A 57,261-nucleotide genomic window follows, 5' to 3' on the forward strand; every position below is an offset into this window, starting at 1 on the left:
AGCAGCTCGGCGCAGCGCTCGAGCAGGACGGGGGTGTGGATGTCGCGGATGTCCATGATGTCGGGGGCTGATCCTTCGACCCTGATCCCCATCCGCTCGACCTGGCGCCGGGGAAGTGCGTCAGGGCGTGCGGCTGGGAATCACAGCCGGAGGGTCAGAACAGTCCCGGGATCACCTCCTGCTCCATCTCGGCGTACGTCTCTTCATTGCTCTCGGCGTAGGCGTTCCACGCCTCGGCATCCCAGATCTCTGCGTGTGCTCCGACGCCGGTGACGACGAGCTCGCGCCCGAGACCGGCGTAGGCGCGCAGCGCCGGGGGGACGGTGATGCGGTTCTGGCTGTCGGGCTTCTCGGCGCTGGCCCCCGAGAGGAACATGCGCAGGAAGTCGCGGGCTTGCTTGTTGCTGAGCGGCGCCTCGCGGATCCGCTCGTGCACGCGCTCGAACTCCTCGGTGCTGAACACGTAGAGGCAGCGGTCCTGCCCCCGGGTGATCACCACTCCGGCGCCGAGATCGTCACGGAACTTCGCCGGCAGGATGACCCGACCCTTGTCGTCGAGCTTGGGGGTATGCGTGCCGAGCAGCATTCGGGCACCCACCCCCCTTCGTCCGGCCTGCGAAGTTTCCCCCACTTTACTCCACTGTCCTCCACATAGCCATCAGAACATCGAGTCTTCCCACCAGACGGGCCGACGTGTAGCGTGTCGGGGCGCTCGAGTCACGCGCCTCGGAGCCGCGTGATTCCGCGGCGGCAACCGCTCAGAGGGCGCGTCGGATCGGCGCGGTGGAGGAAAAGGGAGCACTCACGCGCTCCCCCGTTTCTCCCCCGAGGACCCGGGTGCCACACGGATCCCGAGACCGAGCGGGCGAGGCACACCCGAGAAGGACGGGGACGCTGGATGGATGCCGCACCCCGCGCGCACAAAAAAGCACCGGCTCCGAAGAGCCGGTGCTGAAATGGTGAAGAGGGGTGTCAGTGCCCGTCGCGGCGGCGATCCCATCTGTCGTTCATGCGATCCATGAACGACGGGTGCGACGCACGCGGGGCACGGGAGCCGGCGGACGACGGCGTCGACGCAACCGCACCGCGAAGCGGCGTGACGGCGAACACGACGCCCGCCACCATGAGCAGGAATCCGACGACGCCGATGGCGATGCCGAGGAAACCGGTGTTGAAGCCGATCGAGACACCCACGACGAGGGCTCCGAGACCGGCGAGCACGAGGATCGAACCGAGGACGATGTTGCGGTAGCTCAGGGCGCGGCTGGGGGCCGTGACGACGTCGGTGTCGTTGCTCATGAGATGGCGCTCCATCTCATCCAGCAGACGCTGCTCCTGTTCGGAGAGTGGCATGCATCCCCCTCTGTTGTTCGTTGCGGACGATTCTACGCGCGGCGTGGATCACTAGGCTAGGCCCGTGCCGACCTCCCCGGAACCGATCGAAGCCGTTTCTCAGCGACTCGACAAGTTCCTCTCCGATCAGCTATCGTACGCCGTCACCCTGGGATCCGAGGCCGAGACGCTCACTCTCGCCGGCGCCGCGGCCCTGCGCGGCGGCAAACGCCTGCGGGCCCGATTCTGCCTGTCGGGCTGGCGCGCCGTCGACGCCCTGTCGCACCCCGATACGGTCGACCTCGATGAGGCCGCCCTGGCCGTGGCCACCTCGCTCGAGATCTTCCACGCGGCGGCCCTCGTGCACGACGACCTCGTCGACAACTCCGACACCCGCCGGGGTCAGCCGGCAGCCCACCGGGCCCTGCAGCGGACGCACGAAGACGCCGGGTGGGCGGGTGACTCCGACGCCTTCGGCCGGTCGGGTGCCATTCTGCTCGGCGACCTGCTCGTGGCATGGAGCGATGACCTGCTCGAGGAGGGCCTGTCGGGCGCCGACACCGCCGCGGCGACCCGCCGCGCGTACGCGCGCATGCGCCGCGACGTGACGATCGGGCAGTTCCTCGACGTGGCCGAGGAGTCCGCCTACGTCGTCCACCCCGACGACACGCACGCCGCGCGGGCGCTGCGCGTCGCCTCGTACAAGTCGGCGCGCTACAGCATCCAGCAACCGCTGCAGATCGGCGCGGCGCTGGCCGGCGCCGACGACGCACAGCTCGAGGCCCTCGGGCGATTCGGGCACGACGTCGGAATGGCCTTCCAACTGCGCGACGACGTGCTGGGCGTCTTCGGCGACACCGCCCTGACCGGCAAGCCCGTGGGCGACGACCTGCGCGAGGGCAAGCGCACCGTGCTCGTCGCGTATGCCCGCGAGGCGCTCGCCGTCGACGATCGCGACCGCTTCGACGCCGCCCTGGGCGACCCGGAGCTCGACGCCGATCGCATCGCCCAGCTGCAGCGCACGATCGTCGACACCGACGCGCTCGCGCGCACCGAGGAGCTCATCGCGGACTACGCGCGCCGCGCCGACGACGCGCTGGCGGGGGCGCGCCTGTACGAGCCCGCGCTCGACGATCTGCGCGCCCTCGCGCGCGCCGCGACCGAGCGATCGGCCTGAGGCGGAGTCAGGCCAGGCTCACCGCGACGCGGCGCACTTCGCTCTTACGACCGGCCAGCAGCGCCTCGATCGGTGCCACGCCGATGCTCTCTTCCGGGGTGAGCAGCCAGTCGATGGTCTCGTCGTCGTCGAAGCCCGCGTCGTGCAGCACGATGATCGTTCCGCGCAGCGACGGCAGTGGTCGCCCGTCGACGATGAAGACCGCGGGAACGCGCAGCGCACCCTGCCGACGCGACCCGACGAGGTAGTTCTCGTCGAGCAGGCGACGCACACGCCCGAGGGGCTCGTCGAGGAGCTCGACGAGATCGGGAAGAGTCAGCCAGGCGGTGTCGTAACGGGAGATCTCGGTCACGATGCCACTATCTCATCCTCGACCGATCACGCGATGCCGAGGCGACCCGATCTCATTCGTCACATCCGTCCCACAGAACCCACGCGTTGACATCCGTCCCAGGCCGTGCGAGCGTGGCGGGCAGTCGGAAGAACGGACATCCCCCACCATGCGACGACTCCCCTCCCTCCCCCTGCCCACCCGCGAGAGCGCTCGCAGACGCACGGCCGCGATCTGGCCCGCGGCCGTGGCCGGCACGATCGCGCTGACCCTCGCGGGCGAGAACGCCGCCCAGGCCGCGCCGCCCGCTCCCCCGCTCGCGAGCCTGCCTCCGGCACCCCGCCCCCTTCCGGCGGCGATGACCGCGAACGCGACGGCGATGACGGCGGCATCCGTCAGCTACACGGTGCAAACGGGCGACACCGTGTGGGGCATCGCCCGCGCTCATGGGCTCGACACGGCCGCCGTGCTCGCCGCCAACGGTCTCGACGGCGCCAGCATCATCCGCCCGGGGCAGGTGCTCGCCCTGGTCGCCGCGTCCGTTCCCTCGGCGCCGGATGACGCGCCGACCGCGGCCGCCGGCACGCACGAGGTGCGCCCGGGCGACACCGTCTCGGCCATCGCCGGCGCGAACGGGGTGAGCGTCGACACCGTACTCAACGCCAACGGCCTCACGCGCGACTCGATCATCTACCCGGGCGAGGTGCTGCGGATTCCCGGTGGCGACCAGTCTCCCGCGCCGGCTCCCGCGGCCCTGCCCGCGTCCACCGCGCCCGGACTCGACGCCGAGCAGTCCGACAATGCGCGGCTCATCATCCGCATCGGACGCGAGCTCGGGGTGCCCGACCGCGGCATCGTCATCGCGCTCGGCACCGCCATGCAGGAATCATGGCTGCGCAACCTGGACTGGGGCGACCGTGACTCGCTCGGCCTCTTCCAGCAACGCCCGAGCACCGGATGGGGCAGCGCCGAGCAGATCCTCGACCGCGAGCGTTCCACCCGTGTGTTCTACGGCGGCGCCGGCGACCCCAACGGCGCGGCGACGCGTGGCCTCCTCGACATCGCCGGGTGGGAGACGCTCGCCTACGCCGACGCGGCGCAGGCGGTGCAGATCTCGGCGTACCCGGACCGGTACGCCCCGTGGGAGCAGCCCGCGTCGACGTGGTTGGCCGTTCTGGGGTGAGACCGCGGTGAGCCGTTCCCCGGCCTCACAGGGGGCGCTCCGTAGACTCGACCCGTGAGCACGAGTCAGCAGGCCGACCCGCTGATCGGCCGTCTCGTCGACGGCCGGTACCGGGTACGCGCGCGCATCGCGCGCGGCGGCATGGCGACCGTGTACGTCGCGACCGACCTGCGCCTCGAGCGCCGCGTGGCGCTGAAGGTGATGCACGGGCACCTCAGCGACGACACCGTGTTCCAGAGCCGCTTCATCCAGGAGGCACGCTCGGCCGCACGCCTGAGCGACCCGCACGTGGTGAACGTCTTCGACCAGGGCCAGGACGGCGAGATGGCGTACCTCGTCATGGAGTACCTGCCCGGCATCACGCTGCGAGAGCTCCTGCGCGAGCACAAGCGGCTCACGGTCGATCAGACCCTCACGATCATGGATGCCATCCTCTCGGGGCTGGCCGCCGCGCACCGCGCGGGCATCGTGCACCGCGACGTCAAGCCCGAGAACGTGCTGCTCGCCGAAGACGGGCGCATCAAGATCGGCGACTTCGGTCTCGCTCGCGCGACGACGGCCAACACGGCCAGCGGCGCGCAGCTGATGGGCACCATCGCCTACCTCGCGCCCGAGCTCGTCACACGCGGGACCGCGGACGCGCGCAGCGACATCTACTCCCTCGGCATCATGCTCTACGAGATGCTCACGGGCGAGCAGCCCTACAAGGGCGAACAGCCCATGCAGATCGCCTACCAGCACGCCACCGATTCGGTGCCGCGGCCGAGCGCGAAGAACCCCGCCGTGCCCGAGCAACTCGACGAACTCGTGCTGTGGTCCACCGAGCGCGAGCCCGGCGACCGCCCCCTCGACGCCGGCGCGATGCTCGAACGCCTCCGCGCCGTCGAGCGAGAGCTCGGTCTGGCACCGCAGGTCGCACGGGCGGTCGCGGTCGGCACGGCGGGCCCCGCGTCCGCCGCCGAATCCCGCGAGCTCACCAAGGTACTCCCCCAGACCGCCTCGGTGCCCTCGACTCCGGCCGACGAGCCCGACAACGCGGCGCGACTTCGTACACGCACGCGTCGGCGCGCCGCCCGAGGCATCTGGACGCTGGTACTCGTGCTGCTGCTCGCGGCGGGCGCCGCCGGAACGGGCTGGTACTTCGGTTCCGGCCCGGGATCGCTCGTGGCCGTCCCCGACGTGTCACAGCGCACCTTCGCCGAGGCCGAGGCCCTGTTGACCCAGGAGCAGCTGCGCGCCCAGGCGCAAGAGGTGAACGACCGCGACATCCCCGCCGGCACGACGGTGGGGTCCGATCCCGCGCCGGGCGAACGCCTCGACAAAGAGACGGTCGTGACCGTCTTCGTCTCGGTCGGTCCGGCGACCCACCAGATTCCCGCGCTCGCGGGCAAGAGCTCCGACGAGGTCACCGGCATCCTCCAAGCGGCCTTCGTCGGCGTCGGAGACGCCACCCGCGAGTTCTCCGACGCAGGCGACGGCGCGGTGCTCTCGGCATCCGTCATCCCCCGCTCGGGCGGGGACGCGATCGACTGCACCCAGGGCTGCACCGTCTACGAGGGCGATGCCGCCTCGCTCGTGGTGTCGCTCGGACCGATCCCCGACGTCACCGGTAGGTCGCAGACACAGGCCGAGCGCGCCCTGAACGGCGTGGGCCTGGAAACCTCCATCAGCGAGGAGTACAGCAACTCGGTGGCATCCGGCAACGTGATCGCCATCGGCGGTCGGGACGGCGGCGGCAACTGGCGCCCCGGCGACACCGTGCCGCTGCGCGTGTCGATCGGACCGAAGCCCGTGGAGATCCCCGGCAACGTCGTCGGCATGACCATCCGCGAAGCCGTGAACACCCTCGAGAACCTCGGGTTCGAGGTGAACGCCGGCATCGACGACGGCACGCTGCCACTCGGCTTCAAGTACTGGGACATCTACAAGGTGCGCGCCACCAACCCCAAGGCGGGCACGACGGCACCGCAGGGCAGCACGATCACGCTCACGCCGACGCTCTGAAGCCCCCCGTCGCCGAACGCAAGTCGCCCCTGACCTATGCGGGCCAGGGGCGACTTCCGTGGGGATGAGCGTGGGTCAGCGCTTCTCAAGCTCCTCGGCCACGAGGAAGGCCAGCTCGAGGCTCTGGCGGTGGTTCAGGCGCGGGTCGCAGAGGCTCTCGTAACGGGTCGCGAGGGTGGCCTCGTCGATCTGCTCGGAGCCGCCCAGGCACTCGGTCACGTCGTCGCCGGTGAGCTCGACATGGATGCCGCCCGGGTGCGTGCCGACGGAGCGGTGCGCCTCGAAGAACCCGCGCACCTCGTCGACGACGTCGTCGAAGCGACGCGTCTTGTAGCCGGTAGGCGTGGTGATGCCGTTGCCGTGCATCGGGTCGGTGACCCACAGCGGTGTCGCACCGGAGTCGCGGACGGCCTCGAGCAGCGGCGGCAGCGCGTCGCGGATCTTGCCCGCACCCATGCGCGTGATGAAGGTCAGGCGTCCGGGCTCGCGCTCGGGGTCGAGCTTGTCGATGAGTGCCAGGGCCGTCTCGGGCGAGGTCGTGGGACCGAGCTTGACGCCGATGGGGTTGCGGATGCGCGAGAAGTAGTCGACGTGCGCGCCGTCGAGCTCGCGCGTGCGCTCACCGATCCACTGGAAGTGCGACGAGGTGTTGTAGGGCAGGCCGGTGCGCGAGTCGATGCGGGTCATCGGGCGCTCGTAGTCCATGAGCAGACCCTCGTGCCCGGTGTAGAACTCCACGCGCGTCAGCTCGTCGAAGTCGGCGCCCGCCGCCTCCATGAACTTGATGGCACGGTCGATCTCGGTGGCCATCGACTCGTACGCCTGGTTCGCCGGCGTGCTCGCGAACCCCTTGTTCCAGCTGTGCACCTCGCGGAGGTCGGCGAAGCCACCTTGCGTGAAGGCGCGGATGAGATTCAGCGTCGACACGGCCGTGTGGTAGCCCTTGAGCAGGCGCGCGGGATCGGCCTTGCGGGACTCTTCCGTGAAGTCGTAGCCGTTGACGATGTCGCCCCGGTAGGCCGGCAGCGTGACGTCGCCACGCGTCTCGGTGTCGCTCGAACGCGGCTTGGCGAACTGGCCCGCCATGCGGCCCATCTTCACCACGGGCATCGACGCGCCATACGTGAGCACGACGGCCATCTGAAGCACCGTCTTGATGCGATTGCGGATCTGCTCGGCGGTCGCACCGGCGAACGTCTCGGCGCAGTCACCGCCTTGCAGGAGGAACGCTTGACCGGCGGCGGCTCGAGCGAGACGATCGCGCAGGATGTCGACTTCGCCGGCGAACACCAGCGGCGGAAGAGACGCCAACTCTGCGGATGCCGCGGCCACCGCGCCCTCGTCATACCACTGCGGCTGCTGCTTGATGGGCAGGGTTCGCCAGTGGTCGAGGTCGTGGAGCTGCTGATTCACCCCGCAAGTCTAGTGGCGCGAGGTCGGCGCCTTGGCCGCGCGGGCGGTGGCCAGGCGGTCCTTCACCGTCGAGGCGTAGACGTCTTCGTAGCGCTGCTCGCCCAGGCGCTGCAACGCCACCATGATCTCGTCGGTGACGCTGCGCAGCACGTAGCGATCGCCCTCCATGCCCTCGAAGCGCGAGAAATCGAGGGGCTCGCCGATCACGATGCCGACGCGGCCCACACGCGGCAGACGCCGGCCGATGGGCATGACAGCCCCGGTGTCGACCATGACGACCGGAACGACCGGGACTCGGGCTTCGAGCGCCATGCGGGCGATACCCGTGCGTCCGCGGTACAGGGTGCCGTCGGGGCTGCGTGTGCCCTCGGGATAGATGCCCAGCAGCTCGCCGCGACCGAGCACGCCCAAGCCGGTGTTGAGCGAGGCCTCCGACGCCTTGCCGCCGGAGCGGTCGATGGGCAGCTGCCCGGTCGCGGTGAAGAACAGGCGTGTGGCCCAGCCCTTCAGGCCCTTGCCGGTGAAGTAGTCGCTTTTGGCGAGGAACGCCATCCGACGATCGATCATCAGCGGCAGGAAGATCGAGTCCGAGAACGACAGGTGATTGCTGGCGAGGATCGCCGCGCCCTCGGTGGGGATGTTGCGCCGGCCCACCATCCACGGGCGGAACACGGCCTTGATGACCGGTCCGATGACCACGTATTTCATGAGCCAGTAGAACATCGTCAGCGCTCCTTCCCGGCGAGGTCGGCGACCCCGATGAGACCGGCGTCGTTGCCCAGGCGCGCGATCGCGAACTCCGCGACCGGACGTTCACCGTATCCCGGCAGCGACGTCTCGTACGCGAGCTTGACCGGCTCCAGCAGATCGGTCCCGAGCTGGGCGACCCCGCCGCCGATCACGAAGACCTCCGGGTCGAGCACGGCCTGGAAGCCGCCGCACGCTTCGCCCAAAGCCGTCGCCACGCGGCGCAGGGCCTCGACGGCGCCCGGGTCGCCCGCCAGCACCAGACGGGAGACCGCCGGGCCCGGGATGGCCCCCTTCTCGGCGCGGATCGCCGCGAGAGCCGCCCCGATCCCGCCCTCGTCGGCGATGGCGTTCGCCTCGCGCTGCAGGGCGCGTCCGGAGGCGTACTGCTCGAGGCATCCGTTCTGCCCGCAGCCGCACGCGTACCCGCCGCGCACGAAGCGCATGTGGCCGAGCTCGGCACCGATGCCGTGACCGCCGCGGAAGAGCTCGCCGTCGGTGACGACGGCGCCGCCGACGCCGGTGCCCATCGTGAGCATGACCATGTCACGCGCACCCCGACCCGCGCCGAAACGGTACTCGCCCCAGCCCGCGGCATTGGCGTCGTTCTCGATCGTGACGGGAGCGTCGAGGCGCTGCTCGAGCCGGGCGCGCAGTGGCTCGTCGCGCCAGTCGATGTTGGGGGCGTAGATGACGGTGCTGCGGTCGCGGCTGATGAAGCCGGCGGCGGCGACGCCGATGGCGTGGACGTCGTGCGCGCGGCGCAGGTGGTCGGCCATGTCGACCACGGCATCCACGAGGGCCGACGGATCGATGGGCGTGTCGACGCGGAGCTTCTCGACGATGCTGCCGTCTTCGTCGACGACGCCTCCGGCGATCTTCGTGCCCCCGATATCGATGCCGACGTTGCGCACCGCGCTCCCTTCCGGGCCCGCCGCACGACCGGCCCGGAGAAGTCTAGCCATCCCAGACACCCGGCGTTCGAACGCGCGTCACCCGGTGTCGTCGCCGAAGATTCGCATAGACTCGACGCATCGATCGACACATTTTTCCGGTACCGAAGGAGTTGCCGTGATCCAGTTCGACCTCCCCCCGCTGGTCCCCGCCGATCCCGACGCCAACACGTCGGATCTGCTCGCCGACCGCGTACGGGCGACCCCCGACCGTCCCCTGTTCGCCGTGCCCGACGCCGACGGTTGGCGCGACATCACCGCGGTCGAGTTCGAGCGGCAGGTCATCCTGCTCGCGAAGGGCTTCATCGCCGCGGGCGTGCAGCCCGGTGAGAAGGTGGCCTTCATCGCGCGCACGACCTACGACTGGACGCTCGTCGACTTCGCGCTGTTCTACGCCGGTGCCGTGATGGTGCCCGTGTACGAGACGAGCGCGCCGTCGCAGATCTCGTGGATCCTGTCGGACTCCGGAGCGATCGCCGTGGTGCTGGAGTCGCCCGAGCACGCCGAACGCCTCGACGAGGTGCGCGGTGACCTGCCGCTCGTGCGCGCGGTGTGGGCGATGCACGCGGGAGGCCTCGACACCCTGGTCGCGGGCGGCAGCCACATCACCGATGAAGAGGTCGAGCGCCGCCGCCACCTGGCCAAGGCCTCCGACGTGGCCACCCTCATCTACACGTCGGGATCGACCGGTCGCCCCAAGGGCTGCGTCCTGGTTCACAGCAACTTCGTCGAACTCGCCCGCAACTCGGCCACGGCCCTGCACGAGGTCGTCGCGACACCCGGTGCCTCGACGCTGCTGTTCATCACGACGGCGCACGTCTTCGCGCGCTTCATCTCGCTGCTCAACGTGCACGCCGGGGTGAAGACCGGTCACCAGCCCGACACCAAGCAGCTCCTTCCCGCGCTGGGCACCTTCCGGCCTACGTTCCTGCTGGCCGTGCCCCGCGTGTTCGAGAAGGTCTACAACTCGGCGGAGCAGAAGGCCGAGGCCGGCGGCAAGGGCAAGATCTTCCGGGCGGCGGCGGCGGTGGCCGTGGAGCACTCGCAGCGCCTGCAGGACGGAAAGTCCATCCCCCTGCTGCTCAAGGTCAAGTTCGCCCTGTTCGACAAGCTCGTCTACGCGAAGCTCCGCGAGGCCATGGGCGGGCGCGTCGTGTACGCGGTGTCGGGGTCGGCGCCGCTCGGCCCGCGGCTGGGCCACTTCTTCCGCAGCCTCGGCGTGGTCATCCTTGAGGGCTACGGCCTGACCGAGACGACGGCACCGGCCACGGTGAACCTGGCCTCGAAGGCCAAGATCGGCACCGTCGGACCGGTGCTGCCGGGCGTCGGCGTGCGTCTGGCCGACGACGGCGAGATCCAGGTGCGCGGCATCAACGTCTTCCGTGAGTACTGGCAGAACCCCGAGGCCACGGCCGAAGCGTTCGACGGCGAGTGGTTCAAGACCGGCGACATCGGCGCCTTCGACAGCGACGGATTCCTCACGATCACGGGCCGCAAGAAGGAGATCATCGTCACCGCGGGCGGCAAGAACGTCGCCCCGGCGGCCCTGGAGGATCCCATCCGCGCGAACCCGATCGTGGGTCAGGTCGTCGTCGTGGGCGACCACAAACCGTTCATCTCGGCGCTGATCACCCTCGACACCGAGATGCTGCCGACGTGGCTCGCCAACAACGGCCTGCCCGCCGACATGTCGCTGGCGGACGCAGCGACCAACGACAAGGTCCGTGCCGAGGTGCAGGGCGCCATCGACCGCGCGAACACGCGCGTGTCGCGCGCCGAGTCGATCCGCAAGTTCGCGATCCTCCCCACGGAATGGACCGAGGCCAGCGGACACCTCACGCCGAAGATGAGCATCAAGCGCAACATCATCGTCGCCGACTTCGCCGACGACATCGAGGACATCTACGCCGTCCCGGTCAACACGACGAACGTCTCTCTGCCCTGACTCGGGGAATGGCGAACGGCCCGGCCCCTCGTGGGGCCGGGCCGTCTTCGCCTGCAGCGAGAGGCCGCCGCACGCCGTCTCATGGCGTGGGCCGCGGGATGTCGGCGCGAGCGGTCGTCACGAGCACAGGGGATTCGGTGAGAACAGGTCGATATCGCGCCCGCCGACCTGTCTCGGCCTCATCCCCTGTTTTCACGCGGCGGACGGAGGCCCGCCGCGCCGCACGAGCGACAAGCGGCCGGTGGCATCCGTTCAGGGGTCAGAACCAGTCGCTCTCGCGCACCTGTCGCATCGCCTCGCGGCGCGTATCGGGGGGCAGACGCGAGAGGTACAGCATCCCCTCGAGGTGATCGGTCTCGTGCTGCAGGGCCTGCGCCAGCAGGCCCTCGCCCTCGAGCACGACCTGGTTTCCGTCGAGATCGATGCCCTCGACCCGCGCCCAGGGGTAACGGACGGCCTCGTGCCACAGCCCGGGGACCGAGAGGCATCCCTCGCCCACGAGCTGCGGCTCACCGCGCGTCTCGACCAGGACGGGGTTGAGCACGTACCCGATGTCGCCGTCGATGTTGTAGCTGAAGGCGCGCAGTCCCACGCCGATCTGCGGCGCGGCCACTCCCGCGCGACCGGGCAGCTCGACCGTGTCGAGCAGGTCCTGCACGAGCGAGCGGACGCCGTCGTCGATCACGCCGATGGGCGCGCTCACGGCCCGCAACACGGGGTCGCCGAACAGACGGATCGGACGAACGGTCATGCCGCGGCCACCGGCGTGCGCAGGCCTTCGACGACGGCGGCCGCCAGCTCGCGCGCGGCCTGGCGGGTGCCCGGCTGCAACTCGCGGAACGTGATGGCGCTGCCGGCGGCGATGCGAGCGTCGTACGGCACGCGGATGACGGCGCGCACCCGCGAGCGGAAGTGCGCCTCGAGCTCGCTCTCTTTCACCAGCGGTGCTCCCGGGCGCGAGTTGTTCAGCACGACCACGGCGTCGCGCACCTGCGCAGCGTAGCCGTTGGTCTCGAGCCACGTGAGCGTCTCGGACGCCAGGCGCGCCTCGTCGACCGAGAGCCCCGCGACGATCACGAGGGTGTCGGCGAGCTCGAGGGTCGCACCCATGACCGAATGGACGATCCCGGTGCCGGTGTCGGTCAGCACGATCGAGTAGTAGTGCGCGGCGACGTCGGCGACCTGACGGTAGTCGTCGTCGCTGAATGCCTCCGACACCCGCGGATCGGCATCGGATGCCAGGACGTCGAGGCGGGTGGCATCCCGGGCGACGATCGAGGAGACGTCGTTGTACCCCGCCATGGCGTCGTGGGCGCGCACGAGGTCGCGTACCGTGCGCCCGTTGGCGCTGCCCACCCGGTCGGCGAGGGTACCGCGGTCGGGGTTGGCGTCCACGGCGATGATGCGATCGTCGCGCGCATCGGCGAGGGCCATGCCGAGCAGCGAAGTGACGGTGGTCTTGCCGACGCCACCCTTGCGCGAGAGCACCGGCACGAAGCGCGCGCCGCCGGCGAGCGGGGCCGCGATGCGACGGTCGAGGTCTTTGCGCTGGCGGGCGCGGCGGCCGTCGCCGAGGTTGATGCGTCGGCCCGACGCAGAGTACACCAACTGCTGCCACAGGCCCTCGGGCTCGGGCTTGGCGATCTGGCGCGGGTCGAGCAGCCGGTCGGCGGTGAGCAGGTCGGCGCTCTCGCGGCTGTCGTCGATCTGGCCGAGACGCTTGCTGGTGAGCGAGACCTCGGGCGGCGGCGTCTTGACGCGCTCGAGGGCGTGGGCTCGTCCGACGCGGGCGGCCTCGTCCGCCTGCTGCGCGCTGCGGCGCGTGAGCGGAACCGTGCCGATGACGCCGGTGGCCGCGCGTTCGGCCCGCGTGGCGGGAACCGCGCCGGTGAGGGGGACGGCGGGGGCGGATGCCGTGTCCGCGGCGTATCCGGGGACGGTGGAGGGCACGGCGCCGTCGGGGCCCGCGGCGGCGGGCACGGGCTTCTCGATGTCGACGTGCCCGGCGGCCGCGGGTTGAGCCGAGTCGTGCGTGGGGTCGTCCGCAGAATCGTGAACGGGCTCGTCCGTGGACGCGACCCGCGTCTCGGCGGGAACCCACGGGGTGCGGGTGAGCGGCTCTGTGCCGTCGTCGTCGGAGCTCGCGTTCGCGACGGCGGGTTCGTCGGCGGCGAGGGGGGACGCGGACGGCGCGGCGGCGGCGATATCGCCCTCCTCCGAAGCGTTCGCGTCGAGCGCGCGTGCGGTCTCATCCGCATGAGCGACGGCGCCGTGGGAGTCGTCTGCCCCGGGCTCGTTCGCGACGGCGTCGGCGTCGGCGTCCGACGCTGCCGCGTCGACGCCGTCGACGGTGCTCGCGGGCGCGTGGATGTCGGGATCGGCCGGGTCGGCGGCATCCGTCTCCGACAACGCGGCGGCATCGACGACCTCGATATCGTGGGCACCGGAGTGCGCGGCCTCGACATCGTGAACAGCGAGGTCGGGCTCCACGGTGTCGTGGATCTCCCCGTCGATGCTCTCGACATCGTGGCTCTCGGCGCCGTGGATCTCCGCGCCGTGACTCTCCGCCCCGTGGGAGGGCGCCTCGCCGTGCCCCTCGTCGGCGCCGGCGTCGGGGGTCGACTCGTCGCGCCCGGCGCCGTACCCCGCGTCGTGCATCGTCTCAGCGTCGTGGACGATCTCGGCGTCGTGGACGTCGCCGTCGGCGTCGGACTCGACGGAGTCCTCGGCAGACCCCTCGGGGTGGGGCTCGAGGATGATGTCACCGGTCGGCAGCTGCTCGACGTGCGGCTCGTGCACGAGCTCGCCGCCGGTGTGCTCAGCCCGTTCCGGCGCCGCGAGCGGCAGCAGGTCGGTGTCGTCGAGAGGAACCTCGTCTTCGACGACGTCGTCGTCGAGATCGTCCTCGTCGGACACCGGCGGGAGGCCGACGCTGACCTGGGCGATGTGTCCGCTGAGGATCGTGATGCTGGCGGTGTCGAGGTTCCCGCTCTCGTCGAGGATGCCGTGCTCGGCGTTCTCGTCGGGGTTCGCGTCGATGCGGTCGGGGGTCACTGCAGTCTCCAAACGGGAAGAGGGCGCGAAAGCGCCCCGTCCGAGGTTACTGCGCGTGGCGGATTACCAGCAAAAGGTCTCCCGCTTCAACCTGCTGTGTGATACCGATTGCGACACGTTCGACCACGCCGCCGACCGGAACGGTGATGGCCGCCTCCATCTTCATCGCCTCGATCGACGCCACCGCCTGCCCCGCGGCGACGCGGTCACCGGGAGCGACCTTGAGCGTGACGACCCCCGAGAACGGCGCGGCGACCTGTCCGGGTTTCGACGTGTCGGCCTTTTCGGCCTGACGGACCTCGACGTCGATCGAGCGGTCGCGCACGAAGACGGGACGAAGCTGGCCGTTGAGCGTGGTCATGACCGTGCGCATGCCTTTGTCGTCGGCGTCGCCCACGGCTTCGAGCCCGACGAACAGCTGCACGCCACGCTCGATCTCGACGGTGTGCTCTCCTCCGGGACGCAGGCCGTACAGGTAGTCGGCCGTGTCGAGCACGCTGAGATCGCCGTACGTGGCCCGCATCTGCTCGAAAGTGCGCGTCGGGCCCGGGAAGAGCAGCCGGTTCAGACGGGCGCGTCGTTCGGCGGACTCCCCCGCGAGTGCCGCCGCGTCGTCGTCGGTGAGCGGGGTGACACCGGTCTTGGCATCGCGCCCCGCGAGCACCTTCGAGCGGAACGGCTCGGGCCAGCCGCCGGGCAGGTCGCCGAGCTCCCCCGCCATGAACGACACGACGGAGTCGGGGACGTCGTACTTCTCGGGGTTCTGCGCGAAGTCGGCCGGGTCGGCCTTGACCGCCGCGAGATGCAGAGCGAGATCACCCACCACCTTCGACGACGGGGTGACCTTCGGCACGCGGCCCAGGATGCCGTTGGCTGCGGTGTACATGTCTTCGATGAGCTCGAAATCGTTGGCGAGACCGAGCGCGATGGCCTGCTGGCGGAGGTTCGACAGCTGTCCGCCCGGGATCTCGTGGCGGTACACACGACCGGTGGGCCCCGACAGCCCCGACTCGAACGGACGGTACAGATGGCGCACGGCCTCCCAGTACGGCTCGAGGTCGCTGACCGCGGCGAGGTCGAGACCCGTGTCGCGCTCGGTGTGCGCGAGCGCGGCGACCAGAGCCGACAACGACGGCTGGCTCGTCGTGCCGGCCATGGGAGCCGCCGCGGCATCCACGGCATCCGCCCCCGCCGCCGACGCGGCCAGCAGGGTCGCAAGCTGCCCGCCGGCGGTGTCGTGCGTGTGCACGTGCACCGGCAGGTCGAAGCGCTCGCGCAGCGCCGAGACGAGCTTCGTCGCCGCGGCCGGTCGCAGCAGACCCGCCATGTCCTTCACGGCGAGGATGTGCGCCCCCGCCTCGACGATCTGCTCGGCCAGGCGCAGGTAGTAGTCGAGGGTGTAGAGGTTCTCGCCCGGGTCGAGCAGGTCGCCGGTGTAGCAGACCGCCACCTCGGCGACGGCCGTGCCGGTGTCGAGCACGGCGTCGATCGCGGGGCGCATCTGCGAGACGTCGTTGAGGGCATCGAAGATGCGGAAGATGTCGACCCCGGATGCCGCGGCCTCGGCGACGAAGGCATCGGTGACCTCGGTGGGGTACGGGGTGTACCCCACGGTGTTGCGGCCGCGCAGCAGCATCTGGATGGCGACGTTCGGCAGCGCCTCGCGGAGGGCGTCGAGGCGCTCCCACGGGTCTTCGCCGAGGAACCGCAGCGCGACGTCGTAGGTGGCCCCGCCCCACGCCTCGACCGAGAGCAGATTCGGGGTCATGCGGGCGACGTAGGGGGCGACCCGCGCGAGATCGCGGGTGCGCACGCGAGTGGCCAACAGCGACTGGTGGGCGTCGCGGAACGTCGTCTCGGTGATGGCGAGAGCGGTCTGCTCGCGCAGCGCTCGCGCGAAACCGACGGGACCGAGTTCCCGCAGACGTTGCCGGGAGCCCGCCGGCGCGGGGGCCATCAGGTCGAGAACCGGGAGCTTTGCCCCCGGGTCGATCGTGAGGGGGTTCTCGCCGTGGGGGCGGTTGACCGTCGTGTCTACCAACCACGACAGGATCTTGGTCCCGCGGTCCTTGGACTCGCGCCCGCGCAGCAGTTGCGGACGCTCGTCGATGAACGACGTACTGAGATCACCGGCGACGAAGGCCGGATCATCGAGCACCGCCTGCAGGAACGGGATGTTCGTCGAGACGCCGCGGATGCGGAACTCGGCGAGGGCGCGACGGGCGCGGGCTACGGCGGCGGCGAAGTCGCGACCGCGGCACGACAGCTTCGCCAGCATCGAGTCGAAGTGCGGGCTGACCTGCGAGCCCGCCGCGGTGGTGCCGCCGTCGAGGCGGATACCGGCGCCCCCCGGTGAGCGGTAGGTCGTGATCTTGCCGGTGTCGGGGCGGAAGCCCTGCGTGGGGTCCTCGGTGGTGATGCGGCACTGCAGCGCGGCCCCGCGAAGGTGGATCTGCTCCTGCAGCAGATCGAGGTCGGCGAGGGTGCTGCCCGCGGCGATACGCATCTGCGACTGCACGAGGTCGACGTCGGTGACCTCTTCGGTCACGGTGTGCTCGACCTGGATGCGGGGGTTCATCTCGATGAAGACGACCTCGCCCGCGCGCGGTCCCGCCGTCTCGAGCAGGAACTCCACCGTTCCGGCGTTCTGGTACCCGATCGAGCGGGCGAAGGCGACGGCGTAGCGGTGCAGGTCGCGGCGGACGCTCTCGTCGAGGTTCGGTGCGGGAGCGATCTCGATGACCTTCTGGTGGCGGCGCTGCACCGAGCAGTCGCGCTCGAAGAGGTGCACGGTCTCACCCGTGGCATCCGCGAGGATCTGCACCTCGACGTGGCGAGGGCGCTGCACGGCCTGCTCGAGGAACATGCGGGGATCGCCGAAAGCGCTCTGCGCTTCGCGCATGGCCTCGGCCAGGGCCGGCGCGAGCTCGCCGAGACTCTCGACCCGGCGCATGCCGCGCCCGCCGCCGCCGGCGACGGCCTTGGCGAAGAGCGGGAAGCCGATGGCCTCGGCCTGGGCGAGCAGCGCGTCGATGTCGTCGGATGCGGGCGTCGACCGCAGCACCGGCACACCCGCCGCGATCGCGTGCTCCTTGGCGGTGACCTTGTTGCCGGCCATCGCGAGAACATCGGCGGGAGGGCCGATGAAGGTGATGCCGTGGGCGGCGGCCTTCTCGGCGAGCTCCGGATTCTCGGAGAGGAACCCGTACCCCGGGTAGATGGCATCCGCCCCACACGCGCGGGCGACGCGGATGATCTCGTCGACGTCGAGGTACGCGCGCACGGGGTGCCCGCGTTCGCCGATCTGGTAGGCCTCGTCGGCCTTCAGCCGGTGCAGCGACGCGCGATCTTCGTAGGGGTAGACCGCGACCGTGCGCGCGCCGACCTCGTACGCGGCCCGGAACGCACGGATGGCGATCTCTCCGCGATTGGCGACCAGGATCTTCGAGAACATGCGCACCTCACGTCAAGCTGGCGGGGCTGAATGTGCTCACAGCCTAGGGGACGGTAACGTGGACTCTCGTGCACGTACTCTCCGTCAGCTCATTGAAAGGCGGGGTCGGCAAGACGACCGTGACGCTCGGGCTGGCCTCCGCCGCCTTCGCGCGTGGCGTTCGCACGCTCGTCGTCGATCTCGACCCCCAGTCCGACGTCTCGACCGGCATGGACATCTCCGTCGCCGGCCGCCTCAACATCGCCGACGTCTTGGCGAACCCGAAAGAGAAGGTCGTCCGACAGGCGATCACCTCGAGCGGGTGGGCCAAGGTGCATCCGGGCACTATCGACGTGCTCATCGGCAGCCCGTCGGCCATCAACTTCGACGGACCGCACCCGAGCGTGCGCGACGTGTGGAAGCTCGAAGAAGCGCTGGCCACCATCGAGAGCGAGTACGACCTCGTGCTCATCGACTGCGCCCCCTCGCTCAACGCCCTCACGCGCACCGCGTGGGCGGCGAGCGACCGCGTCGTGGTCGTGACCGAACCGGGCCTGTTCTCGGTCGCCGCCGCCGACCGCGCCCTGCGCGCGATCGAAGAGATCCGCCGCGGTCTCTCGCCGCGCCTGCAGCCCCTGGGCGTCGTGGTCAACCGCGTGCGCCCGCAGTCGATCGAGCACCAGTTCCGCATCAAAGAGCTCCGCGACATGTTCGGCCCCCTGGTGCTCAACCCCCAGCTGCCCGAGCGCACCTCGCTGCAGCAGGCACAGGGCGCGGCCAAGCCGCTGCACGTGTGGCCGGGCGACTCGGCGCAGGAGCTCGCCGCCGACTTCGACGCGCTGCTCGACCGGATCGTCCGCACGGGTCGTATCCCGGTCGAGAACGAGGCCCCGCAGGCTTAAGCCCCCGCCCCCTGTGAGACGCCGTCCCGTTCGCGGGGCGGCCGTTTCCGCGCGGGCGCCCGCCCCTCGCATAAACGCGATCCGCGCACAGAAACGCGCTGTCCCCGCGTTTATGCGCGCCGATCGCGTTTATGGGGCATGCCGTCAGCGTGCGCTCGCACGACACGAAGACACCGCGGCGTTCACGGCGGCGGCTTATACGCACCGAAGAAGCGAACTCGGCGGGATCCGGATGCCGTGGCATCCGGGGTTCGATGCGGGCGCGAGGCCTCAGGCGGTACGGGCGGCGCGGCGCGCGGCGAGCTCGTCGACCGCGTCGGGCGCGGCGGTCTCAAAGTCGACGAGCGTCGACTCGACCTCGCGCAGAACCTTGCCGACCGCGATACCGAACACGCCCTGACCGCGGCTGACGAGGTCGATGACCTCGTCGTTCGAGGTGCACAGATACACCGAGGCGCCGTCGCTCATGAGCGTGGTTCCGGCGAGATCGCGGATGCCGGCCGCGCGCAGCTGGTCGACGGCGGTGCGGATCTGCTGGAGTGAGATGCCGGTGTCGAGCAACCGCTTCACGAGCTTCAGCACGAGGATGTCGCGGAAGCCGTACAGGCGCTGCGATCCCGAACCGCTCGCGCCGCGCACGGTGGGCACGACGAGCTCGGTGCGAGCCCAGTAGTCGAGCTGACGGTAGGTGATGCCGGCGGCGCGGGCTGCAACGGCTCCGCGATACCCGGTGTCGTCGTCCATCTCGGGGAGACCGTCGGTGAAGAGGAGGTCGTTGGCGAACCGGGGTTCACCGAGTGCGTCGCCAGCGTTCATGCTCGCGTTCCTCCTCATCGGCTCGTTCCCTCCACGCTAGATCAGCGAGAGGCCCCCGGCAATGACATCCGCGTCGGGGGCTGCGGCGTGTCGCGCTCAGGACAGGATTCGCTCGAGCGCCTCGCGCACGAACATGCCGCGCACCTCGTCGAGGCGCGCCGCGAGCTCCGGCCCGAGCTCGCTGGCGCGGGCGCGCGACGCCGCATCTGGACGGCGCAGCAACGCCGACATCGCCGACTCGACGAGAGCGACTTCGCGCTCCGCGCTCTGACGCAGCGCGCGCACATGGCGGGGTTCGATGCCGTGTCGGTCCAGGGCGACCAGGGCACGCAAGAGCGTGACGGTCTGCTCGGGGTAGGTCTCGGCCGCGACGATGACGCCCGTGCTGATGGCGTCGTTCAAGAGCTGCGGGGGCGCACCGGCCGCGCCGAGCAACTCGTCGCGACGGTAGCGGCGCGGCGCGGCGGTCATCGACGGGATCGAAGTCGGAGGCGCGGGGTTACGTCCCGCGTCGAGATCGGCCAAGTAGTCGCGGATCACGACCAGCGGAAGATAGTGGTCGCGCTGGAGCGTGAGGGCCAGACGCAGGCGCTCGAGGTCGGCCGGGGAAAACTTGCGGTAGCCCGACTCGGTGCGTGTGGGCGACACGATGCCCTGCACCTCGAGGAAACGAAGCTTGCTCGACGTCAGTGCGGGAAAGTCGGGCGTCAGGCGCGCCAGCACCTGTCCGATACTGAGCAGCCCCGTAGCCGTCTGACGACCACGGGACGGGGCTGCCGCCATCAGTGCTCTGCCGCGGGCAGGTCGACCGGCGAGCCGAAGAAGTTCAGACGGAACTTGCCGATGCGCACTTCGGCGCCGTTGACCAGAGCGGCGCGGTCGACGCGCTCGCCGTTGACGTAACTACCGTTGAGCGAGCGCTGGTCGACGATCTCGAAAGAGGTTCCCGAGCGGGTGATCTCGGCGTGACGACGCGACACCGTGACGTCGTCGAAGAACAGGTCGGCTTCGGGGTGGCGTCCGACCGTCGTGACGTCGGTGTCGAGCAGGTAGCGGGCACCCGTCGTGGGGCCTGAGCGCACGACCAGCAGGGCCGCACCCGAAGGGAGGGCGTCGATCGCCTCGAGCTCGGCCTCGGTGAGATCGGCGCCGAAGGGCACGAACGACAGATCGGAGTCGTGACCGAAGGTCTCGGTCGTGTCGTGCGAGCGCTCGGACGCGGCGGCGTCGGCCGCGCGCCGGATGTCGTCGCGCTCGAATCGGCGGGTCTCGTCCACGGCTGCTCCTCCTCGTTCACCATAACCGACCGATCCCCACCGACGGGGGACGGGCCTCGCGCGGGCCATGATGCTGCGTGTTGTGTCTTGGATCGTCGACGCCGGCGGTCGCGGGTTCGGGTCACGAAGCGCCCGGCGGGGACACTCGAACCTACCGACCCGGGCACGGCCCTGTCGAGTCCGCCCAGGGCGTCCGATGTGTTTCCAGCCGGAATGCACGAGGGAGCGGTCGGACGGCATCGCTCGTCTCACCTGTCACGTGACCAGGTTCACCCGCGATCGAGGCACCGCCGGCTCGCACGTGCCCCGTGTCGGTGCCCCTCGTTAGGGTCGAAGGGTGACTTCCCGTATGGCGCCGCGCCGGCGCGCCCTCCCCGCCCTCCTGGCCGCCGCGCTGCTGACCGTCGCCACCCTGCTGGTGCCGGCGCTCCCCGCCGCCGCCCACGACGAACTCGTCTCGACCGATCCCTCGGCCGACGCCGTGCTCGACGCGCTCCCCGACCGGATCACGTTCACCTTCAGCGCCGACATACTCCCCGATCAGGGCGCCACGGTGATCGAGGTCACCGATTCCGCCGGGGCGTCTCTGGCCTCGGGGGCGCCGACAGTCGACGGCTCCACCGTCACGCAGACGCTGACCGGCTCGGCATCCGGGCCCGTCTCGGTGCTGTGGCGCGTCGTGTCGAGCGACGGGCACCCGATCGACGGCTCCTTCTCGTTCGCGGTGCCCGCGGCCTCGCCGACGCCCGCGCCCACCCCGACCCCGACCTCCGCGCCGACCCCGAGCGCGTCGGCCACGGTTACTCCCTCGGCCATCGCCGACCCCGTCGCGACACCGTCCGACACCGAGCAGGCGGCCTCTCCCCTGCCGTGGATCCTCCTCGCGGTGGCGCTGCTGGCCGTGGTGGGTGCGCTCGTCTATCTCGTCACCGCCCGCGGGCGCGGACGCTCCACCGGAGACCGGTCGGCCGGCACACCCGGACGATAGGATTTACTCATGCCTCATTACGATCTGGTCATTCTTGGTGCGGGTCCCGGCGGATACGTCGCCGCAGTTCGCGGCGCGCAGCTGGGACTGTCGGTCGCGATCGTCGAAGAGAAGTATTGGGGCGGTGTCTGCCTGAACGTGGGCTGCATCCCCTCCAAGGCCCTTCTGCGCAACGCCGACCTCGCGCACACCTTCCACGCCAAGGCCGACCTGTTCGGCATCTCGGGCGACGTGCACTTCGACTTCGGCAAGGCCTTCGACCGTTCGCGGTCGGTGGCCGCCGGTCACGTCAAGGGCATCCACTACCTGATGAAGAAGAACAAGGTCACCGAGTACGAGGGCCGCGGCTCGTTCGCCGACGACCACACGCTGAACGTCACGCTGACCGACGGCTCGAAGGAACAGGTCACCTTCGACAACGTCATCATCGCCACCGGCTCCACCGTGCGCCTGCTGCCGGGCGTCACCCTGTCGGACAACGTCGTGACCTACGAGGAGCAGATCCTCACGCGGGAGCTGCCCGAGTCGATCGTCATCGTCGGCGCCGGTGCCATCGGCATGGAGTTCGCCTACGTCATGACGAACTACGGCGTGAAGGTCACGATCATCGAGTTCCTCGACCGTGCCCTGCCGAACGAAGACGCCGAGGTCTCGAAGGAGATCCAGAAGCAGTACAAGGGCTACGGCGTCGACATCCTCACCTCGACGAAGGTCGACTCGGTCACCGACCACGGCGACAAGGTCACCGTCGCGTACACCGCCAAGGACGGCTCAACGGGCTCGATCGACGCCGACCGCGTGCTGATGTCGATCGGCTTCGCGCCGAAGGTCGACGGCTTCGGTCTTGAGAACACCGGCGTGAAACTCACCGAGCGCGGCGCGATCGACATCGACGACCACATGCGCACCAATGTGCCCCACATCTACGCCATCGGCGACGTCACTGCCAAGCTGCAGCTCGCCCACGTGGCGGAGGCGCAGGGCGTGGTGGCCGCCGAGACGATCGGCAAGGCCGAGACGCAGACGCTGGGCGATTACCGCAACATGCCCCGCGCCACCTTCTGCAACCCGCAGGTCGCCTCGTTCGGCCTCACCGAGCAGCAGGCGCGCGACGCCGGTCACGACATCAAGGTCGCGAAGTTCCCCTTCTCGGCCAACGGCAAGGCCAACGGCCTGGGCGAGCCCGTCGGCTTCGTCAAGCTCGTCGCCGACGCCGAGACCCTCGAGCTCATCGGCGGCCACCTCATCGGCCCCGACGTCTCGGAGCTTCTGCCCGAGCTCACGCTCGCTCAGAAGTGGGACCTCACCGCCCTCGAAGCGGCCCGCAACGTGCACACCCACCCGACGCTGTCGGAGGGCCTGCAGGAAGCGTTCCACGGCCTCACGGGACACATGATCAACCTCTGATCCACCCCAGCACGAGAAGGCCCGCCCGGATGTCCGGGCGGGCCTTTCTCGTGAACAGCGCGGTGCTCTCGTAGACCCCACACCGTCTCGTAGACACCGCGCTGTCTCGTGAACACCGCGCTGCGGTCGCACACCGCAGATTCTTCGCGCACCGTGGGTACGACGACGGTGCGTTCGCGGCGACCCCGGTGACGTGAGGGCCCCGGGCGTCAGTGACCGAGCGCGCGCGCCAGCTTGGAACCGGATGCCGCGGGCCGTCCGCCGGCCGCGAACACCGCGGCGTCGACGGCGGCGAAGAACGCGATGCGGCCCGCATCGTCGGCGGGTCCCGCGGGCCCGAGCTCGACCTCCCACTCGCGCCAGGCGGACTCCACACCCCGCCGTTCGTCGCGGGCGCGGACGTGGTCGTCGACGAATTCGGCGACCTGCAGGCCATCGGCATTCAGGAGCGCGTAGGCGGTGCGGTTGTTTCGCACCCGGGCGAGGGCGGTGAAGGGGGGTGCGGCGTGGGGGGCCACGGCATCCTGAACCGCCGGAGGCACCGTCGGCTCGGCCTCGGGGTCGATGTCGGCCTCGAGGGGCCAGTGCGTCTCGGTGCGCCCCCCGCCCTGCGCCGGACCCTTCACGTGCCAGCCGGCATCGGGGCCGCCCAGTCGCCGCCGTACCGCGACGCCCGCCCGCGCGAGGTCGGCGGATGCAGTGTCGAGGTAACGCGCGTCGAGGTCGCGCGGCTCGGGCTCACCGGTGTGAACCACGCCGGGCACCGCCGACCAGTCCGGCAGAGGCGTGGTCTCGTCGACGTCGTACTTCGACTCGATCTCGACGCTGGACGCGCCGTGCGGGCCTGCGCTCAATCGTCGCGCCCGTCGACGTCGGGGTTGATGTCTTCGGTTTCTTCGACGAAGGCGAACACGGCCTGCGTGGGACCGTCGGAATCGCCGGTGTTCACGAGACCGCCCTCGCGGCGGTAGACGAGCTGGCCCTCGCTGTAGGGCATGATCAGCGTGTCGTCGGACTCGTTCTCGAGCGGGAGCGCCTGCCCGTCGAGCGGGCCTCCGGTCAGTCGTGCAATAGCCATGCCGCCAGCGTAGACGTCCCCTCCGACACCGCCGGGCACCTTGACAGCCCTGGCCTAGAATCGCTCGGGTGACGTGGACGGATCTGCCCGGTGATCGCCCGTTCGTCCTCCTCGCCACGCGCGCACAGGACGGGCCGGCCGACGAGGAGTACGCCCTCTTCCTGCGGTTCACGGGACTCCCGCCCGAGCGTCTGCGGCGGGTGCGTCTCGAGCGCGAGGCGATGCCCGCGCTCGATCTCGACGAGGTGTCCGGCATCCTCGTGGGCGGGAGCCCGTTCAACGCGTCCGACTCCCGGGAGAAGAAGTCGGCCGTCCAGCTGCGGGTCGAGGCCGAGATGGCGGCGTTGCTCGACGAAGTGGTGGCGCGAGATGCGCCCTTCCTCGGAGCCTGTTACGGCGTCGGAACGCTCGGGACCCATCTGGGCGCCACGATCGACGGCACGCACGCCGAGCCCATCAGCGTCGTCGAGGTGACCCTGACACCCGAGGGGCGCGTCGATCCTCTCGCCACGGGTCTTCCCCCGTCGTTCGCCGCGTTCGTCGGGCACAAAGAGGCGATCAGCTCGCTGCCGTCGGCGGCGACGCTGCTGGCGTCGTCGCCCACCTGTCCGGTGCAGATGTTCCGCGTGGGGCGCAACGTCTACGCGACGCAGTTCCACCCCGAGCTCGACGTCGACGGGATCGTCACGCGCATCCACGCCTACGCCGCGTTCGGCTACTTCGCTCCCGACGAGCTCGACCTCACCCTGACGGCGGTGCGGCGCACTCCCGTGGACGCCCCCTCCCGCATCCTCCGTACGTTCGTCGAGCGCTACGCGCGCTGACGCCGGGTACGGATCGGCGCGGCGCGGATTGACGGGGCGCGGGGTCGACGGGGCGCGGGGTCGACGCGGCGCGGGGTCGACGCGGCGCGGGGTCGACGCGGACGGGCGAGCGGGCCGGAGTCGCGCGCACGGCCGCGCGAGGCGAGATCGACGCGCACGGTCGAGCGGCGCGGCGCGATACGCGGCCCCCGGTGCGACGCGACCCCCGGCGCGACACGCGCCCCACCGGGAAACCCGACTCAACACGACTCCCGACCGGACGGGACCCCCGACCCGGACCGGCCGCACCGACCTCAGGCGTGGGCGAGCGGCGCCACACGTACGAGGGCGATGTCGGCGACGACGGCGGGGTGCGCCCGACGCAGGTAGGGATCGAGGCCGAGGTCGACGAGATGCACGCGACCGGCGAGCTCCGGACCACGCCCGCGCACGAGCCCGGCCTTGAGGGCACCGAACGTCACCGTGACGTCGGCGGGGAGCACCCCGGCATCCGCTGTCCCGTCGTCGGGGTCGAGGCCGCTGGGGACGTCGACGGCCACGATCCGCGGGCGCACGTCGAGTGCGAGCACGGCCTCCACGAGGGCGCGGGCACTCCCCCGCAGGCGGCGATCGCTCAGGCGGCCGATGCCGAGGATGCCCTCGAGCACGAGGGCGTAGTCGGCGAGGCGATCGGATGCCTCTGACACCGACCGCACGCGCGCACCCGCCGCCACGGCGGCGTCAAGGGCGCCCCGGTGCACGCGGTCGCGCACGAGGACGACATCGACACGGGTACCGGAGCGAGCCAGGTCGGCCGCCGCGAACAGGGCGTCGCCTCCGTTGTCGCCGGCTCCCGCGAGCACGAGCACCGGCCCCGGGGCCGCGCGCAGCTCGGTCGCGGCGACCTCGGCGAGGGCGCGTGCGGCCACCCGCATGAGCGGACGCCCCTGCGCGAGCAACGGCGCCTCGGCGGCGCGCACGGCATCGGCGGTGTAGGCCGGGACGCGGCGGACGCCGGCCCCGTCCACGGGCCCCCGTTCAGGCATCGGTCTTCGCCCCGGCCGCGCGATCGGCCTGCTCTTCGCGCTCCGCGGCGGGAGCATCGTTGTTCGCGAGCGTCTCGCGCTCCTTCGCCTCGGCCTCGCGAGCGGCGTTCAACTCGCCCGTCGCCGCCTGCACGGCCTTCTCGGCGCGCCTGACGCGGAACTGGATCATGGTGGCCGCACCGTACTTGGCCCGCACACGATCGTGATCCTCCTCGTTCGAGACCGTGATGTAGGCGCCGGCGATGAGGATGACCTGGGTCGACAGGTTGAGCCACAGCAGCAGGGCGATGAGGGAGGCGAACGTCGCCAACAGGGGGTTGCTCCCCGCGCCTCCCACGAACAGGCCCGACAGCTGCTGCAGCACCACCAGGCCCACACCGCCGAGCAGCGCCCCGCGGATGAGCGTCGCACGGCGGGCGCGGACACCCGAAAGCAGCGCGAAGGCGGCGGCGATCGCCGCCGCATCGATCGCGAGCACGACGACGGTCGACACGAGCCACGTGAGAAACGCGGTGATCCACGAGTCGGCGGACACTCCCAGCAGCTCGCGAACGACGGTCAGGCCCGCCGTGGCGAGGAACGTGACGGCGGCGGCCGCGACCAGCGCGACACCGATGCCGACCGCGAGCGCGAGGTTCCGCAGCAGCACCCACACGATGAACATGTCGTCGGTCGCGACGCCTGCGATCTGTCGGAGCGCCGAGCGCAGCGACCCGATCGCGCCGATCGCGGCGCCGATGAGGCCGAGCGATCCGACGATGCCGGCGATCGTCAGGCCCGCCGGGGCCCGGATGTCGCGCACGTCGATCAGTCCGTCGGGACCGACGAGACCCGGGACCACGCTGTTGACCGAACGCACGAGGGCGTTGAGCCCGTCGGGGTTGCCCGACAGCCACAGGGCGGCGAACGAGAACCCAATCAGTACCGCGGCGAACAGGCTGAACAGGGTGCGGTACGTGACGCTGTCGGCCAGCATGGGGCCACGCGCCCCCGAGTAGACGAGGAAGGCGCGCACGAGGCGGAGCGACAGAGCCCACGCGGTGACACGACGGATGAGGGCGGCCATGGGCTCAGCGTATCGAGGCGGTCGGACAGCTCCCGCGGGCTTGACCGACACGCCCATTCCCGACAGCCCGCCGGCGTCGAGCCGCCCGTGCGGGGGATCCGCGCCCGCCCGCACCCGGCACCCACGCTCTCCGCCCGAACCCCGCGCCCCGCCCCCGCGCCCCGCGCCCGCGCCCCGCGCCCACACCCCGCGCCCACACCCGGTGCCCGCATCCGAACCCCGCGCCCACACCCCGCGCCCGCACTCCGCACCCCGCGCTCACCATGGCCCCGTGAGCAGACGCCACCACGTGCCCAGCACCAGGAACGGGCCGAAGGCGATGGTCGCGCCGCGCGCACCGGCCAGCACGGCACCCGCCGCGGCGACTCCCCCGACGACGACGCCCGCAGCGATCCCGGATGCCACGGCCTCGGGCCCGCACCATCCCAGGAACGCCCCGCACAGCCCGGCGAGTTTCACATCGCCTCCGCCGAACGATGCGGGGCGCGCGAGATGCAGCGCGAGACACGTGACGAAGGCCCCGATCGCTCCCCCGGCGACACCGAGAAGTCGCCACGGCTCACCTACCCCGATCGCCGCGGCGCACAGGGACAGCACCGCCGCCGCGCCGCCGGGCATCAGGATGGCATCGGGCAGACGGCGAGTGCGCACGTCGACCACCGCCAGCACGACACCGAGCAGCGCGAACACCGCGAGGGCGGGGACGAGGGCCGACGACATGCGGACCTCACGCGTCGAGCACGACGAGAGCGACCTCGATCACCGCGTCGGCGTCGATGCCTTCGGCGTCGCGGACCGCGCGCTTGAGCGGGAGCACGTACGACCCGCCGGCCTGGGGGAAGATCGACGTGCGCCACGTGGAACCGCCGATGCTCGCCTCGACACGCACGCCGCCGAAGCCGCGCCGGTATGTCTGCGTCTCGCGGATGTCGGCACTGAGCACGGGCGGCAGCGCGACGAAGTACCAATCGCTGTCGGTGCGAGCCTCCCACCGGAAGACCTCGCCCTCGAAACGCACGTTCATGCGGCCCCTCTCTCGTCGCGGTCACCCTAGTCGGAGCTACCGACATCGTGCGTCGCCTTCCCCCGGGGGAAGAGCAGCGCCGACACGCGGGCGTCGAGCACCGCGGCGGCTCCGATCGCGAGGGCGTAGACCACGAGATCACGTACGTCGAAGCCCGAACCGAGCACCAGCGCGACCGGCGGGACATGGGCTGCGAGATCCCGCGGGAGCGGGGTGAGCTGCAGCAGTTCGATGCCGGCGCACCACGTCGCGGCCACCGCCGCCCGCACCGCACACCGACCGCGCGGCCACACCACCACGAGCGCCGCGTAGAGCGCCACGGCATACAGGGCATCGCCCGCCACATCGGTGGCGACCGCATCGGGCAGCACGCGGGCGACGACGAGACCCGCCGCAACCACGACGACGAGTGCACCCAGCGCGACGACGCGCCGTCGACCGAGCGTCACCCGATCACCCCGGCCGCCCGCGCGGGCTCTGCGTAAGCCCGCGCGAGGCTCGCCACGGTGTCGTGGGCGTTCAGACCGCTGGGGTTCGGCAGCACCCAGGTGGGCACCTCCGCCAGGGACTCCGGCTGGCGTCCGGCGGCGGCTTTCGGCCGCGCGAACCCCTGCCGGTACGCGGTGAGCCCCACGACCGCCACCGCGCGGGGGCGCAGCTGCGCGACCCTCTCGACGAGCGCGACCGCCCCGGCGCGCAGCTCGTCGCGCGTCAGCTCGTCGGCGCGCGCGGTGGCCCGCTCGACGAGGTTGCTCACCCCGACACCCGCGTCGAAGATCATGCGCCGGTCCGATGCGCTCAACGGTTCGGCGTACCGCGGCAGGCGAGGCAGGATGCCTGCCTCGACGAGCGCGGGCCAGAACCGGTTTCCCGGCCGCGCGAACGGGGTGCCCGTGGCCGCCGTCCACAGGCCCGGGTTGATGCCGACGAACAGCAGGCGCACCCCGGGTTCGACGAGGTCGGGGATCGTGGCATCCCGAAACGACTCCAGCTCAGCGCGCGTGTATCCCATGAGACCACTATGGGCATTTCGCCGGCTCGAACCCGCGCGTCTGCCAGGATCGGAGGAATGGATGCCGTACCCGCGCTCACCGAGATGCCCGCGCCGCAGTTCGTCATCGTCGGCGACAACGTCCGCGTTGCGACCTATTCCTGGGGCGACCCCGACGCCGACCCCGTACTGTGCGTGCACGGATTCGGCTCGAGCACGCGCGACAACTGGGTGAACACCGGATGGGTGCGGGACCTCCTGCGGGCCGGTTTCCAGGTGGTCGCCGTCGATCAGCGCGGTCACGGCGCGAGCGACAAGCCCCACGACGCGGCGGCGTACACGATGCCCACGCTCGTGGCGGACCTCGTCGCCGTGCTCGACACCTACCTGCTCGACCAGGTGCGCTACCTGGGCTACTCCCTCGGCGGCCGGGTGGGATGGCAGCTCGCCGTCGACGCGCCCGAGCACGTCGAGCGCGCGGTGCTCGGCGGCATCCCCGACGGCCGCCCCCTGGCGCGCTTGAAGGTCGAACAGGCGCGCGCCTTCCTCGACGACGGCACGCCGGTCGACGACCCCACGACCCAGCGCTACGTCTCGCTCGCCGAGCGGGTGCCGGGCAACGACCTGCGCGCGCTCGTCGCGATCGCCGAGGGAATGCGCCTCGGCGAGACCGACCCCGACCCCGCCTCGCCGCCCCAGCAGCCCGTGCTGATCGCGACGGGGACCGACGACCCCATCCACGACCAGTCGGAACACCTCGCGAGTCTGCTGCCGCGGGGCGAGTTCGTCGACATCCCCGGGCGCCACCACGTGAACGCGCCGGGCGCCCGCGCCTTCCGCGAAGCGGGCCTGGCGTTCCTGGCGCGCGAGATCTGACCGCGGGGGTGACGCCCCGGCGACCATCCCCGGCGAGCGGGGATGTCGACGGGCTCAGGATGCCGTGACGGTGAGTTTCGGTGAGGAGGGCGCCCGCGTGGCCGCCGCCTGCAGACCGACGCGCACGCTCTGCCCCGGGCTCAGGGCGGCGCGATACCCCGCGCCGGTGCACGTCACCCTCGTTCCAGAGGTCGCGCAGGCCATGCCCCAGGCATTGGTCACGGCGGTCGTGCCGGGGGCGTCGAACGACACGGTCCAGGCGGTGACCGACCCGGTCGCGGTGAGCGAGAGCTCGACGACGTACCCCTGGCCCCAGGCGCTCTGGGGGATCCACTCGACGCGCACCGCCTGCGGCGCGGAGCTCTTCGTGGGCGAGGGAGTGGGCCGAGGGCTCGACGACGAGGTCGGCTTCGGCGAAGACGTGGCCCGGGGGCTCGACGTGGGTTTCGGCGAAGACGTGGGCTTCGGACTCGACGTGGGTTTCGGACTCGACGTGGGTTTCGGACTCGACGTCGGCTTCGGTGTCGTGACCGGCGTCAGGATCGGTCGGAGGGTCGCCAGCTTCGCTGCCTGACCGAACCAGGCCACCGCCTTGATCGTGTACGGGGTGCCCGTCGCGGTGACGATGGTGGAACCGCGTGTCGACAGCCACCCGGGGAGCGAACCGGCTGCGGAGGCGGCGGGCACCGCGGCCGGGGCCGTCACGGCACCGGATGCCAGCAGCATCGCGGCCAGCGCGATCGCGGTCCCGCGGACCACCGCGCGTCGCGTGGATCGCCACCGTTCGCGCCATCCGGCCATCCGCACCCCCGGGCTCATCGTAACCGTGCACGCCCCGGCCGCATGTCGGCTGAGCGCACCCCGATCGCCCGCGAAGAGCGCGCGGGGGCAAACTCGGCGGTTTCCGCTGTGTTACAGCATGATTAATGTCGAAAAGATCGTTGATTACGGGATATTCACGCTGATACCGTCGCCCCATCATGACTCCCCCGGCTGAACGCAGTCCCGTCCTCGACCGAGTGTCGAAGGCGATCGTCGAGCAGCTGCAGGAAGACGGGCGCCGCTCCTACGCCGACATCGGCAAAGCCGTCGGTCTCAGCGAGACCGCGACGCGCCAGCGTGTGCAGAAACTGCAAGATGCCGGCATCCTGCAGATCGTCGCGGTCACCGATCCGCTGCAACTGGGGTTCGCCCGTCAGGCGATGATCGGCGTGCGCGTCACGGGTGACACCCGCGTCGCCGCCGCCGCGATGTCCGAACTCCCCGGGGTGATCTACGTCGTCTCGACGGCGGGCTCCTTCGACCTGTTGGTCGAGGTGGTCTGCGAGAGCGACGACGACCTGATCGACCTGCTCAACGACCGCATCCGGTCGCTGCCCGACGTCGTCTCGACCGAGACGTTCGTCTACCTCAAGCTCCACCGTCAGCTCTACAACTGGGGAACACGATGACCCTTCTCGACAACGACCAGAACGCGAGCCTGCAGGCCAAGGCCCGCGACCACCTGTGGATGCACTTCGCCCGTCAGTCGGTGATGACCGACGGCCCGGGAGTGCCGATCATCGTCAAAGGTGAAGGGCACCACATCTTCGACTCCACGGGCAAGCGCTACATCGACGGGCTCTCCGGGTTGTTCGTGGTCAACGCCGGCCACGGCCGCCGTCGTCTCGCGCAGGCGGCGGCGAAGCAGGCCGAGGAGCTCGCGTTCTTCCCGCTGTGGTCGTACGCCCACCCCGCGGCGATCGAGCTGGCGGACCGACTGGCGGACCTCGCCCCGGGCGACCTCAACCACGTCTTCTTCTCCACCGGCGGCGGCGAGGCCGTCGAGACGGCGTTCAAGCTCGCCAAGCAGTACTGGAAGACGCAAGGTCAGCCCACCAAGCACAAGGTCATCTCGCGCGCGATCGCCTACCACGGCACCACGCAGGGCGCCCTGGCCATCACCGGCCTGCCCGTGATGAAGCACATGTTCGAACCCGTCACCCCGGGCGGATTCCGGGTGCCGAACACCAACTACTACCGCGCCGAGGAATCGGGCTTCGGGGGCGGCACCCCCGAGGAGTTCGGCCTGTGGGCCGCCGACCGCATCGAGCAGATGATTCAGTTCGAGGGCCCCGAGACGGTCGCCGCGGTGTTCCTCGAGCCCGTGCAGAACGCCGGCGGCTGCTTCCCCGCCCCGGCCGGCTACTTCCAGCGCGTGCGCGAGATCTGCGACAAGTACGACGTGCTGCTCGTCTCCGACGAAGTCATCTGCGCCTTCGGCCGTCTCGGCCACTACTTCGGCGCCTCGGCCTACGACTACCAGCCCGACATGATCACGTTCGCGAAGGCCGTCACGAGCGGCTACTCCCCTCTCGGCGGCACCATCATCAGCGACCGGATCTACGAGCCCTTCGCCCACGGCGACGCCTCGTTCCCGCACGGCTACACCTTCGGCGGACACCCGGTGTCGGCCGCGGTGGCGCTGGAGAACCTCGACGTGTTCGAGGAGGAGGGGCTGCTCGAGAACGTCCGGACGAACTCGCCGCTCTTCCGCTCCACGCTCGAGCAGCTGCTCGACCTGCCGATCGTCGGCGACGTGCGCGGCGACGGCTACTTCTTCGGCATCGAACTCGTCAAGGACAAGGCGACGAAGGAGACCTTCGACGATGAGGAGTCCGAGCGGCTGCTGCGCGGCTTCCTCTCCAAGGCGCTGTTCGACGCGGGCCTGTACTGCCGCGCCGACGACCGCGGCGACCCCGTCATCCAGCTCGCACCGCCCCTGACCCTCGGCCCCGCCGAGTTCACCGAGATCGAGCAGATCCTCCGCTCGGTTCTCACCGAAGCCTCCAACCGCCTCTGACCGATCGGGATGCCGGCGCCACCGATGTCGGCATCCCTCCCGCTCCACCGGCGGCGCCCGCCGCTCTCCCGGCACCACCCCCGCCGGTACTCCCGCTCCCACCCGCGAGCGGTGCTCTCGATGCTGTACCCGACACCATCTCCGGTCACGACGACGTCGTGACCCGCACCCTCCAGGAGGAGCCGTGAACGATCATCTCGGTGCCGCGACGGCACCCGCGAACCCCGGCGCCAAGCTCGCCCGCACCCTCGGACTCTGGTCGATCGTCGGCCTGGGCCTGGGCTACATGACCCCGACGGTCGTCTTCGACACGTTCGGACTCGTCGCCGAGGGGACCAACAACGTCGTCCCCGCCGCCTACGCCGTGGCGCTCGTCGTGCTGGTCTTCACCGCCATCAGCTACGGCAAGATGGTCCGCGTCGTCCCCAGCGCCGGCTCCGCCTACACGTACTCGCGCGAGTCGATCCACCCCGGTGTCGGCTTCGTCGTGGGCTGGACCGCCCTCATCGACTACATGCTGCTGCCGATGGTCAACGCGCTCATCCTGCGCAGCTACATGGAGGCACTGTTCCCCGAGGTCGAGGGCTGGATCTGGGTGGTGCTGTTCACCGCCGGCGTCACGGGCGTCATCTACCTGACGATGCGCGGCACCTCGAACGTCAACATGATCCTCCTGGTGTTCTCGATCCTCGTGATGACGGTCTTCGTCGTCATGGTCGTCGTGCAGCTGGTCGGCGGCGCCGGGGCCGGGACCGCGGTGTCGCTCGCGCCGTTCGTCCACGACGACGTGCAGTTCGGCGCCGTCCTCGCCGGCGCCACCATCGTGTGCTTCTCGTTCATCGGCTTCGACGCGGTGTCGATGTACTCGGAGGAGGCGAAGAGCCCGAAGATCATGCCGCGGGCGATCGTGCTCACCCTCATCGCCGGCGGTGTGATCTTCCTCGTCGCCTCGTACGTCACGCAGCTGCGCTTCCCCGACTCGGCCGCGTTCCCGCAGGAGGCGATCGAAGACAGCACGCTGCCCGAGATCGGTGTGCAGGTCGGCGGCCCCGTCCTGCAGGCCGTGCTCACCGCCGCGGGGTTCGCTGCGACCTTGGCGTCGTGGCTCGCTTCGCACGCCTCTGTCTCGCGCATGCTCATGGTGATGGGCCGCAACAACGTGCTGCCCCGGAAGATCTTCGGCTTCATCAACCCCAAGACGCACACCCCGACGTTCTCGATCGTCATCGTGGGGCTGGTGAGTCTGCTGGCGATCGAGTTCACGCTCGAGCAGATCGCGGCGTACATCAACTACGGCGCGCTCGTGGCGTTCTCATTCGTGAACATCTCGGTCATCGCGTGGTTCGCGATCCGCAAGGGGCTGCACAAGACCCCGGGCGACATCTTCCGCTACATCGTCATGCCGGGCATCGGTCTGCTCCTCACGGTGCTGCTGTGGGTGAACCTCGACATGCACGCCCTCATCGGCGGTCTCATCTGGACCGCGCTGGGCGTGGTGTACCTCGTCATCCTCACCCGCGGCTTCCGTCGCCCGATCGCGTCGTTCGACGAGAACCAGCCCGTGACGGGCGTGAACAAGACGGCCCCCGGGCCGCGATCGGAGATCTGAGCCCCCGGCCCGATCTCAGCGCTTCGGCCGCGGCATCCCTCCTTGCCGAAGGGGGTGTCGCGGCCGAGGTGCGTCTGGGGTCGTCCGTCACGCGCGGAGTCAGAGGGTCACGCGTGCCAGGCTCCGGAGACTACGCGCATCCGAGGCGTGACGCGTGCCACAGCAGGGCGCGAACGTGCGCCGGTTCCGGAACGCGGCACGGCACGACGCCGCGGGCGCACCGGCACCGTCCGCCGGTACCCTGCATCGGTGGACATGATCGACGGCACCATCCGGACCGCGTGGAGCATCGACGTCGGCGGGCTGAGCCGGGGCGAGCTGGTCGAGCGGCTCGACGCGCACGGCATCCACCGCAATCCCTACGCCGAGATCCTGCTCGCCGGCCCCGTCTTCGACGACGCCTCGCGTGAGACCGTCGCGATCGTCGAGATCTCGGTGGCCGACCTCGGATTCCCCGACGGCGCGACACTGCCGCACGTGTTCGCCGGAGCCGTCGAGCGAGGCCTCGTGCTTTGCCCTCCCATGACGGCGCCGTACCTGCGCCTCGCCACGCTCGATCAGGCGACCGCGCCGGACCGCATTCTCAGCACCGGTCGCGCGCCGACGGGCTCGCTGCACGTCGCCGCGCCGGTGCTGCGCGCCGACCACGACTATCCGAAGGGCTTCTACCTGCGCGTGATCGACGGGGTGCCGTGGCTGCGCGGGTACCGCTGCGACGACGAGCACGTGCTGTCGCCGGGCGATCGGTTCGCGTTCCGCGCGGCCTCCTGAGTTCTCGGCCCCGATCGGCCACAGCCGCGGGGATCGGCCCGCCGACCCGATGTCTCTCAGGAGTTCGGCCCGGCGAGGGACCGGGGTGCTACCGCTCGAACGGCGTCACAGCCCCCAGCACCACGGTCTCGCCGTCGTGGCCGTTGGCCCACCAGTGCGGGGCCGAGCAGCCGTAGGTGACGGTGTCGCCGGCGTGCAGCTCGACGCGGCGGTCCGACTGGCAGACGACGAGGACGCCGGACTCGACCGTCACCGTCTCGGTGCCGATGTGGCGGAACGGGCTCGCCTCGTTCGTGAATCCGGGCGGCAGGGTCGAGCGGATCAGCTGCAGCATCGACTCCCCGCGCGGGGTGAGCAGCTCCCGCTCCGCGCGCTGGTGCGGCGGCGCGTCGGCGGCGACCGGCATGACGTGCCGCTTCGCGCGCGTGACGACCGCGAGCGGCACGGCGGGCTCGTCGAGCAACTGCGTGACCGGGATGCCGAGGGCCCCGGCGAGGCGCTGGAGGGACTGCAGCGAGGGGTTGCCGAGCCCGCGCTCGAGCTGGCTGACGAGGCCGAAGCTCACGCCGGCCTTCTCCGACAGCGCCTGCACGCTCAGGCCCAGGCGTTTGCGGGCCTCGCGCACCGCGGCCCCGAGGGTCTCGACCGTGCGCTGCTCGTCGGCATCCGTAGCTCGTGTCATGACGGTGTCAGCGTATCGAGATCCGGCGTGCGCCCGCGGCAGCCCGCCCGGCCGATCCCGCGCCTTACGCGCCCCGCCCCATCGCTGACTTGCGTCATATGCACGCCACGGGAGGCGACCGACGGACATATGCCCGCAGTCAGCGGGATCACGCCCGCACCCGCGGGCCGTCAGGCGGCACGGCGGCCAGCAGCGCGCGGGTGTACTCCTCGCGGGGGTGCGCGAAGAGTTCCGCCGCCGGAGCCGCCTCGACGACCTTCCCGCCGCGCAGCACGACGACGTCGTGGCTCATCTGCTGCACGATCGCGAGATCGTGGGCGATGAAGAGGTACGTCAGGCCCTGCTCGACCTGCAGCCGACGCAGCAGCGCGAGCACGCGCGCCTGCACCGAGACGTCGAGGGATGCCGTGGCCTCATCCAGGATGACCAGCTCGGGCTCGAGCGCGAGCGCGCGGGCGATCGACACGCGCTGCCGCTGCCCGCCCGACAGCTCGTGCGGGTAGCGCTCGGCGAAGGCCGGGTCGAGGTCGACGAGCTCCAGCAGCTCTCGCACCCGCGCGGCCCGCGACGCCGCCGTGGAGCCACCGAGCCGGTGCACGCGCAGCGGCTCGGCGATCGCGTCGGCCACGGTGCGGCGCGGGTCGATCGAGGCGAACGGGTCCTGGAACACCATGGCGATGCGCCGTCGGTCGCGGCGCTTGGCGCGGAGCGCGTCGCGGACGCCGGCGCCCTCGGCATCCGCCAGCGTCGCCGTCCCCGCGTGCGGGGCGACGAGCCCGGTGAGGGCGTTCGCGATCGTCGACTTGCCCGAGCCGGACTCCCCCACCAGCGCGAGGGTCGTGCCGCGGCGGACCGTGAACGACACGTCGTCGACGGCGTGCACGGTGCGGCGGCCCGCGGGCGTCTGCACCGCGAAGCGCACGTCCAGGCCCGTGACCTCGAGCAGGGGCGCGGCGGTGGGCTCGGGCGCGGGCCCGGCACCGGCGACCACGCGCGGACGCGCCGCGAGCAGCTCCTTCGTGTAGGCGTGCTGAGGGTCGGCGTACACGTCGGCGAGGGACCGCTGCTCGACGGCCTCCCCGTGGCGCAGCACGAGCACGTCGTCGGCGACCTGGCCGATGACGCCGAGGTCGTGGCTGATCCAGACGACGGCGGTGCCGCGATCGTGCTGCAGCTGCTGCACGAGGTCGATGATCTGCGCCTGGGTCGTGACATCCAGCGCGGTGGTCGGCTCGTCGGCGACGAGGAGCGCCGGGTCGCACGCGAGGGCGATGGCGATCATCACGCGCTGGCGCTGACCGCCCGAGAACTGGTGCGGGTAGGCGTCGACGCGCGTCGCCGGATCCGGGATGCCGACGGCCTCCAGCAGCGCGGTCGCCCGGGTGTGCGCGGCCCGGCGCGACAGGCCCCGGTGGGTCTCGAGCGATTCGGCGATCTGCCGCCCGATCGTGAGGTACGGATTCAGCGAGGTCGAGGGGTCCTGGAACACGAAGCCGATGCCGTCGCCGTGCACCGAACGCAGCGTGCGGTCGGACGCTCCGACGAGCTCGACGGGAGCGGCGTCCGGGGTCGTCCGCAGCACACTGGACCCGGCGACCCGGCGGCCCGGGGCGTCGATGAGCCCGGTCGCGGCGAGTACCGTGAGCGATTTGCCCGAGCCGGACTCGCCGACGATGCCGAGGGTCTGCCCCCGGTCGACGGCGAAGTCCAGCCCGTGCACGATCGGGGTCTCGCCGATCGCGACGCGGAGCTCGCGCACCTGGAGAACGGTCATCGCAGGCTCTCCTGAATGGCGTGGGTCTCGCCGATCGCGACGCGGAGCTCGCGCACCTCGAGAACGTTCATGACTGTCCCTCCCGGCTGATCGTGTCGCGCCGCGTGAGCAGCCCGCGCTCACGCCGCCGCTGCCCCTGCCGGGCCTCGATGATCGTGCGCTGGCGTGGATCGAGGCCGTCGCGCAGGCCGTCGCCGAAGAGGTTGAAGGCCAGGGCGGTGACGAAGATCGCCGCCCCCGGGAAGACGCTCATCCACCAGGCCTGCGCGAGGAAGCCCTGCGCGGTGAACAGCATGCCGCCCCACGACGGCGCGGGTGGCTGGATGCCGAGACCGAGGAACGACAGCGCCGCCTCGGACAGGATCGCGAAGGCCAGCGACAGCGAGGTCTGCACGACGATCGGGCCGCCGATGTTCGGCAGCACGTGCCGCACGAGAATGGATGCCGGGGGCGTGCCCATCGTGCGCGAGACCTGCACGAACGGCGAGGTGCGCAGCGACAGCGTGCTGGCGCGCGCCACGCGGGCGAAGATCGGGGTGTAGACGACACCGATCGCGATGATCGTCGTGAGCATGCCCGGCTGGAAGATCGCGATGATCGCCAGGGCCAGCAGCAGCACGGGGAAGGCGAACATCACGTCGACCACGCGCATGAGCACCGCGTCGACCCAGCCGCCGGCGTAGCCCGCGACGACGCCGACCGCGAGTCCGAGCACGAGGGCGATCGCGACCGCGGTGACCGCGATCGTGAGCGAGGTGGATCCGGCCAGCAGCACGCGGGAGAACACGTCGCGGCCCAGCTCGTCGGTGCCGAACCAGTGCGCGGGGCTCGGCGGGGTGAGAGCGTTCGCGACGTCGATCTGGTTGACGCCATACGGGGCGATCCACGGCGCCGACACCGCCGCGAGGACGACGACGACGAGCACGACGGCCGCGGCCACGGTCAGCGGGTTCGCCAGCAGCAGGCGCCAGGACTTCACGCGCCCGGGCGCGGGGGCGGGCGCGGGACTGACGGAGGGTTCGGTGATACTCATGCGGCACGGATCCTCGGGTCGACGACGGCGTAGAGCACGTCCACGATCAGGTTGACGACGATGAACATCACGGCCACCAGCAGCACGGCCCCCTGGATGAGCGGGTAGTCGCGCGCGGCGACCGCGTCGTAGACGAGTCGGCCCAGGCCCGGCCAGGCGAAGACGACCTCGACGACGATCACGCCGCCGAGGATCGTGGCGAGCTGGATGCCGGCGATGGTCAGCACGGGAACGAGCGCGCCGCGCACGATGTGGCGCGAGACGACGACACGGCGGGGCAGGCCCTTCGACACGGCGGTGCGGATGTATCCGGCGGAGGCGACGTCGATGACGGCCGCACGGATGTACCGCGTCATGATGGCGCCCGCGACCAGGCCCACGGTGAGCCCGGGGAGCGTCACCTGTCGGAGCCACCCGGCGGGGTCGTCGGCGAAGGCGACGTACCCGCTCGCCGGGAGCAGCCCCAGGGTGACCGAGAACAGCGAGATCAGCAGCAGCCCGAGCCAGAAGTCGGGCACCGAGACGCCGAACTGGCTGGTGAGGCGCACGATCACGTCACTCACGCGTCCCTCGCGCAGTGCGGAGTACACCCCGGCCGGGACGGAGATGAGCAGGGCGATGATCAGACCGACCAGCGCGAGCGAGATGGTGGCGGGCAGGCGCTGCAGCAGCGTGGTGGTGACGGGCTGCCCGTTGCGGAAGCTCACCCCGAGGTCGCCGGTCACCGCGTGAGCGATGTAGGAGAAGAACTGCTCGGGCAGGGAGCGGTCGAGACCGGATGCCGCGCGCAGGGCGTCGTAGGCCTCCGGCGTATACCGGGTGCCGAGGGCCAGGCGCACCGGGTCGCCCGGCACGAGGTGCACGAGGGCGAACACGACGATCAGCACGCCGAGCAGCACGACGGCCGACGACAGCAGCCTCGCGCCGAGGAAGCGCACGAGCTGCGCGGGGGCGATCCTCATGGAATCAGTCTCCTTGTGAGAACGGACGAGACGAACGGACCCGGTGGATCGGGCACGACCGCGGGGGCACCGGCATCCGGCACCCCCGCGGCGGGGATCACTCGCTCAGCGAAGCGTCCTTGAAGCGGATGGCACGATCCGCGCGGGCCTCGTACCCCTGCACCTTCGGCGACCAGACCTGCAGCACCGACGGGTTGTAGAGGTAGATGTAGCTGGCCTTGTCGGCGATGATCGTCGCGGCCTGCGCGTAGAGGTCCTTGCGCGCGTCCTTGTCGGTCTCGACCCGGCCCGCATCCAGCAGCTTGTCGACCTCGGCGTCCGAGAACTTCTGCGCGTTGCTGGCGCCACCGGTGTGGTGCTGCGCGTAGTAGAAGTCGTCGGGGTCGATGTTGCCGAGCCAGCCCATCATGAGCATGTCGAAGTTGCCGGAGTTCTGCTCGTCGAGCCACGTCGAGAAGTCGGGCTGGCGGATCGACACCTGGATGCCGAGGGGCTCGAGGTTCGCGGCGATGATCTGCGCGGCCGTGACGGTCTCGGGGTAGTCGCTCGTGGCGAGCAGGTCGAGCGTGCCACCGGTGAAGCCGGCCTCGGCCATCAGCTGCTTGGCCTTGTCGAGGTCGGTGGAGTAGCCGTCGTACGCGGTGTACCAGAAGCTCTGCTGCGGGATGGCGAGCTGGTTGGGCTCGGCGGTGCCGTAGCTGACGGCCTGGATGATGGCATCCCGGTCGATGGCGTACGCGATGGCCTGGCGCACCCGCACGTCGTTCCACGGGGACTTGGCCTCGTTGAGAGCGAGGTACCAGTAGTCGCTCGACGGCGTCTGGCCGAGGGTGACCGAGGAGTCGCCCGCGAGCTGGGAGACCTGCTGCGTGGGGACGACGTCGGTCCAGTCGATGTCACCGGCCTTCAGCGAGGCGAGCGCGGTGGCGGGCTCGGAGATGAAGCGGTACTCCACTCCCCCGAGCTTCGGCGCACCGCCCCAGTAGTCGGGGTTTGCCGTCAGGGTGATGTGGTCGCCGGCGACGTAGTCGCTGACGGAGAACGGTCCCGTTCCGACGGGCTTGGTGGTGATGTCGCCGGATTCGACGTTGCTCTTCTCGACGACCGCCATGCCCTTGAACCCACCGAGGTTCGACAGCAGGTTGGGCGTCGGCTGCGACACGGTGATGACGACGGTCTTGTCGTCGGGGGCGCTGACGTCGCTGACGGTGGCGAACTTCCAGGCGTTGGAGAGCTCCTCGTCGATGATGCGGCGGTACGAGTACACGACGTCTTCGCTGGTGAAGTCCGAGCCGTCCTGGAATTTCACCCCGTCGCGCAGCGTGAAGGTCCAGGTGAGCTGGTCGTCGCTGGTGGTCCAGCTCTCGGCGAGCGCGGGCTGCATCTCGAGGCTGGCGTCGGGCTGCACGAGGGTGTCGTACACGTTCTCGAGCACCTCGAAGGCGAAGTACGACGAGGTCTTCTGCGGGTCGAGCTGGTCGGGCTCGCCCCCGATGGCGGCGACGAGGGTCTGCCCGGAGCTGTTGCCGGAGCCGCCGATGTCGACGCTCTGACCGGCGGAGCAACCGGCGAGGGCGAGCGCCGCGGCGAGCGCGCCGGCGATGCCGAGGGTGATGCGCTGTTTCATGTGGATGCCAATCGGGTGAGGGGCTCATCATTTAGATGATGTTTCGATCAGTATGTGCAAGCATGTGTATCGGCACAAGCCCGGGGCCTGGTCGAAACACGATCTTCACAAAACGCCTGCCGCGGCCGTGCCGCTCATCGACGACCCCAGGAGTGTGCATGACCTTCACCGTTCTCGCTCGCGACGGCGAGCGCATCGGCGCGGCGACGGCGAGCCGGTCCCTCGCCGTGGGCGCCTCGGTGATCGCCGTCGATCCGGCCGTGGGTGCGGTGGCCAGCCAGGCGTGGACGAATCGCGGACTGCGCGCGCTGCTCCTCGGTGAGCTGCGCGCCGGCGCGTCGGCCGAGGCCGCGGTGCAGCGCGTGCCCGAGTGGGACGCCGGGGAAGCCCTGCGCCAGGTCGGCGCCCTGCCGTGGGACGGGATCGGCGCGGCGCGCTCAGGAGTCGACATCTCCGCGTGGGCGGGTGCGCGGATCACCCCGGATGCCGTGTTCGTGGGCAACCTGCTCGCCGGCGCCGGAGTGCTCGACGCGATGGCGACCGCGTGGGCCGACGCCGCGGGTACTGACCTGGCCGATCGCCTGCTCGCCGTCCTGCGCGCGGGCGACGACGCCGGCGGCGACGCGCGGGGCCGCCAGAGTGCGGCGCTGCTGGTCGCCTCGCGCGCGGAGACCGTGCTCGACCTGCGCGTCGACGATCACGCCGACCCGCTCTGCGAGCTCGCGCGTTTGCGCCGTCTCGCCGACGCGCCGGTCGAGGTCCCCGCCGCCCACGGCTGAGCGGGGCATCGGTCACAGCCCGACCAGCACCGAGATCTCGGGTTTCCCGCTGCACTCCTGCGACGGTGGGCGTGTGACCGAGCGGAAGTCGGCGGGTCAGGGTCCGCCGGTGAAGGTCGTCGTCACGGGCGCGCTCGTGACGACCACTCCCGTGGGCAGGGTGCCGGTCGCGCCGACGCTGACGGTGTACGCATGCCCCGACGTCTCGTCGAGGAAGACCGTGGCGGTGGTGACGCCGGCGATGTCGACGGGATAGACCCGCCCGGTGGTCGTGTCGGTCACCGTCACCGCGAAAGACGTCACGGTGCCGATGTCGTTGACGGTCCACGACAGCGTCTGACCGCCGGCTCCGGGCGCGGCCGTGACGGCGGTCACGCGGGGAACGCCGGGGATCGAGGCGAAGATGTTCGCCGTGCCCACCGGGAGCCCCGAGAGGGTGCCGCTGGCGCCCGCCGTCGAGGTCAGGGCCGCCTTGACCTCGGGCGTCCCCCAGGTGGGGTGCTCTTGCAGCATGCGTGCGGCGAGCCCGGCGACATGGGGCGTCGCCATCGACGTTCCGCTGATGGTGTTCGTGCTCGAGCCGATCCAGGTCGAGGTGATGTCGGAGCCCGGGGCGAACAGCGTGACGCAGGTTCCATAGTTGCTGTACCAGGCGATGGTGCGCGTGGAGTCGATCGCACCGACGGTGATGCCGTTCGTGGCGCTGCCCGGCGAGTACTTGCAGGCGTCGTCGGTCTCGTTGCCGGCAGCGGAGGTCATGACGTACCCCTGGTCGACTCCGATCTGGATCAACTGGTTGGCCGTGTCGTTCTGGGGAAGTCCCAGACTCATGGTGATCACCGACTGCGCCCCGGTGTGGTTGTTGTAGATCCAGATCAAGGCGTACAGGAAGGCGATGAACGTGCCCTGGCCGTCGCACCCCATGACACGGACCGGCACCAACCGGGTCGCCTTGGCGACGCCGTACGTCGTGCTGCCGACCGTGCCCGCGACGTGGGTACCGTGGCCGTTGCAGTCCTCGGTGCCGTTGCCGTCGGCGACCTCGGTGTGCCCTTCGGCGGCGTCGACGCGGCCGCCGAAGTCGGGGTGCGTCGATTGGATGCCGGTGTCGACGACGTAGACGGTGGTGCCGGCGCCGGTGGTGTCGGACAGGTAATGGGAGTCTTGCGTCGCCGCGGGCGTGTCGATGGCGTCGAGACCCCACGAGGGTGTCGGCGTCTGGTCGGCGGTCGCCTCGACCAGCGCGTTCGGGGTGACCGCCGACTCGGGTACGCGTGCGCGGACGGCATCGACTTGACCGGCGGGGACGGCGACGTAGGTGGTTCCGCCGAGGGACTGCGCACCGATGGCCCCATCGGCGGCGGCCCGGAGATCGTCGAGCCGGTCATCGGGGATCGCCACGAGCGAGTACGACAGCTCGATCCGGCGACGTTCCTCATCGCTCGCCCCCGGGGGAACGGGCAGTTGCTCGGCGAAAGTCGGTACCGCGTCCGCGGACGCCTCCGCCGACGCGGGTCCGGGCGACGGGGGCGCGGGCGTCGAGGCGGAAGCCGCCGCGTCCGAGACGGCGGGCGGGGCGATGCGGATGACGCCGACGACGGCGAGCATCGCGACGAGGCCGGCGAACGCGGCGACGAGCCAGCGACGGGGGCGCGAGGAAGTCGACATGGGTGTGTCTCCGTGGGTCGAATCAGCGGGGGGTCATAATCAGCACTGGGGCCGGCATCAGCACTGGGGAGCGGCGGCGCTCACCGGCACCACGATGCGGGAGGCGCCGGCGGCGATCGGTACGGGCTGACCGATCTGCCCGACGTCGGTGATGCGGGCGCCGACGTCGGCCTGATAGACGGTGGAGCCGGACAGGAAGAGATCGGCGCCGATCGGGGACGCGCCGGACGGCACCTGTGCGACGACGCGCGTGCGGCCGGTCGATACGAAGACCACCGCCGCATCGCCCCCGGTCGTGCGGACGGGAAGCAGACGCTGCCCGGAGAAGAAGGGGTTGGGCGTCAGCGTTCCCCAGGCCTGGATCGCGGAGGCGATCGCCCCGGTCGGGTACGGGGTGGAGCCGTCCCAGCTGACACGGTAGAGCGAGCCGTCGGCTGCGAACAGGTCGCCGGCGACGGGGGTCGCTCCCGCGGGTGGGCCGGCGGGTTGACCGAACTCGAAGGCCGTGCGCACCTCGTCGGCGGGCGATCGGTACAGGCGCGGCGTGCCGTCTGTGGCGCGAAACGGCAGGTGGAACCGCCCGGTGGGTCCGCTGCCCTGTTCGTGTTCGACGAGTTGTCCGGTTGCCGCGACATCGGATGCCACGGCGACGCCGCCGCGATAGAGCGTGGTGCCCGAGAGGAACAGGTCGGCGGCCACGGGCGTGGCGCCCGCGGGCGTCCCCGTCGCGGGGCTCGCGGTCGTCGTGGCGGTGTCGAAGACGACGGCCGACCCGTCGGCGAGACGCAGGGGCAGCAAGAAGGAGCCGTTCTTCGAGGGGGACTCGGCGAGCGCCCCGACGGCGACCACGTCGGTCTGTACCGCACCGACGCCGTGGCGGAACAGTGTCTGACCGTCGAGGAAGAATTCCCCCGAGACCGGAACGGCCGCCGCGGGTACGGCAGTGACGGCCGTGGTCCCGCTCGGGGTGGAGACGAGGCGATGGGTGGGCGTCGCCGAGAGCGCAGCCGCAGCAGAGGTCGCGGTCGCGGCGGTCGCGGTGAGAGTTCCGGCAACGCCGGATGCGGGTACGAGGATGTCGCCGCACGGGGCGGTTCCGTCGGTATCCGTCGTGACCGTCGCGGAGGCTCCCCCGAGGGCGAAGGCGTAGCCCGCACTCAGATGCAACGAGACCACGACGCCCGCGAGCGCGGTTCCGTTCGATTCGGCCCGCACCGTGGCTCCCGAGATCATCGAGCACGCGGCGGCCTGGTATGCGGCAGCCGAGAACGACAGGACGGTCCCCGACGCAGCGGCGGCGGCGGGCACCGCCGTCGCGACGGCGACGACCGGCACGCCCCACGCCGCCGCGACGACGATGGAACGTCGAGACGGCACCGCACGGGAAGACACGGCAAGAGCGGACACGGAGCGAGACGGCGCGACGGGCGACGACGTGACGGCGGACAGTTCGGCGCGGGGTGTCCGCGACCCCGCGGACGCGCCTTGGGGGCTCTCGATCACACACGTTCCTTCCAGGAGCGGACCGCGAGCCGGCACGAATCGGAGGCGCGCGTGTTCGCCACTGTCGCAGCTGACCGGTACGTGGCCGCGTCGCCCTCCGCACGCGAGAGGGTGGTGAAGGGTGTGTGCACGCGAGCGGGTATCATCCCGGTCCGATCCTCCAACCGCTGTTCACCCGCCCTTTCATTCGTTGCTGCGGTCGTCACGGCATCGAGAACGGCGCGAGCAGGCGCGAACGTGAAGAAAAGCACGCGAGACATGAACCCGAACAAGGGCAAGCGAGACACGAACGTGAAGAAGACCAAGGGCGGCACGAACCCGAAGAAGATGGCATCCCGCACCCCGGTAGACTTCAGCCAGTGACCCGCACCCGAGCCGAAGCCGCGTACCTGCGCTCGGTGACGGCGTTCAAGAACCCGACGCTCGACCTGCTGCACGGGCGTTTCGCCCCGTTCGTGGTGGCCGTGCTGTCGGTGGTCTTCTCCCCCGATCGTCCCGCGGTCGCCGTGGCCGACGCGCACGTCGAGGTCGCCGAGGCGATCGACGAACTCCGGGCGGCCGGCTACGACACCGACGACGACCGGCGCATCCCCGCCGGCTCCGCGCGTGACATCTGCCGCGGCTGGGTGCGCGTGGGCTGGCTGGGGTTGCAGATCGAGGACGATGTCGAGGTGTACCGCCTGTCGGCGCACGCTGTGGGCGCGCTCGAGATCGCCGGCCGTGCGGGCGGGGGCCGTGCCCGCGTGTCGCGCTCGCGGGTGCGTACGCTGCTCGACGCGGTCGAGCGTCTGGCCCGCGATGCCGAGAGCGACCCCGTCCGCCGACGTGAGGCCCTGCTCGAGGAGCGCGCGGCCCTGGATGCCGAGATCGCGGCTCTCGACGACGGCATCGTCGAACCGCTCGACGACGACCACCTGCTCGAAGAGGCGGAGAACGTCATCCATCTCGCGCGCGAGCTGCCCGCGGACTTCTCGCGCGTCGCCGAGTCGATCGCCGCGATGCAGCGCGACGTGGTCGCCGAGCTCCGCCGCGACGTGCGCCCGACCGGCGAGGTGCTGCGCGAGTACCTCGAGCGCGGCCGTCAGGTGATGCAGGCGACCCCCGAGGGGCGGGCGTTCCAGGGTGCGCTGCGCCTGATCGGCGACCCCGAGAACATCGACGACCTCACCGACCAGCTGCACGCCGTGCTGACGCAGCCCTTCTCGCGCCTCATGACGCCCGAGCAGCGCGGGGAACTGCACGCCATCGCCCGCCGTGTCGAGGCGGGTGTGCAGGAGGTGCTCACGGCGCAGCGGCGCGCCTCGCACGTCATCACCGCCCAGGTCCGCACGCACGATCCCATCCGCGACCGGCAGGTCGACGATCTGCTGCGCGGGGTGATGGCGGGGCTTCACCGGTGGAGCCAGACGCGCTCCCCCGGCCGCGTCGAGCCGGTGCGCACGCTGCCGCTCGCCGACGTCGGGCATCTGCGCCAGTCGATCAGCGACGTCCGACCTCCCGGAGCGCCGGAGCCGCTGGCATCCGAGGCTCCCGATGTCGAGTTCGTCGACGCCGACACGCGCGCCTGGGGCGGGCCGCACTACGCCGAGCTCGAGGCGTACGTGGCCCGGCTCGGCGACGGCTTCGATTTGGCGACCGCGTTCGCGGGGGCGGATGCCGAGACCCGGCGCCCCGTCGACCTCGTCGGTCTGCTCGAGATCGTGCACCGGCGGGGCCTCGTCGAGACCGACGACGTCTCGATCGTCGAGGCCGTGCGCCCCGACGGCACCACGCGGCGCTTCGCCTTCGGCGCGGTCCAAGCAGGAAACCCCACAGAACAGGATGCCGATGACTGACGTGCAGACTCCGGGCACCGACGCCGAGAATCCCGCGTTCATCGCCCCCGTCGCGATGGAGAACGACCCCGACGCGCTGTTCGCGGGCGATCGCGGCATCCTGGATGCCGATGTGCGGCGCGTGCTCGTGCGGATCCTGCAGCGGCGGTTCCTGCTGGCCGAGAGCTCCCCCGCGGAGTGGAAGCTGCTGCTGGAGCACCAGCAGATGATCGAGTCGCGGCTGAACGACCTGTTCGTGCGGCTCGTCGTCGACCACGCCCGCGGTGTCGCTTACAAGGAGCAGGTGCGCAGCGACGAGGTCGACGTGCCGATCCTGCTCAAGGACGAGGCGTACTCGCGCGCCGAGACGCTCGTGCTGGTGTACTTGCGCACGGTGTTCCAGCGCGAGACCACTGCCGGAACCGCATCGGCCCGCGTCGACGTCGAAGAGGTCGAGCAGACGGTGCTCACCTACTTCAGCGAGAGCGACGGCACCCGCGCGAGCCAGCAGCGCGCCGTGCGCACCGCGATCGCCCGTCTGGATCGCGAGGGCATCATCGAGGAGGAGTCCGAGGGACGCTACCGCATCGGACCGCTGATCGAGATCGTGCTGAGCGCGGAGACGCTTCGCGAGCTGCAGAAGTGGCTGGACGAGCAGACCCGGAACGCACCCGCCGAGGTCCTGGCATCCGAGACTCCCGAGAAAGACCTTCTTTCATGACCATGCTCGAGACCCTCTTCGGCCTCATCCCCGCAGCTTCTCGCGGACAGCAGTGGGTGGCCGAGGACCTGCAGCTGATCAACTGGGGCGGCTACGACGGTCCGCACCGCGTGCGCTTCGCGCCGACCGCGACGCTCTTGTGCGGCGGGTCGGGTTCGGGCAAGTCGACGCTCATGGACGCCTACGTCGCGCTCATGATGCCGCACACGACCCCCTTCAACGGCGCCTCGAACGGGGCCGTCGTGGGGCGCCCGCGCGGGCAGGAGCAGCGCAACATCCTCTCGTACGGGCGCGGCAAGCTCGACGAGGCGCTGACCGACGAGGGCACGAAGGTGCGCGTGCTGCGCGGAGACGGTGTCGACACGTGGACGGCGATCGCGATGACGTGGGCCGACCACGACGGCGCGCGGTTCACGGCGGTTCGTGCCTGGTACATCCCCGCGGCGGCGCGGACGCTCGACGACGCGGTAAAGGTGCGCGCGACCGTGCACGGGGCGTTCGATCTGCGCTCCCTCGAACCGGCGGCCCGCGCCCACCTGTCGGATGCCGCCGTGCGAGCCGCCGGGCTCGACACCCTCGCGACCGACCGCGAGTTCTCCGCGCGGCTGCACGCGGTGCTCGGCATCGGCGCCGCCGGTGCCGGGACGAAGGCGATGAGCCTGCTCGCCCGCATCCAGGCCGGGCAGCAGATCACCACGGTCGACGACCTGTACAAGCGCATGGTTCTCGAGGAGCCCGAGACGCTCGCGGTGGCCGAGGCGGTGGTGTCGCACTTCGACGGCCTCGAGGGCACGCGCACCCGCATGGTCGAGGCTCGTCAGCAGGTGCGGGCGCTGCAGCCGATCCGCGCCATGAAGTCGCGGATCGACGAGGCGGCGGAGCGGCTGCGCTTGATCGACGCCCTGGGGCGCTTCACCGATCCGGAGTCGCGGGCCTCGCTCTGGCGCGCCCAGCGGCGGGTCGACCTGCTCGGCGCCGTCGAGGACGAGCTGCGCGAACGCACGCACGCCACCGACGCGCTCGTGCGCGAACGGCAGGCGCTCGCCGATGCCGCCGAGGCCGAGCGCGAGGGTCTCGGCGACGTGCTGCGCGCAGCCGGCGGCGACCGGCTCGACGCCGCGCAGCGCGAGCTGCGCGGGCTCGAGCGGCGCCTGGCGGGCATGCAGCGCGATCGAGAGCGGTTCGAGGCAGCGCTCGCGGTGCTATCGAGCGAGGTGTCGTCCGAGAAGCAGTTCGCCGCCCTGGTCGACGAGGCCCGGCGCACCCTGGCCGACGCGGATGCCAAGACCGCCGTGCGCGACGCGTTCGTCGCCGCCAGCAGTCGGCACACCGACCTGCGCCAGCAGCTCGCGGCGCTGGAGACCGAGCACCGGCGCACCCAGACGCGCGACGACAACATCCCGCCGCGGCTGCACGACGCGCGCGAGGCGCTGGCGGAGGCTGCGGGTCTCACCACGGCGGAACTGCCGTTCGTCGCCGAGCTCGTCGACGTGCGCACCGAGTTCGAGCCGTGGCGCGGAGCGTTCACGCTGGCCCTCGGCGGCTTCGCGACGACGCTGCTCGTGGATGCGGCGCACCTGGCATCCTTCCGTGCGGCGATCGACGGCGTGCGCCTGTCGGAGCGTCTGCGCTTCGAGGGCGTGTCGACGGGGCTGCCCGAGCGCACGGGTCTGGATCCGGCGACCCTGCCGGGGCGGCTGGAGTTCCGCGCGTCGGCCTTCACCGGGTGGCTGCAGGACCGCCTGGAGCAGCAGTTCGCCTTCGTGTGCGTGGACTCCCCCACGGAGCTGGCCGCTCACCGCCTCGCACTGACCATCTCGGGCCAGACGAGCCAGGGCTCGCGGGGTGCGCACGGCGGCTCGATCCGTCACAGCGTGCTGGGGTTCTCGTCGCGCGTGCGGCTGACCGAGCTCGGCGAGCAGATCGTCACGGTGCGCCGCGACCTCGCGTCGGCGAAGGCCGAGGTCGACGAGGCCGCCGCCGCGCTCGACGCGTTCGATGAGCGCCGGAGCGCGTTCGAGAAGATCGCCGATCTGTCGTGGGACCAGGTCGACGTGGCATCCGTTCAGCGCGAGCTGGATCGCTGGAACGAGACGGTCGTCGAGATCACCGCGGGAAACCCCCGCATCGCCGAATTGCAGGAGCAGATCTCGGGCACGCGCGCTCGCGCCGCACGGCTGCGCGAGGAGATCGGCGGCGCCAAGACCGAGCAGCAGACGCTCGCCGCGCGCTGGGCGGAGGTCACCGACGAGGTGGATGCCGCGCAGCTGCTGATCGAGCGGGCGGAGGACACCGACCTCGTGCTCTCGGCGGCTGAGGTCACCTACCTCGACGGGCTGTTCGTCGCCCCGGCGGGCGATGCCTCGCCCTCGCAGCTCCTCTCTCGCTTCGACGCCGCTTTGGAGTCCGCATCCAAGCGCCTGCTGGAAGAGCAACGGTCGGCGCAAGAAACGTTCGCCGATCAGCGCGAGAGCCTGCGGCGCACGCTCACCACCTTCACCGACCGCTGGCCGAGCCCGAACCTGCTCGCCGACCCCGACGAGTCCCTCGGTGACTTCGAGCGGATCCTCGCCGACCTCGAGGCCAGCGGCCTGCACGAGCTGGAGGCCGAATGGCGGGACTCGCTGCTGCGCCTGTCGGGCAACGACCTCACCAACCTCGACTCGGCGCTGACCCGGGCGCTGCGGGAGATTCGCGAGCGCATCGCGCCGATCAACGACATCATGCAGGACCTGCCGTTCTACGACGACGCGCACCGACTGCAGATCGTGCCGCGCGAGAATCAGTCGGAGGTGCGGCGGCGGTTCCGTCGAGAGCTCCGCGATGTGCGGGCCGCGATCGACGCGGCCTCCTCCGACGAGGAACGCGAGGCCGTGTACGGGCGGATGGCGCGGCTCATCGGCCGCATCCGTCCCACGGCGCCGGACTTCGCCGACCTCGTCGACGTGCGCAATCACGTGCGGGTGAGCGCCGAACGCTTCCGCGCCGACACCGGCGAGCACGTCGCACTGTACGACCACATCGGCGAGAAGTCCGGCGGCGAGTCGCAAGAACTGATCGCGTTCATCGTCGGCGCGGCCCTGCGCTACCAGCTCGGGGACGCCGGGGCTGAGCGGCCGCGGTACGCCCCGGTGTTCCTCGACGAGGCGCTCATCAAGGCCGACGCGCACTTCACCAAGCGCGCGATCGGCGCGTGGCGCGGACTCGGGTTCCAGCTGGTCATCGGTGCGCCGAACGACAAGTACAGCGCGATCGAACCGCACGTGGATGTGGAGTACGACATCCTCAAGGACACGAAGGGGCGGTCATGGGCGAAGGCGAAGGTGGGGTTGCCTGCGGAGGGGTGACCCTCGTGCGGGAGGAGTGAGCGGCAGCGTCGCCGGAGCCGGGACGGGATGCAAGAGATTCGCGACGGCGTGCGTGAAGAGCGCGAGGATGCGCGTACGGCGCGCGTGAGGTCAGGGCCAGGGCGCGAGAGGTTCGCGACGGCGTGCGTGATGAGCGCGAGGATGCGCGTACGGCGCGCGTGAGGTCAGGGCCAGGGCGCGAGAGGTTCGCGACGGTGTGCGTGATGTTCGCGATCCGCGACACGCCACCTGACGTGCGGGACGGTGATCGTGTTCGAACTCGCGCCGCCGGTGACGACGTCACACGGGAACTCCTGCGCGGGGACTTGGTACCTGTCATCGCATGACCGACAGGCGGCGGGCGGACCGACATGTCGCAGGGTTCTTCCGGGGCAGTGCCGACGGTAGCGCCCCCGACAGTCGGCAGTCGGCAGGCCCCTCCGAGAACGGATCGTGAGTTCGAGGCTCCCGCGGGTCGGGATATCTAGAACGGCGGCGGATCCTCAGGCACCTCCGCGCCGAGCGGAGACGTCCAGCGAAGGTCGCCCGTGTCAGGGTCACGAGAGGGATCCCATCGCGTCTCGTGGCGGAGGCGATGGTGATGTCGACACTCGGGTGCGAGGTTGTCGTCGTCGGTGACGCCGCCCTCGGCCCACGCGGTGAGATGGTCGAGGTCGCACTCGCGCGCCGAGCGTCCGCATCCCGGGAAGACGCACGTCGGAGACGTCACCCCCAGCCATCGACGCAGGGCGGTGGGTACCCGGTACGTCGAGCGGTCGAGAGCGAGCGGCACTCCCGTGAGGGGGTGGGTGAGGACGCGAACCCACGACGTCGTCTGACCCGCCAGACGCCGAGCCGTATCGAGGTCGATCGGGCCGTGACCGTCGAGAACAGCCGGTTCGGCGCCGACCCCGAGGAGCGTCAGCGCGGGAACCGTCACGACGATCGTGGCGCGACGGTTCGGGCGCGGCGTCGGTGAGGCGCCGGCCGACGACGCCGCACCCAGAGAGTCCGCCGCGCCCGCACCCCCGCTCGCGCCGGTCGCGTCAGGCGCCGGAGACCCCGCGTCGCCCGACCCGCTCACCGTCAGAAGATCGGCGAACACATCGGCTCGCAGCTCCGAGAGCACGCGCTCCTCGTCGGGCGCGGCGCGAAGCTGACGCGCCATGCGGTCGACGCGCGTGAGTGCGTCGTGCGCCCGGTCGGCGGGGAGCAGGGCGGTCAGCGTCGCCATGCCGTCGAGTTCGGGCGTGAGCCACACGCCGCGGTCGCGGGCCGCTCGGCGGTGACGGGCCTCGAGCGACTCGCTGTGCACACGCTCTCGGAGAGCGCGCGCGGCGACGGTGAACCGCGCCGGTGGGAGCCGCAGCGCGCGGTCGAGGGCGCCCTCGTCGAATGCCTTCCACGACGCGCGCTCGTCGGATTCGACCCCAGAACCACTGACGGGGCCATCGAGAGGGTCCGGGCTACCCGCCTCGGCGTCGGGTGAAAGCTCCCGTGAGGGCACTTCGACATCGTCAGGAGACGTCGTCGGTTCGTCGGCGGGCGACGCGGAATCGGAAGGCGCCGACGCAACGGGCTCGCCCGCGACCTCGTCGGGAAGCGAAGTCGCCAACCGCGCCGACTCGACGGCGTGGCGCTCGGAGATCATCCCCTCCGCGAACGCCGCCCACACCTCCGGACACCGCGTCTGGAGCGTCTCCGCGTGGGCCGCCCGCGTGCGCACCGTGTGCTCGGACAACCGCAACCGCACAGCGATCTCGGCGACCGCCGCCCGCTCGGCCAGATCCCGGCGATCGCGCCGCACCGCCGCCACGGTGCGCCCACGAGTGTCGGCCCACGCGGCATCCAGGGTCGGGTCGGGCCCCACCCACGGAACGGGGTCAGCGACCGCGTCTTGGAGCAGGCGCCGGATCAGGCGGTACTCCGCTGCGGTGGCGCGATGGCGTTCACGGACGTGATGCTCGAGCTCACGGAGAAGGGTCACGGGATCGCACGACGCGGTATCAGACAGCGCGCACGCCGCAGGATCGGACAGCGCCGGCGCCGCAGGATGAGACGGCGCAGGTGCCGCGAGATCGACGCACGAGGACGGCACAGGGCCAAACGGCGCGGGCCTTCCGATATCAAGGCCCCCGCCGTCGAAGCCACCGACATCGATCAGCCCCACCTCGACCGCCCACGCCGTGTCGGCTTCGGCCTGCAGGTCGTCGTCACCGGGCCACGGCACGCCCCACCACAGAGGGGCCGGTCGCGACCGGTCGCTCGGGGGTGCCGTGATGTCCATGGTCGAACACTAACGAGGGGTTCCGACATTGCCCGGGGGGGTGCGTCCGAGGCGAGGAGGGCGGGGGGGAAAAAACACCCCCAGCCGCCGCCGTCGCGGGACGAGAGTACGGGGCCGGGCGCATGCTGCGCGCGAGCACACGACCGACAGCCCCCGCACACTCCCAGCCCCGCAGCATCGCGCCCGCACAATCGCCCCCGCGGCATCACCCCCGCGGCATCCGCCCCGCGTCAGCCCTCTCGCGGCGCCAGGATCACGCTCATGTCGCCCGCTGCCCGCAGCCGCTCGTACACGCCCGGCGCCAGGGCGTCGATAAGGAGCCGCCCGGTCACGTCGGCCTTGATGTACTCGACGGCCAGCAGCGCGAGCACCGGATTCGTCGTCGACGTGCCCTGATCGGGGGTGCGATCGCCGTACTCGGCGACGACCGCGTCGGTGTCGTCGGCGACCACCACCGCGAGGCGCCGACCGGCCAACCGCAGCCGGGCGCTCGCGCCGCACTCCGACAGGTCGTACGTGCGCGGACCCGACAGCGTCCGCGAGCCGTAGATCGCGACGTGCGTGTCGACGCCGCGCGCCGCCGCCGCCTCGAGCAGCGGGCCGAGCTCGTCGAGCTCCTCGTCCCAGACGCCGGCGAACAGCGTCGTCGTGGCATCCTCGATCACTCGGGCGAAGGCGAGGGTGTTCGCCTCCGCCCCGGTGAGCGACCACACCAGACCCGCCTCGCGGTGCAGCGGCAGGCGGGTCGCGGCATCCTGCGCCGCGCGCAGATCGCGATCGACCTGTGCGCGGATCGCCGCGATCACCCGCCCCGGGTCGACGGCGACGTAGCGCACGGTGTCGGAGCGGTTGGCGAGGACGGCCCCGCGCGCCTCGAGGCGATGAAGGGTCTCGTACACCTTGGATGCCGGCATCCCGGCCCGACGGCTCACCTCGGCGCCCGTCGAGGGTTCGTGGCCGACCAGCGCGGAGTACGCCTGCGCCTCGTACTGGGTGAACCCGAGCCGGGCCAGCGCATCCGTCAGTTCCGTCGTCGACACGCCCTCATCCTACGACTTGACCCGCCATGTACTACCCGAGTAGTAGTTATCGGAGAACCCTCGACGAAAGGACCGACATGCGCAGAACGATCAGCACGGGATCACCGTGGGAACCCCGTGTGGGCTACTCCCGCGCGGTCGTCGTGAACGACACGATCTACATCTCCGGCACGGCCGGCGACGGCGACGACGCCTACACCCAGACGCGCGCCGCACTCGCCACCGTCGAGAGCGTGCTCACCGACAACGGCTTCGCCCTCGCCGACGTCGTGCAGAGCCGGCTGATCGTCGCCGACTGGGACCACTGGGAAGACGCCGCGCGCGCCCACGGCGAGGTGTACGGCGATATCCGTCCCGCCTTCTCGATCGTGCACGCCCTCCCCTTCGTCGACGAGTCGATCCGGGCGGAGGTCGAAGCGATCGCCGTGCGGACGACGCCGTGATCGGCCCCGGGACGCCGACGTTCCCGACACCCCGCATGATCCCGTGACCGCCGCCGAGCGCCTCTCGCGCACCGCCGTCGTCGTGCTCGCGGTCGCCGCCGGTGCCGCGATCGCCAACGACTACGCCCTGCAACCCGCCGTGGGCGCGATCGCGGTATCGATGGATGCCACCACGGCACGCATCGCGCAAGCGGTGGCCGCGGCGTTCGCGGGGTATCTCGCGGGTCTCGTGCTGCTCGTGCCGCTCGCCGACCGCGTCTCGGCCCGCACGCTGCTCAGCGCCCAGCTCGCCGCACTCGCGGGATGCCTCGCGCTCGCGGCCGCATCATCCACTCCCGCGATGCTCACCGTCTCGCTCGTGCTGGTCGGTGCCGCAACGACCGTGGCCGCTCAGAGCAGTGCGATCGTGGGGCGACTCGCCCCGCCCGAGAACCGCGGGGCGCAGCTGGGCACGGTCTCGGCGGGCATCTCGGCGGGGCTCCTGCTCAGCCGCTTCGTCGGAGGCACGCTGAGCGACCTCGTGGGCTGGCGGGGGGCGCTGCTGTGCCTCGCCGTGCTGCTGGTCGCGTGCGCGGCCCTCGTCGTCGCGGTCGTTCCACGGTCGTCGCCACGCGCACCGACGCCGTACCTCGCCGCGCTCCTCGGCCTGCCGCGACTGCTCCGGCAGCACGCGATGCTGCGGCGGGCGACGGCGACGGGAATGCTGTGGTTCTTCTCGTTCAACCTCGTGTGGGTGGCCCTCGCGGTGGAGCTGGCCGAACCGCCCTTCTCGCTCTCCCCCAGCGCGATCGGGCTCTACGGTCTCGTGGGCGCGCTCGGTCTCGTCGTCACGCGTGTCGCCGGGCAGCTGGCCGACCGCTTCGGAAGCGCGCGCGTGATCGCCGTCAGCCTGGCCGTTACTGCGGCATCCGCCCTGGTCCTCACCCTCACGCTGGGACAGCCCGTCCCCACGGCTCTGGCCCTGGCCACGTTCGATGCCGGATGCTTCGCCGCGCAGGTGGCGAACCAGTCCCGCGTCGTCGCACTCGACCCCGCGCGCTCGGGGAGCCTCAACGCCGCCTACCTCACGCTGTACTACGCGGCGGGAGCCGTCGGGGCGGGCATCGCCGGCGCGATCGTCACCGCGGGCGGGTGGCCCGCCGCCACCCTCACTGCGGCGGTGGCGACGGCGGGCGGGACATTGCTGTCGCGGGCGTCGCGACGGTGACGGCGAGAGGGGGCGTGCCTCGGCGCCGGCGAGCAGGCGCTCACACGGCCAGAAGAATCCCGCGGTCCGTCGACTCCGCCACCGGAACCGGCGGGGCGACGACGAGATCACCCAGACGCCGCTCACCCGCCGCGGGATCCGCCGACACCCGCAGCGCGAGCGCGCGAACCGATGCGACCGGCGCGGTGTCTCGTCGCGTGGGCGTTGCGAGCGTCCACACCGCTGCGCGCGGCTCCGCGGCGGCTGCGACGAGTGTTTCGAGCGCCCCGTTCACGGCATCCAGAATCCCCGTCAGCTGGTCATCGTGGCAACGCGCATCGTCGACGCCAATCCACTCGAGCAACTCGCGAACAGTCCACTCGGGGATGATTGGACTGGGAAAGACGGATTCGGATGCGATCGAGTGGTTCATTGGACCAGAATCGGTGACCATGACCCTCGTCGACAGAGCCACTTCCGCCCTGGTGGACCACCGCACGGCCCTCGTATCGGCCGAACAGCTCGCCCTCCGGCTCGGCCGCTGGGCGACGACCGAGGCGACCCTGTCGGCCAGTCTCGCCGACGGTATCGCCCGGCTCGTGCGCGAGGGCGAACTCCGTGGCGGCGACCGCCTCCCCTCGGAACGCACGCTCGCGGCCACCGTCGCCGTCTCCCGCGGCACGGTCGTCAGCGCCTACGCGCGCCTGTACGACGACGGCATCCTCGACCGGCGGCAGGGCAGCGGCACGCGCATCGCCGGGGCGGCGCCGACGGCCGCACGCCAGGCCGCCGGACGAGGAGAGGCGCTGTACGCCACGCTGCCCTCGAGCATCGACCTGCTGCGCGCCGTCCCCTCGATCTCGCCGCTCGCCATCGACATCGTCCAGCGCCACCGCCCGGTGCTCGACGCCACCACCGTCGAGGGCGATCCGGCGGGCCTGCCCACCCTTCGCACCCGCATCGCGCAGCTGATGACCGATGACGGCACCCCCACGACCTCGGCGCAGATCCTGGTCACCCACGGTGCGCAGCAGGCCCTCAGCCTGCTCGTCGACGAGCTCGTCTCCCCCGGCGACACGATCCTCACCGAGGAGGTGGCCTGGCCCGGACTCACGGATGCCGTGCGCCGCCGCGGCGGCCAGGTCCACGGCATCCCGCTCACCCCCGACGGCGTCGACGTCGAGGCACTGGAGATCGCGATCGTCGTGCGGCGGCCCGTGCTGATCGCCCTGAACCCGCACAACCACAACCCCACCGGCATCCAGGCCAGCCCCGCCGTCCGTCAGCGCATCGCCGACCTCGCCGCCGAGCACGGCGTGATGGTGGT

At 71.1% G+C, this 57,261-nt stretch carries 52 protein-coding genes (2 of these 52 running past the window's edge); 20 read left to right on the plus strand and 32 right to left on the minus strand.

Going from position 1 to position 57,261, the window contains the following annotated elements:
• From rsmH to QE412_RS05510, 3 genes are all read right to left on the minus strand, one after another.
• A protein-coding gene (rsmH, locus tag QE412_RS05500; RefSeq protein ID WP_307481041.1) for a 16S rRNA (cytosine(1402)-N(4))-methyltransferase RsmH crosses the window boundary here: on the minus strand, positions 1-56 show its 5' end (the start). 898 nt of this gene lie to the left of the window's left edge; 56 of the gene's 954 nt are visible here — the first part of the coding sequence; the start codon lies at positions 54-56; its stop codon lies beyond the left edge, outside the window.
• Between the two features lie 98 nt (positions 57-154).
• Positions 155-586, minus strand: coding sequence for a division/cell wall cluster transcriptional repressor MraZ (gene mraZ / locus QE412_RS05505; RefSeq protein WP_108320658.1), 432 nt, complete (start codon positions 584-586; stop codon positions 155-157).
• 386 nt (positions 587-972) lie between these two features.
• A complete protein-coding gene (locus QE412_RS05510; protein ID WP_307481043.1) occupies positions 973-1,353 on the minus strand; it encodes a DUF3040 domain-containing protein in 381 nt (126 codons plus the stop codon).
• A gap of 64 nt (positions 1,354-1,417) precedes the next feature.
• Here QE412_RS05510 and QE412_RS05515 point away from each other — a divergent pair, with 64 nt between their 5' ends.
• A complete protein-coding gene (locus QE412_RS05515; RefSeq protein ID WP_307481045.1) occupies positions 1,418-2,509 on the plus strand; it encodes a polyprenyl synthetase family protein in 1,092 nt (363 codons plus the stop codon).
• Positions 2,510-2,516: 7 nt separating this feature from the next.
• Here QE412_RS05515 and QE412_RS05520 read toward each other — a convergent pair whose 3' ends face one another.
• Positions 2,517-2,861, minus strand: a complete 345-nt coding sequence (locus QE412_RS05520; RefSeq protein ID WP_307481047.1) for an Rv2175c family DNA-binding protein — start codon at positions 2,859-2,861, stop codon at positions 2,517-2,519.
• A gap of 148 nt (positions 2,862-3,009) precedes the next feature.
• Between QE412_RS05520 and QE412_RS05525 the strand changes: the two genes are divergently transcribed.
• Together QE412_RS05525 and pknB are read left to right on the plus strand one after the other, a co-directional pair.
• Positions 3,010-4,023 carry a LysM peptidoglycan-binding domain-containing protein gene (locus QE412_RS05525; RefSeq protein WP_307481049.1) on the plus strand — a complete coding sequence of 338 codons (1,014 nt, stop codon included), beginning with the start codon at positions 3,010-3,012 and terminating at the stop codon, positions 4,021-4,023.
• Positions 4,024-4,077: 54 nt separating this feature from the next.
• Positions 4,078-6,027 carry a Stk1 family PASTA domain-containing Ser/Thr kinase gene (gene pknB, locus QE412_RS05530; protein ID WP_307481050.1) on the plus strand — a complete coding sequence of 650 codons (1,950 nt, stop codon included), beginning with the start codon at positions 4,078-4,080 and terminating at the stop codon, positions 6,025-6,027.
• A 75-nt stretch (positions 6,028-6,102) separates the two neighbouring features.
• Here the strand turns inward: pknB and QE412_RS05535 are convergent, their stop codons facing one another.
• Genes QE412_RS05535 through QE412_RS05545 form a run of 3 tightly spaced genes read right to left on the minus strand, consistent with a single transcriptional unit; the run spans position 6,103 to position 9,101 of the window.
• The gene (locus QE412_RS05535) at positions 6,103-7,440 is read right to left on the minus strand and encodes a class II 3-deoxy-7-phosphoheptulonate synthase (protein WP_307481051.1); all 1,338 of its coding nucleotides are present in this window, start codon (positions 7,438-7,440) and stop codon (positions 6,103-6,105) included.
• A 9-nt stretch (positions 7,441-7,449) separates the two neighbouring features.
• Entirely contained in the window at positions 7,450-8,163 is a 714-nt protein-coding gene (locus QE412_RS05540; protein ID WP_307481052.1) for a lysophospholipid acyltransferase family protein, read from the minus strand.
• Positions 8,164-8,165: 2 nt separating this feature from the next.
• Positions 8,166-9,101 carry an ROK family glucokinase gene (locus QE412_RS05545; protein WP_307481054.1) on the minus strand — a complete coding sequence of 312 codons (936 nt, stop codon included), beginning with the start codon at positions 9,099-9,101 and terminating at the stop codon, positions 8,166-8,168.
• Positions 9,102-9,258: 157 nt separating this feature from the next.
• On the opposite strand from QE412_RS05545, the gene QE412_RS05550 reads away from it, so the two are divergent.
• Positions 9,259-11,085, plus strand: a complete 1,827-nt coding sequence (locus QE412_RS05550; RefSeq protein ID WP_307481056.1) for an AMP-dependent synthetase/ligase — start codon at positions 9,259-9,261, stop codon at positions 11,083-11,085.
• A gap of 259 nt (positions 11,086-11,344) precedes the next feature.
• On the opposite strand, the gene QE412_RS05555 is transcribed toward QE412_RS05550, so the two are convergent.
• From QE412_RS05555 to QE412_RS05565, 3 genes are read right to left on the minus strand one after another with little or no spacing between them, the layout of a single operon-like run.
• Positions 11,345-11,836, minus strand: a complete 492-nt coding sequence (locus tag QE412_RS05555; RefSeq protein ID WP_307481058.1) for a peptide deformylase — start codon at positions 11,834-11,836, stop codon at positions 11,345-11,347.
• On the minus strand, positions 11,833-14,139 hold the full coding sequence (locus QE412_RS05560) for a nucleotide-binding protein (protein ID WP_307481060.1): 2,307 nt from the start codon (positions 14,137-14,139) through the stop codon (positions 11,833-11,835). The genes QE412_RS05555 and QE412_RS05560 overlap by 4 nt, the downstream gene beginning before the upstream one ends.
• Positions 14,140-14,185: 46 nt before the next feature.
• Complete coding sequence (locus tag QE412_RS05565; protein ID WP_307481062.1) at positions 14,186-17,593, minus strand: pyruvate carboxylase; 3,408 nt, start codon at positions 17,591-17,593, stop codon at positions 14,186-14,188.
• 68 nt (positions 17,594-17,661) lie between these two features.
• On the opposite strand from QE412_RS05565, the gene QE412_RS05570 reads away from it, so the two are divergent.
• Complete coding sequence (locus QE412_RS05570) at positions 17,662-18,474, plus strand: ParA family protein (RefSeq protein WP_307481063.1); 813 nt, start codon at positions 17,662-17,664, stop codon at positions 18,472-18,474.
• Positions 18,475-18,744: 270 nt separating this feature from the next.
• Here QE412_RS05570 and QE412_RS05575 read toward each other — a convergent pair whose 3' ends face one another.
• The 3 genes from QE412_RS05575 to QE412_RS05585 form a co-directional block, all read right to left on the minus strand.
• The gene (locus QE412_RS05575; protein ID WP_307481065.1) at positions 18,745-19,290 is read right to left on the minus strand and encodes a MerR family transcriptional regulator; all 546 of its coding nucleotides are present in this window, start codon (positions 19,288-19,290) and stop codon (positions 18,745-18,747) included.
• 96 nt (positions 19,291-19,386) lie between these two features.
• Positions 19,387-20,073 (minus strand): transcriptional regulator FtsR, encoded by a 687-nt coding sequence (gene ftsR, locus QE412_RS05580; protein WP_307481067.1) that lies wholly within the window; start codon positions 20,071-20,073, stop codon positions 19,387-19,389.
• Positions 20,073-20,567, minus strand: coding sequence for an FHA domain-containing protein (locus tag QE412_RS05585; RefSeq protein ID WP_307481069.1), 495 nt, complete (start codon positions 20,565-20,567; stop codon positions 20,073-20,075). The genes ftsR and QE412_RS05585 overlap by 1 nt, the downstream gene beginning before the upstream one ends.
• A gap of 337 nt (positions 20,568-20,904) precedes the next feature.
• On the opposite strand from QE412_RS05585, the gene QE412_RS05590 reads away from it, so the two are divergent.
• Complete coding sequence (locus QE412_RS05590) at positions 20,905-21,555, plus strand: copper resistance CopC family protein (RefSeq protein ID WP_307481070.1); 651 nt, start codon at positions 20,905-20,907, stop codon at positions 21,553-21,555.
• 9 nt (positions 21,556-21,564) lie between these two features.
• Positions 21,565-22,962, plus strand: a complete 1,398-nt coding sequence (gene lpdA, locus QE412_RS05595; RefSeq protein WP_307481072.1) for a dihydrolipoyl dehydrogenase — start codon at positions 21,565-21,567, stop codon at positions 22,960-22,962.
• 209 nt (positions 22,963-23,171) lie between these two features.
• On the opposite strand, the gene QE412_RS05600 is transcribed toward lpdA, so the two are convergent.
• Together QE412_RS05600 and QE412_RS05605 are read right to left on the minus strand one after the other, a co-directional pair.
• Positions 23,172-23,816: a CYTH domain-containing protein gene (locus QE412_RS05600; protein WP_307481073.1), complete on the minus strand. Its 645-nt coding sequence runs from the start codon at positions 23,814-23,816 to the stop codon at positions 23,172-23,174.
• Positions 23,813-24,040 carry a response regulator gene (locus QE412_RS05605; RefSeq protein WP_307481074.1) on the minus strand — a complete coding sequence of 76 codons (228 nt, stop codon included), beginning with the start codon at positions 24,038-24,040 and terminating at the stop codon, positions 23,813-23,815. Before QE412_RS05605 ends, QE412_RS05600 begins: the two co-directional genes overlap by 4 nt.
• A 68-nt stretch (positions 24,041-24,108) precedes the next feature.
• On the opposite strand from QE412_RS05605, the gene QE412_RS05610 reads away from it, so the two are divergent.
• On the plus strand, positions 24,109-24,864 hold the full coding sequence (locus tag QE412_RS05610; RefSeq protein ID WP_307481075.1) for a glutamine amidotransferase: 756 nt from the start codon (positions 24,109-24,111) through the stop codon (positions 24,862-24,864).
• Between the two features lie 293 nt (positions 24,865-25,157).
• Here QE412_RS05610 and QE412_RS05615 read toward each other — a convergent pair whose 3' ends face one another.
• The 6 genes from QE412_RS05615 to QE412_RS05640 all read right to left on the minus strand — a co-directional run bounded on the left by QE412_RS05615 (position 25,158) and on the right by QE412_RS05640 (position 28,991).
• Positions 25,158-25,871 (minus strand): NAD(P)H-hydrate epimerase, encoded by a 714-nt coding sequence (locus QE412_RS05615; RefSeq protein ID WP_307481077.1) that lies wholly within the window; start codon positions 25,869-25,871, stop codon positions 25,158-25,160.
• Between the two features lie 10 nt (positions 25,872-25,881).
• Positions 25,882-26,955, minus strand: a complete 1,074-nt coding sequence (locus QE412_RS05620) for a YhjD/YihY/BrkB family envelope integrity protein (protein WP_307481078.1) — start codon at positions 26,953-26,955, stop codon at positions 25,882-25,884.
• Positions 26,956-27,213: 258 nt separating this feature from the next.
• Complete coding sequence (locus QE412_RS05625) at positions 27,214-27,675, minus strand: prepilin peptidase (protein ID WP_307481080.1); 462 nt, start codon at positions 27,673-27,675, stop codon at positions 27,214-27,216.
• Positions 27,676-27,682: 7 nt separating this feature from the next.
• On the minus strand, positions 27,683-27,979 hold the full coding sequence (locus QE412_RS05630; RefSeq protein WP_307481082.1) for a DUF1905 domain-containing protein: 297 nt from the start codon (positions 27,977-27,979) through the stop codon (positions 27,683-27,685).
• Positions 27,980-28,005: 26 nt separating this feature from the next.
• Complete coding sequence (locus tag QE412_RS05635) at positions 28,006-28,428, minus strand: DUF2809 domain-containing protein (RefSeq protein WP_307481084.1); 423 nt, start codon at positions 28,426-28,428, stop codon at positions 28,006-28,008.
• Positions 28,425-28,991 carry a mismatch-specific DNA-glycosylase gene (locus tag QE412_RS05640; RefSeq protein ID WP_307481085.1) on the minus strand — a complete coding sequence of 189 codons (567 nt, stop codon included), beginning with the start codon at positions 28,989-28,991 and terminating at the stop codon, positions 28,425-28,427. Before QE412_RS05640 ends, QE412_RS05635 begins: the two co-directional genes overlap by 4 nt.
• Before the next feature lie 57 nt (positions 28,992-29,048).
• Between QE412_RS05640 and QE412_RS05645 the strand changes: the two genes are divergently transcribed.
• A complete protein-coding gene (locus tag QE412_RS05645) occupies positions 29,049-29,846 on the plus strand; it encodes an alpha/beta fold hydrolase (protein ID WP_307481087.1) in 798 nt (265 codons plus the stop codon).
• 54 nt (positions 29,847-29,900) lie between these two features.
• Here the strand turns inward: QE412_RS05645 and QE412_RS05650 are convergent, their stop codons facing one another.
• Entirely contained in the window at positions 29,901-30,665 is a 765-nt protein-coding gene (locus QE412_RS05650; protein ID WP_307481089.1) for a cellulose binding domain-containing protein, read from the minus strand.
• Between the two features lie 161 nt (positions 30,666-30,826).
• On the opposite strand from QE412_RS05650, the gene QE412_RS05655 reads away from it, so the two are divergent.
• From QE412_RS05655 to QE412_RS05670, 4 genes are all read left to right on the plus strand, one after another.
• The gene (locus tag QE412_RS05655) at positions 30,827-31,297 is read left to right on the plus strand and encodes an Lrp/AsnC family transcriptional regulator (RefSeq protein ID WP_307481091.1); all 471 of its coding nucleotides are present in this window, start codon (positions 30,827-30,829) and stop codon (positions 31,295-31,297) included.
• Positions 31,294-32,688, plus strand: a complete 1,395-nt coding sequence (locus QE412_RS05660) for an aspartate aminotransferase family protein (RefSeq protein ID WP_307481093.1) — start codon at positions 31,294-31,296, stop codon at positions 32,686-32,688. The genes QE412_RS05655 and QE412_RS05660 overlap by 4 nt, the downstream gene beginning before the upstream one ends.
• A 184-nt stretch (positions 32,689-32,872) precedes the next feature.
• Complete coding sequence (locus QE412_RS05665) at positions 32,873-34,297, plus strand: APC family permease (RefSeq protein WP_307481095.1); 1,425 nt, start codon at positions 32,873-32,875, stop codon at positions 34,295-34,297.
• A 255-nt stretch (positions 34,298-34,552) separates the two neighbouring features.
• On the plus strand, positions 34,553-35,068 hold the full coding sequence (locus tag QE412_RS05670) for a hypothetical protein (RefSeq protein ID WP_307487037.1): 516 nt from the start codon (positions 34,553-34,555) through the stop codon (positions 35,066-35,068).
• A gap of 88 nt (positions 35,069-35,156) precedes the next feature.
• Here QE412_RS05670 and QE412_RS05675 read toward each other — a convergent pair whose 3' ends face one another.
• From QE412_RS05675 to QE412_RS05695, 5 genes are all read right to left on the minus strand, one after another.
• On the minus strand, positions 35,157-35,750 hold the full coding sequence (locus QE412_RS05675) for a helix-turn-helix domain-containing protein (protein ID WP_115920465.1): 594 nt from the start codon (positions 35,748-35,750) through the stop codon (positions 35,157-35,159).
• 148 nt (positions 35,751-35,898) lie between these two features.
• The gene (locus QE412_RS05680; protein ID WP_307481097.1) at positions 35,899-37,524 is read right to left on the minus strand and encodes a dipeptide ABC transporter ATP-binding protein; all 1,626 of its coding nucleotides are present in this window, start codon (positions 37,522-37,524) and stop codon (positions 35,899-35,901) included.
• Between the two features lie 67 nt (positions 37,525-37,591).
• The gene (locus QE412_RS05685) at positions 37,592-38,557 is read right to left on the minus strand and encodes an ABC transporter permease (RefSeq protein ID WP_307481099.1); all 966 of its coding nucleotides are present in this window, start codon (positions 38,555-38,557) and stop codon (positions 37,592-37,594) included.
• Positions 38,554-39,519: an ABC transporter permease gene (locus QE412_RS05690; protein WP_307481100.1), complete on the minus strand. Its 966-nt coding sequence runs from the start codon at positions 39,517-39,519 to the stop codon at positions 38,554-38,556. Before QE412_RS05690 ends, QE412_RS05685 begins: the two co-directional genes overlap by 4 nt.
• A 97-nt stretch (positions 39,520-39,616) precedes the next feature.
• On the minus strand, positions 39,617-41,146 hold the full coding sequence (locus QE412_RS05695) for an ABC transporter substrate-binding protein (RefSeq protein WP_307481101.1): 1,530 nt from the start codon (positions 41,144-41,146) through the stop codon (positions 39,617-39,619).
• 158 nt (positions 41,147-41,304) lie between these two features.
• On the opposite strand from QE412_RS05695, the gene QE412_RS05700 reads away from it, so the two are divergent.
• Positions 41,305-41,925: a DUF1028 domain-containing protein gene (locus QE412_RS05700; protein WP_307481102.1), complete on the plus strand. Its 621-nt coding sequence runs from the start codon at positions 41,305-41,307 to the stop codon at positions 41,923-41,925.
• 96 nt (positions 41,926-42,021) lie between these two features.
• On the opposite strand, the gene QE412_RS05705 is transcribed toward QE412_RS05700, so the two are convergent.
• Both QE412_RS05705 and QE412_RS05710 read right to left on the minus strand, forming a co-directional pair.
• Positions 42,022-43,593: a S8 family peptidase gene (locus QE412_RS05705; protein ID WP_307481103.1), complete on the minus strand. Its 1,572-nt coding sequence runs from the start codon at positions 43,591-43,593 to the stop codon at positions 42,022-42,024.
• Between the two features lie 57 nt (positions 43,594-43,650).
• Positions 43,651-44,985 (minus strand): hypothetical protein, encoded by a 1,335-nt coding sequence (locus QE412_RS05710; protein ID WP_307481104.1) that lies wholly within the window; start codon positions 44,983-44,985, stop codon positions 43,651-43,653.
• A gap of 470 nt (positions 44,986-45,455) precedes the next feature.
• Between QE412_RS05710 and QE412_RS05715 the strand changes: the two genes are divergently transcribed.
• The 3 genes from QE412_RS05715 to QE412_RS05725 are packed head-to-tail and all read left to right on the plus strand — an operon-like array spanning position 45,456 to position 50,978.
• A complete protein-coding gene (locus tag QE412_RS05715; protein ID WP_307481106.1) occupies positions 45,456-46,931 on the plus strand; it encodes a DUF3375 domain-containing protein in 1,476 nt (491 codons plus the stop codon).
• On the plus strand, positions 46,924-47,631 hold the full coding sequence (locus QE412_RS05720; RefSeq protein ID WP_307481108.1) for a DUF4194 domain-containing protein: 708 nt from the start codon (positions 46,924-46,926) through the stop codon (positions 47,629-47,631). Before QE412_RS05715 ends, QE412_RS05720 begins: the two co-directional genes overlap by 8 nt.
• Positions 47,628-50,978 carry an ATP-binding protein gene (locus tag QE412_RS05725; RefSeq protein ID WP_307481110.1) on the plus strand — a complete coding sequence of 1,117 codons (3,351 nt, stop codon included), beginning with the start codon at positions 47,628-47,630 and terminating at the stop codon, positions 50,976-50,978. The genes QE412_RS05720 and QE412_RS05725 overlap by 4 nt, the downstream gene beginning before the upstream one ends.
• 484 nt (positions 50,979-51,462) lie before the next feature.
• On the opposite strand, the gene QE412_RS05730 is transcribed toward QE412_RS05725, so the two are convergent.
• Entirely contained in the window at positions 51,463-52,965 is a 1,503-nt protein-coding gene (locus tag QE412_RS05730; protein WP_307481112.1) for an HNH endonuclease signature motif containing protein, read from the minus strand.
• A gap of 530 nt (positions 52,966-53,495) precedes the next feature.
• Complete coding sequence (locus QE412_RS05735; RefSeq protein WP_307481114.1) at positions 53,496-54,305, minus strand: TrmB family transcriptional regulator; 810 nt, start codon at positions 54,303-54,305, stop codon at positions 53,496-53,498.
• A 77-nt stretch (positions 54,306-54,382) separates the two neighbouring features.
• On the opposite strand from QE412_RS05735, the gene QE412_RS05740 reads away from it, so the two are divergent.
• Together QE412_RS05740 and QE412_RS05745 are read left to right on the plus strand one after the other, a co-directional pair.
• Entirely contained in the window at positions 54,383-54,748 is a 366-nt protein-coding gene (locus tag QE412_RS05740; protein ID WP_307481116.1) for a RidA family protein, read from the plus strand.
• A gap of 43 nt (positions 54,749-54,791) precedes the next feature.
• Entirely contained in the window at positions 54,792-55,955 is a 1,164-nt protein-coding gene (locus tag QE412_RS05745) for an MFS transporter (protein WP_307481118.1), read from the plus strand.
• Positions 55,956-55,995: 40 nt separating this feature from the next.
• On the opposite strand, the gene QE412_RS05750 is transcribed toward QE412_RS05745, so the two are convergent.
• Positions 55,996-56,367: a hypothetical protein gene (locus QE412_RS05750; RefSeq protein WP_307481120.1), complete on the minus strand. Its 372-nt coding sequence runs from the start codon at positions 56,365-56,367 to the stop codon at positions 55,996-55,998.
• 19 nt (positions 56,368-56,386) lie between these two features.
• Between QE412_RS05750 and QE412_RS05755 the strand changes: the two genes are divergently transcribed.
• A protein-coding gene (locus QE412_RS05755) for an aminotransferase-like domain-containing protein (RefSeq protein ID WP_307481121.1) crosses the window boundary here: on the plus strand, positions 56,387-57,261 show its 5' portion. Its footprint extends 574 nt past the window's final position; only the first 875 of its 1,449 coding nucleotides appear in the window; it begins with the start codon at positions 56,387-56,389; the stop codon falls past the right edge of the window.

This window comes from Microbacterium trichothecenolyticum, from assembly GCF_030818955.1.
GTDB classification, from domain to species: domain Bacteria; phylum Actinomycetota; class Actinomycetes; order Actinomycetales; family Microbacteriaceae; genus Microbacterium; species Microbacterium trichothecenolyticum_B.

Coding starts and splice junctions, on each gene's coding strand:
- mraZ (WP_108320658.1), bottom strand. CDS start 586: ATGCTGCTCGGCACGCATACCCCCAAGCTCGACGACAAGGGTCGGGTC.
- QE412_RS05510 (WP_307481043.1), bottom strand. CDS start 1,353: ATGCCACTCTCCGAACAGGAGCAGCGTCTGCTGGATGAGATGGAGCGC.
- QE412_RS05525 (WP_307481049.1), top strand. CDS start 3,010: ATGCGACGACTCCCCTCCCTCCCCCTGCCCACCCGCGAGAGCGCTCGC.
- QE412_RS05540 (WP_307481052.1), bottom strand. CDS start 8,163: ATGTTCTACTGGCTCATGAAATACGTGGTCATCGGACCGGTCATCAAG.
- QE412_RS05555 (WP_307481058.1), bottom strand. CDS start 11,836: ATGACCGTTCGTCCGATCCGTCTGTTCGGCGACCCCGTGTTGCGGGCC.
- QE412_RS05565 (WP_307481062.1), bottom strand. CDS start 17,593: ATGTTCTCGAAGATCCTGGTCGCCAATCGCGGAGAGATCGCCATCCGT.
- QE412_RS05575 (WP_307481065.1), bottom strand. CDS start 19,290: ATGAACGCTGGCGACGCACTCGGTGAACCCCGGTTCGCCAACGACCTC.
- ftsR (WP_307481067.1), bottom strand. CDS start 20,073: ATGGCGGCAGCCCCGTCCCGTGGTCGTCAGACGGCTACGGGGCTGCTC.
- lpdA (WP_307481072.1), top strand. CDS start 21,565: ATGCCTCATTACGATCTGGTCATTCTTGGTGCGGGTCCCGGCGGATAC.
- QE412_RS05605 (WP_307481074.1), bottom strand. CDS start 24,040: ATGGCTATTGCACGACTGACCGGAGGCCCGCTCGACGGGCAGGCGCTC.
- QE412_RS05620 (WP_307481078.1), bottom strand. CDS start 26,955: ATGGCCGCCCTCATCCGTCGTGTCACCGCGTGGGCTCTGTCGCTCCGC.
- QE412_RS05625 (WP_307481080.1), bottom strand. CDS start 27,675: ATGTCGTCGGCCCTCGTCCCCGCCCTCGCGGTGTTCGCGCTGCTCGGT.
- QE412_RS05630 (WP_307481082.1), bottom strand. CDS start 27,979: ATGAACGTGCGTTTCGAGGGCGAGGTCTTCCGGTGGGAGGCTCGCACC.
- QE412_RS05640 (WP_307481085.1), bottom strand. CDS start 28,991: ATGGGATACACGCGCGCTGAGCTGGAGTCGTTTCGGGATGCCACGATC.
- QE412_RS05645 (WP_307481087.1), top strand. CDS start 29,049: ATGGATGCCGTACCCGCGCTCACCGAGATGCCCGCGCCGCAGTTCGTC.
- QE412_RS05650 (WP_307481089.1), bottom strand. CDS start 30,665: ATGAGCCCGGGGGTGCGGATGGCCGGATGGCGCGAACGGTGGCGATCC.
- QE412_RS05655 (WP_307481091.1), top strand. CDS start 30,827: ATGACTCCCCCGGCTGAACGCAGTCCCGTCCTCGACCGAGTGTCGAAG.
- QE412_RS05660 (WP_307481093.1), top strand. CDS start 31,294: ATGACCCTTCTCGACAACGACCAGAACGCGAGCCTGCAGGCCAAGGCC.
- QE412_RS05670 (WP_307487037.1), top strand. CDS start 34,553: ATGATCGACGGCACCATCCGGACCGCGTGGAGCATCGACGTCGGCGGG.
- QE412_RS05675 (WP_115920465.1), bottom strand. CDS start 35,750: ATGACACGAGCTACGGATGCCGACGAGCAGCGCACGGTCGAGACCCTC.
- QE412_RS05680 (WP_307481097.1), bottom strand. CDS start 37,524: ATGACCGTTCTCCAGGTGCGCGAGCTCCGCGTCGCGATCGGCGAGACC.
- QE412_RS05685 (WP_307481099.1), bottom strand. CDS start 38,557: ATGAGTATCACCGAACCCTCCGTCAGTCCCGCGCCCGCCCCCGCGCCC.
- QE412_RS05690 (WP_307481100.1), bottom strand. CDS start 39,519: ATGAGGATCGCCCCCGCGCAGCTCGTGCGCTTCCTCGGCGCGAGGCTG.
- QE412_RS05695 (WP_307481101.1), bottom strand. CDS start 41,146: ATGAAACAGCGCATCACCCTCGGCATCGCCGGCGCGCTCGCCGCGGCG.
- QE412_RS05700 (WP_307481102.1), top strand. CDS start 41,305: ATGACCTTCACCGTTCTCGCTCGCGACGGCGAGCGCATCGGCGCGGCG.
- QE412_RS05705 (WP_307481103.1), bottom strand. CDS start 43,593: ATGTCGACTTCCTCGCGCCCCCGTCGCTGGCTCGTCGCCGCGTTCGCC.
- QE412_RS05720 (WP_307481108.1), top strand. CDS start 46,924: ATGACTGACGTGCAGACTCCGGGCACCGACGCCGAGAATCCCGCGTTC.
- QE412_RS05725 (WP_307481110.1), top strand. CDS start 47,628: ATGACCATGCTCGAGACCCTCTTCGGCCTCATCCCCGCAGCTTCTCGC.
- QE412_RS05740 (WP_307481116.1), top strand. CDS start 54,383: ATGCGCAGAACGATCAGCACGGGATCACCGTGGGAACCCCGTGTGGGC.
- QE412_RS05750 (WP_307481120.1), bottom strand. CDS start 56,367: ATGAACCACTCGATCGCATCCGAATCCGTCTTTCCCAGTCCAATCATC.